The sequence below is a fragment of the Agromyces humi genome (assembly GCF_009720255.1).
GTDB classification, from domain to species: Bacteria; Actinomycetota; Actinomycetes; order Actinomycetales; family Microbacteriaceae; genus Agromyces; species Agromyces humi.
On record NZ_WJSP02000007.1, the window covers coordinates 1 to 40587 of the forward strand.

The 40587-nt window shown below is 68.6% G+C and carries 43 protein-coding genes and 1 pseudogene; 24 read left to right on the forward strand and 20 right to left on the reverse strand.

What is annotated here, in order from left to right:
- The 6 genes and pseudogenes from GH736_RS01650 to GH736_RS01675 all read left to right on the forward strand — a co-directional run.
- A partial coding sequence (locus GH736_RS01650; protein ID WP_159599627.1) for an ATP-binding cassette domain-containing protein occupies positions 1-667 on the forward strand: 667 nt, incomplete at its 5' end.
- Between the two features lie 120 nt (positions 668-787).
- Positions 788-1021: pseudogene (locus GH736_RS01655) on the forward strand (YciI family protein); the annotation flags it as partial.
- A 41-nt stretch (positions 1022-1062) separates the two neighbouring features.
- Positions 1063-1452: an MmcQ/YjbR family DNA-binding protein gene (locus tag GH736_RS01660; protein WP_159599629.1), complete on the forward strand. Its 390-nt coding sequence runs from the start codon at positions 1063-1065 to the stop codon at positions 1450-1452.
- 281 nt (positions 1453-1733) lie between these two features.
- Complete coding sequence (locus GH736_RS01665; protein WP_159599631.1) at positions 1734-2180, forward strand: hypothetical protein; 447 nt, start codon at positions 1734-1736, stop codon at positions 2178-2180.
- Positions 2181-2403: 223 nt separating this feature from the next.
- On the forward strand, positions 2404-3639 hold the full coding sequence (locus tag GH736_RS01670) for a DUF1254 domain-containing protein (protein WP_203230619.1): 1236 nt from the start codon (positions 2404-2406) through the stop codon (positions 3637-3639).
- Between the two features lie 191 nt (positions 3640-3830).
- Positions 3831-4652, forward strand: coding sequence for a C1 family peptidase (locus GH736_RS01675; RefSeq protein WP_159599635.1), 822 nt, complete (start codon positions 3831-3833; stop codon positions 4650-4652).
- A 111-nt stretch (positions 4653-4763) separates the two neighbouring features.
- On the opposite strand, the gene GH736_RS01680 is transcribed toward GH736_RS01675, so the two are convergent.
- The gene (locus tag GH736_RS01680; protein WP_203230620.1) at positions 4764-5369 is read right to left on the reverse strand and encodes a class I SAM-dependent methyltransferase; all 606 of its coding nucleotides are present in this window, start codon (positions 5367-5369) and stop codon (positions 4764-4766) included.
- Positions 5370-5554: 185 nt separating this feature from the next.
- Here GH736_RS01680 and GH736_RS01685 point away from each other — a divergent pair, with 185 nt between their 5' ends.
- The 8 genes from GH736_RS01685 to GH736_RS01720 all read left to right on the forward strand — a co-directional run bounded on the left by GH736_RS01685 (position 5555) and on the right by GH736_RS01720 (position 16559).
- Positions 5555-6532, forward strand: coding sequence for a DUF389 domain-containing protein (locus GH736_RS01685; RefSeq protein ID WP_159599639.1), 978 nt, complete (start codon positions 5555-5557; stop codon positions 6530-6532).
- 38 nt (positions 6533-6570) lie between these two features.
- Complete coding sequence (locus GH736_RS01690) at positions 6571-8550, forward strand: APC family permease (protein WP_159599641.1); 1980 nt, start codon at positions 6571-6573, stop codon at positions 8548-8550.
- 267 nt (positions 8551-8817) lie between these two features.
- Positions 8818-8907, forward strand: a complete 90-nt coding sequence (locus GH736_RS01695) for a potassium-transporting ATPase subunit F (protein WP_159599643.1) — start codon at positions 8818-8820, stop codon at positions 8905-8907.
- The gene (kdpA, locus tag GH736_RS01700; protein ID WP_159599645.1) at positions 8908-10581 is read left to right on the forward strand and encodes a potassium-transporting ATPase subunit KdpA; all 1674 of its coding nucleotides are present in this window, start codon (positions 8908-8910) and stop codon (positions 10579-10581) included.
- 45 nt (positions 10582-10626) lie between these two features.
- Positions 10627-12744, forward strand: a complete 2118-nt coding sequence (gene kdpB / locus GH736_RS01705; protein ID WP_235933797.1) for a potassium-transporting ATPase subunit KdpB — start codon at positions 10627-10629, stop codon at positions 12742-12744.
- 26 nt (positions 12745-12770) lie between these two features.
- Positions 12771-13376 carry a potassium-transporting ATPase subunit KdpC gene (gene kdpC / locus GH736_RS01710; protein WP_159599649.1) on the forward strand — a complete coding sequence of 202 codons (606 nt, stop codon included), beginning with the start codon at positions 12771-12773 and terminating at the stop codon, positions 13374-13376.
- 10 nt (positions 13377-13386) lie between these two features.
- Complete coding sequence (locus GH736_RS01715; protein ID WP_159599651.1) at positions 13387-15870, forward strand: DUF4118 domain-containing protein; 2484 nt, start codon at positions 13387-13389, stop codon at positions 15868-15870.
- Complete coding sequence (locus GH736_RS01720; protein WP_159599653.1) at positions 15867-16559, forward strand: response regulator; 693 nt, start codon at positions 15867-15869, stop codon at positions 16557-16559. The genes GH736_RS01715 and GH736_RS01720 overlap by 4 nt, the downstream gene beginning before the upstream one ends.
- Positions 16560-16768: 209 nt before the next feature.
- Here GH736_RS01720 and GH736_RS01725 read toward each other — a convergent pair whose 3' ends face one another.
- Positions 16769-17242 (reverse strand): winged helix-turn-helix transcriptional regulator, encoded by a 474-nt coding sequence (locus GH736_RS01725; RefSeq protein ID WP_159599655.1) that lies wholly within the window; start codon positions 17240-17242, stop codon positions 16769-16771.
- A 103-nt stretch (positions 17243-17345) separates the two neighbouring features.
- On the opposite strand from GH736_RS01725, the gene GH736_RS01730 reads away from it, so the two are divergent.
- Positions 17346-17840, forward strand: a complete 495-nt coding sequence (locus tag GH736_RS01730; protein WP_159599657.1) for an SRPBCC family protein — start codon at positions 17346-17348, stop codon at positions 17838-17840.
- A gap of 57 nt (positions 17841-17897) precedes the next feature.
- On the opposite strand, the gene GH736_RS01735 is transcribed toward GH736_RS01730, so the two are convergent.
- The 6 genes from GH736_RS01735 to GH736_RS01760 all read right to left on the reverse strand — a co-directional run bounded on the left by GH736_RS01735 (position 17898) and on the right by GH736_RS01760 (position 23044).
- Complete coding sequence (locus GH736_RS01735; RefSeq protein WP_159599659.1) at positions 17898-18479, reverse strand: dihydrofolate reductase family protein; 582 nt, start codon at positions 18477-18479, stop codon at positions 17898-17900.
- Between the two features lie 63 nt (positions 18480-18542).
- Complete coding sequence (locus tag GH736_RS01740) at positions 18543-19382, reverse strand: helix-turn-helix domain-containing protein (protein ID WP_203230621.1); 840 nt, start codon at positions 19380-19382, stop codon at positions 18543-18545.
- 279 nt (positions 19383-19661) lie between these two features.
- Positions 19662-20672, reverse strand: a complete 1011-nt coding sequence (locus GH736_RS01745; RefSeq protein ID WP_159599661.1) for an ATP-grasp domain-containing protein — start codon at positions 20670-20672, stop codon at positions 19662-19664.
- Positions 20669-21850: a flavohemoglobin expression-modulating QEGLA motif protein gene (locus GH736_RS01750; protein ID WP_159599663.1), complete on the reverse strand. Its 1182-nt coding sequence runs from the start codon at positions 21848-21850 to the stop codon at positions 20669-20671. Before GH736_RS01750 ends, GH736_RS01745 begins: the two co-directional genes overlap by 4 nt.
- Positions 21851-22039 carry a hypothetical protein gene (locus GH736_RS01755; protein ID WP_159599665.1) on the reverse strand — a complete coding sequence of 63 codons (189 nt, stop codon included), beginning with the start codon at positions 22037-22039 and terminating at the stop codon, positions 21851-21853.
- A 219-nt stretch (positions 22040-22258) separates the two neighbouring features.
- Positions 22259-23044, reverse strand: coding sequence for a maleylpyruvate isomerase N-terminal domain-containing protein (locus tag GH736_RS01760; protein ID WP_159599667.1), 786 nt, complete (start codon positions 23042-23044; stop codon positions 22259-22261).
- 142 nt (positions 23045-23186) lie between these two features.
- On the opposite strand from GH736_RS01760, the gene GH736_RS01765 reads away from it, so the two are divergent.
- Positions 23187-23756: a dihydrofolate reductase family protein gene (locus GH736_RS01765; RefSeq protein WP_159599705.1), complete on the forward strand. Its 570-nt coding sequence runs from the start codon at positions 23187-23189 to the stop codon at positions 23754-23756.
- Positions 23757-23813: 57 nt separating this feature from the next.
- Here the strand turns inward: GH736_RS01765 and GH736_RS01770 are convergent, their stop codons facing one another.
- The 3 genes from GH736_RS01770 to GH736_RS01780 form a co-directional block, all read right to left on the reverse strand.
- Complete coding sequence (locus GH736_RS01770; RefSeq protein WP_159599669.1) at positions 23814-24041, reverse strand: RNA-binding S4 domain-containing protein; 228 nt, start codon at positions 24039-24041, stop codon at positions 23814-23816.
- 7 nt (positions 24042-24048) lie between these two features.
- Complete coding sequence (locus tag GH736_RS01775; protein WP_159599671.1) at positions 24049-24318, reverse strand: hypothetical protein; 270 nt, start codon at positions 24316-24318, stop codon at positions 24049-24051.
- A 67-nt stretch (positions 24319-24385) separates the two neighbouring features.
- Positions 24386-24601: a hypothetical protein gene (locus tag GH736_RS01780; RefSeq protein WP_159599673.1), complete on the reverse strand. Its 216-nt coding sequence runs from the start codon at positions 24599-24601 to the stop codon at positions 24386-24388.
- A gap of 491 nt (positions 24602-25092) precedes the next feature.
- Here GH736_RS01780 and GH736_RS01785 point away from each other — a divergent pair, with 491 nt between their 5' ends.
- Positions 25093-25482, forward strand: a complete 390-nt coding sequence (locus GH736_RS01785) for a hypothetical protein (protein WP_159599675.1) — start codon at positions 25093-25095, stop codon at positions 25480-25482.
- Between the two features lie 21 nt (positions 25483-25503).
- Here GH736_RS01785 and GH736_RS01790 read toward each other — a convergent pair whose 3' ends face one another.
- On the reverse strand, positions 25504-26211 hold the full coding sequence (locus GH736_RS01790) for a hypothetical protein (RefSeq protein WP_159599677.1): 708 nt from the start codon (positions 26209-26211) through the stop codon (positions 25504-25506).
- Between the two features lie 92 nt (positions 26212-26303).
- On the opposite strand from GH736_RS01790, the gene GH736_RS01795 reads away from it, so the two are divergent.
- Together GH736_RS01795 and GH736_RS01800 are read left to right on the forward strand one after the other, a co-directional pair.
- Positions 26304-26810, forward strand: coding sequence for an AAA family ATPase (locus GH736_RS01795; protein WP_203230623.1), 507 nt, complete (start codon positions 26304-26306; stop codon positions 26808-26810).
- A 312-nt stretch (positions 26811-27122) separates the two neighbouring features.
- Positions 27123-29024 (forward strand): CocE/NonD family hydrolase, encoded by a 1902-nt coding sequence (locus GH736_RS01800; RefSeq protein ID WP_159599679.1) that lies wholly within the window; start codon positions 27123-27125, stop codon positions 29022-29024.
- Between the two features lie 132 nt (positions 29025-29156).
- Here GH736_RS01800 and GH736_RS01805 read toward each other — a convergent pair whose 3' ends face one another.
- The gene (locus GH736_RS01805) at positions 29157-29870 is read right to left on the reverse strand and encodes a VOC family protein (RefSeq protein ID WP_159599681.1); all 714 of its coding nucleotides are present in this window, start codon (positions 29868-29870) and stop codon (positions 29157-29159) included.
- Positions 29871-30013: 143 nt separating this feature from the next.
- Positions 30014-30601 carry a GNAT family N-acetyltransferase gene (locus GH736_RS01810; RefSeq protein ID WP_203230624.1) on the reverse strand — a complete coding sequence of 196 codons (588 nt, stop codon included), beginning with the start codon at positions 30599-30601 and terminating at the stop codon, positions 30014-30016.
- A gap of 224 nt (positions 30602-30825) precedes the next feature.
- Between GH736_RS01810 and GH736_RS01815 the strand changes: the two genes are divergently transcribed.
- The gene (locus GH736_RS01815) at positions 30826-31422 is read left to right on the forward strand and encodes a DnaJ family domain-containing protein (protein WP_159599683.1); all 597 of its coding nucleotides are present in this window, start codon (positions 30826-30828) and stop codon (positions 31420-31422) included.
- Positions 31423-31505: 83 nt separating this feature from the next.
- Here the strand turns inward: GH736_RS01815 and GH736_RS01820 are convergent, their stop codons facing one another.
- Positions 31506-31919 (reverse strand): nitroreductase/quinone reductase family protein, encoded by a 414-nt coding sequence (locus tag GH736_RS01820; protein WP_159599685.1) that lies wholly within the window; start codon positions 31917-31919, stop codon positions 31506-31508.
- 173 nt (positions 31920-32092) lie between these two features.
- Positions 32093-32341, reverse strand: coding sequence for a hypothetical protein (locus GH736_RS01825; RefSeq protein ID WP_159599687.1), 249 nt, complete (start codon positions 32339-32341; stop codon positions 32093-32095).
- 103 nt (positions 32342-32444) lie between these two features.
- Between GH736_RS01825 and GH736_RS01830 the strand changes: the two genes are divergently transcribed.
- Positions 32445-33077: a TetR/AcrR family transcriptional regulator C-terminal domain-containing protein gene (locus tag GH736_RS01830; protein WP_159599689.1), complete on the forward strand. Its 633-nt coding sequence runs from the start codon at positions 32445-32447 to the stop codon at positions 33075-33077.
- 70 nt (positions 33078-33147) lie between these two features.
- On the opposite strand, the gene GH736_RS01835 is transcribed toward GH736_RS01830, so the two are convergent.
- Entirely contained in the window at positions 33148-34368 is a 1221-nt protein-coding gene (locus tag GH736_RS01835) for an amidohydrolase (protein ID WP_159599691.1), read from the reverse strand.
- A gap of 192 nt (positions 34369-34560) precedes the next feature.
- On the opposite strand from GH736_RS01835, the gene GH736_RS01840 reads away from it, so the two are divergent.
- Positions 34561-35538, forward strand: a complete 978-nt coding sequence (locus tag GH736_RS01840; RefSeq protein ID WP_159599693.1) for an epimerase — start codon at positions 34561-34563, stop codon at positions 35536-35538.
- Between the two features lie 164 nt (positions 35539-35702).
- Complete coding sequence (locus GH736_RS01845) at positions 35703-36665, forward strand: patatin-like phospholipase family protein (RefSeq protein WP_235933796.1); 963 nt, start codon at positions 35703-35705, stop codon at positions 36663-36665.
- 24 nt (positions 36666-36689) lie between these two features.
- On the opposite strand, the gene GH736_RS01850 is transcribed toward GH736_RS01845, so the two are convergent.
- Both GH736_RS01850 and GH736_RS01855 read right to left on the reverse strand, forming a co-directional pair.
- Positions 36690-37559, reverse strand: a complete 870-nt coding sequence (locus tag GH736_RS01850) for an AraC family transcriptional regulator (protein ID WP_162529536.1) — start codon at positions 37557-37559, stop codon at positions 36690-36692.
- 77 nt (positions 37560-37636) lie between these two features.
- Positions 37637-39088, reverse strand: a complete 1452-nt coding sequence (locus tag GH736_RS01855) for an FAD-dependent monooxygenase (RefSeq protein ID WP_159599697.1) — start codon at positions 39086-39088, stop codon at positions 37637-37639.
- Between the two features lie 116 nt (positions 39089-39204).
- Here GH736_RS01855 and GH736_RS01860 point away from each other — a divergent pair, with 116 nt between their 5' ends.
- Positions 39205-39738 carry a nucleoside/nucleotide kinase family protein gene (locus GH736_RS01860; protein ID WP_159599699.1) on the forward strand — a complete coding sequence of 178 codons (534 nt, stop codon included), beginning with the start codon at positions 39205-39207 and terminating at the stop codon, positions 39736-39738.
- Between the two features lie 30 nt (positions 39739-39768).
- On the opposite strand, the gene GH736_RS01865 is transcribed toward GH736_RS01860, so the two are convergent.
- Positions 39769-40587: ABC transporter permease (locus GH736_RS01865; RefSeq protein WP_407922318.1), on the reverse strand; the 819-nt coding region annotated here is incomplete at its 5' end.

Genomic DNA, 40587 nt, shown 5'->3' on the forward strand with positions numbered 1-40587 from the left:
GCTGCTGCACCTCATCGCGGGCGTCGAGCGAGCGGATGCCGGCACGGCGCGCCTCGGCGACCGTGACCTCGCCGCGCTGCGTCGTCGCGATCGCGCCAGGGTCATCGCCCTCGCCGAACAGGAGGTGGCGGATGCTCCGGGGCTGCGCGTCGCGGAGGTCGTCGCGCTCGGTCGTACGCCGTACCTCGGCGCGTTCGCGGGCCCGGGTGAACTCGACCGCGGCGTCGTGCGGCGCTGCCTCGAGGACACCGGCCTGGTCGAGCTCGCCGACCGCTCGTACGACACCCTGTCGGGCGGCGAGCGCCAGCGCGTCAACCTCGCCCGGGCGCTCGCGCAGGAGCCCGAGCTGCTGCTGCTCGACGAGCCGACGAACCACCTCGACGTGCGGGCACAGTTGACCATGCTCGGCCTGCTGCGCGAACTCGCCGGCGGAGGGTTGACGGTGCTCGCCGCCCTGCACGACCTCTCGCTCGCGGCCGGATACGCCGACCACGTGATCGTGCTCGCCGCCGGCCGCGTGGTCGCCGCGGGCGCACCTCGCGACGTGCTCACGCCCGGACTGATCCGGGAGGTGTGGGGCGTCGAGGCGCACGTGCTGGAGCATCCGACCACCGGAAGGCCGCTGATCGCGTACTCGGAGGTGTCGGAGGCTCGGGCCGAGGTGTGAGTGCTTGAGCGATTGAGTGCTTGCGTGCTTGAGTGCTTGAGTGCTTGCGTGCTTGTGTGCTTGCACGTGCCGGCACGATCGGAGTAGCTTCGCGAAAGCAGTTGCAGAACGCAAGGGGTCGCCGGCGTCTACGTCTTCGGCGGCGGCATCGACGAGGCTGTCCCACCGGTCATGGTCGATGGCGACGGCATAGTGACCGAGGGCACCTACCCGCAGACCACGCGACTCGAGGGCGGCTACACCGTGCTGGAGGTGCCCTCTCGGGACGCCGCACTGGAGTGGGCCGCGAAGATCGCGGTGGCGTGCCGGTGCGCGCAGGAGGTGCGCGAGTTCCAGTACGACCCGGCCAGCTGAAGGCGCGGCTGGCTGTCGGTGGAGCGGCCTAGGCTCGCGACGTGGCCACCCTCGACGACCTGCGCCGCACCGCCGCCGGCCTGCCCGGCAGTGAGGAGCGCGCGACGACCGGCGGTGCCGCCTGGTTCGTGCGCGGCAAGCTGTACGCGTGGGAGTGCCATCCGTGGCCGAGCATCCCGCCCGACATGCGCGAGATCATCGCGGCCGAGCTCGTCGTCGGGGTGAAGGTCGCCGACCCGATCGACGCCCTGGCCCTCGTCCAGATGGCACCCGACGTGTTCCTCCGCACGACGACGCCTTGGGGTGAGCCGAAGGTCGCCTTCCGCATGGCGCACATCGACGACGACCACCTCGCCGAGCTCGTGACCGACGCATGGCGCGTGCAGGCGCCGAAGTACCTGCGGCGCGAGCTCGACTCCCTGGGCGGGTAGTGCGTTCAGCGCCCCTTGACCGGGCATCATCGCGGGCGGGTCTTGCGGGAATCACGGCAGTGCCGAGTGGTCGGGAATCCGCTCCAGCTCAGCGCGTGCCTGTCGAGTGGGTCTGGCGCTGGATGGTCCGGTACACGGTCGGTCATCGGGCGCCGTTCGCGTGTCGCGAGCGCATTTCCGGAATTGCGCCGACCGCCATCGACTGGCGAGCGTGGTCATTATCATCGGAGGGATTCCATCGACAGAAGACGGTTCCCGGGCGCGCCATCGGCAGGCACGTTATGGAGGACGAAGCCGACCGACACAAAGTTCAGGAACAGGTTCCAGTGGCCGATGCCCAGCCTCCGATTGTGATTTACGGCGATGGTCTCTGCGAGGTTTACCTCACCGTCGCCGCAGCTTGCCAGGCTCTAGAAGCAGTAGACGTGAACGATGGTCTGTACGAGGCGTTCGACTGCACGGGACGCGCCCTCCTACTCGTGACGAAGCAACACGCAGTCTCGATAGACGTGCCGCCGAACTCGGCCGCTGAGCCTGCCGCGTTGGCGCGGCGACTGAGGGACTACATACAAGTCGTAGGCGCTGATCGCGTGGGAATTGCAGATCTGGTCGACGCCTCACTGTCGGTCATGCTTGACGCGCTGCTGAGCTTTCAGCGTCGCAAGGCGCGGAAATCGTCTTTGTACGGCAGGTTGGGATGTAGCCGCATAAGCGACCCCGAACGATGACCCGTCCGATCTGCGGAAGTCCGAGAGCGGATCCCTCACCGCGGCCGGGTTGCCACCGCTGACGCGCTTGCGTCTCCGCTCTCCCGGGTCGGGGAGTGCCGCTAGATTCATGGGTGGTGTGATCGTGCGAACTAGGGGAGCTCGTATGTCGGTTTTGTCGGGTGATCTGCGGACACTGAGTCGTGAGGCGTACATCTACTTGTACCCGCTGGTAACGATGGAGGTGGGTCGTCAGCAGGCAACGAACCTCGCGGCGGACGCGCGGCCGGGATTCGGACCGGCCAACGAGTTCCACCATCTGCGGACCTTCCCGCCGGCGGACTATCGCGCCGTGGTGCGGCCGAACTTCGACACGCTGTACGCCAACGCCTGGCTCGACCTGACCGAGGGGCCGGTGCTGCTCCGGGCCCCGGATACCGACGACCGCTATTACATGCTGCCGATGCTGGACATGTGGACGGACGTCTTCGCGACGGTCGGGAAGCGCACGACCGGGACCGGCGCGCAAGACCACGTGATCGTCGGCCCCGGATATTCGGGCGATCTCCCCGAGGGCGTCCCGGTCATCAACGCCCCCACCCCGTTCGTGTGGATCATCGGGCGTATCCAGACCAACGGTCCCGCCGATTACGCCGCGGTCGCCGCGATCCAGGATGGACTGTCCATCACCCCGCTGACCCCGCGCCCCGCCCGCGAGATCGACCCCGACGTCGACACGGACACCGAAGCCTTGACGATCGTCAACCGCATGAACGCCGTGGAGTTCTTCCAGTACGCCGCCACCGCACTGCAGTCGATCCCACCGCACCCCACCGACTTCTCGATCCTCGCTCGAATCGCGAGGCTCGGGATCGTGCCGGGAGACCCCTTCGACCCCACGGGGTTCTCCGCGGAGGAACTCGCCGGGATCGAGGCGGGCGCGAAGGACGCGCTCACGCAACTGATCGCAGCGGTTCCAACGCTTGGTACCGAGACAAACGGATGGACGAACTTCTCCGACACCATCGGCGTCTACGGCAACGACTACCTCAGCCGCGCCGGCATCACCCTCGCCGGGCTCGGAGCGAACCCGCGCGAGGACGCGATCTACCCGCTGCTGGTGCGCGACGCCGACGGAGACCCCATCGTGGGCGACACCGACTACGTCCTTCACTTCGACGCCGATCAACTCCCTCCTGCCGCCGCGTTCTGGTCGGTGACGATGTACGACCAAGAAGGCTTCCAGACCGCCAACGAGCTCGACCGGTTCGCCATCGGCGATCGCGACCCCCTTCGCTACAATCCCGACGGCTCCCTCGACCTCTACATCCAACACACCAACCCCGGGCCGGACAGGGAGTCGAACTGGCTGCCGTCACCACAGGGACCACTCGGCATCAACATGCGCCTGTACGCCCCCTTGTCCGAAGCCCTCGACGGGCGATGGCACCCACCCGCCGTGATCAAGGCGGCCGCATAACGATCCGCGTGTGCGAGTCGACTGCCGCGCTGGCGGCTCTTGCGCACTGCCGGGAGCCGTCACCGGTCGTCCCCACCAGGGGCAACAGTGAACAAACGGAGGACTCGCTTTCCCCGGCCGCAGGTCGAGTCTCTCGCTGCGTAACCTAGCCCTTGCGGGTCTCCGGCCCGCAATTGACGAGGGAGTCACCGATGGCCACGATCCACGACACGATGGATTACGGGTACGACCCCACCGTGCCTGAACCCGGCCCGGTGAGTGTGCCGCCGGCCGTGGGCGTGCTCCCGCCCAGCGCAATGGTGAACGCCGCCTTCCTGCCGCCCGTGGGTAAACAGGACACGCCGAGTTGCTTTGTCTGGTCTTCAACCTACGGCCTCACCACGTTCGCCGCGGCGCAGGCAGGGCTGATCACCGATCCCCAATCCAGCGCGCAGCAAGCGAGTCCCTACTACACGTATGTCAGGATGCTGGGGCAGTTCGACACCCCTGTCGACACGTGCACCGGCGGCCAGATCATCGCCTGCCTGAAATTCCTAGATAGCAACGGCGGCACACCGTCGATGCAGGCGGCTCCCGAGCCCCCTCCCGGTTCCAGCGCCTGCGCCGCAGTCTGGACGGCATACGGAACTGCGCAACTCTCCCCCGATACGAACTTTCAGCCGACCGCGTGGTCGAATGTCAGTGTGTTCGGCGAGACCGGGCTGAACAACATCCGCAACATCATCTCGCAGGGGTTCGCGCTCGCCTACGGCACTCGGCTCTACACCGACTTCGCCAAGTACGACGGCACGCCCAACCCGTATGTCGGCAACGGCATCATCGCGACAAAGCCAAACGGCAAACTGGTCGGGCACTGCATGTTGATCATCGGCTATGACGACACGACACAGGCGGTGCTGATCCAGAACAGCTTCGGTTCCGACTGGGGAAGCGACGGATATGTCTGGATGGCCTACCAGACGTTTCAGGCGCTCGCGCAAGGCACCGCCGTCTACGTCATAGCGATTCAATAGCTCCGCGAACCGATCGCCGATCCCGCTTATCGACTTCAACCCGGGCTAGTCCGATGAGCGCTCAGTTAGCGGACGGCCGCAAGCGGATCCGGTAGCGGCTGGTTGAGACGGCTATTGGATTTCAGCCCGTCGGGCGACGAGGGCGGCCTGCGGTCGTTGGCCAGCGGTCTTCCTGACGTGCGATTCGAGAACGTCGAAACCAGCCGCCTGGAATTCCGCGGTGAGTGCCTCGACGGGCCACCGGTACGCCGGGATGACGGCGTGGTTGAACTGCTCGACGACAGGGCCCTCGAAGAATCCCACCAGCAGCGCGCCTCCTGGCTCGAGTGCGCGATGGAACTCGACCAGCGGCACCCGGATCGTTTCCGGCCCATGATGGATGAGGGAGTACCAAGAGAGAACTCCACCGAAGGCCGCCGTGCCGCAGTTGAGGCTTTCGAGGGTGCCGACCTCGAAACGCACGTCCGGATACTCCTGTCGGGCACGCTCAATGAACTCGGGCACCTGATCCACACCGCGGGCATCGAGCCCGAGGCCAACGAGGAAGTTCGTCCATTGGCCGGGGCCGCAGCCGGCATCCATCACCTGGCCTTTGATCCCGCCCGCCCACGTCGCAACGAGCTGACGATCTGAGGGATGCACCGCGCTCATCGTTCCGAAGAGGTCGATGTACTCCTGCGCCCTCCGGGAGTATGCCTCGCTGACGGCGCTGATCACATGCAGGAGTCTAGGGACTACGTGCGATGAAGAAGTCGATGCGGAGCTCGAGTTGTCGCTCGTCGGAGGTGGTGTTGATTGCGGGCAGCAATGCACCAGCGCCCGTTGTTGCCCCGACGGTGAGTCGCACGCCGCCCGACCCATATCGTGTGACGTGGTGTGAGTGAAGAAGCGAGGAAGACGTCATGTTGAACGTTCGAGTCACGGCGCCGCACGCGCTGGCTGAAACACTGCGGGCTCAGCTGGCCGCCGACCCGACCGTCAGCAATGTCACGCTCGTGCCCGCAGCTTCCTCCGATGCCGGCGGTGACCTCCTGTTCTTCGAGATGGCTCGCGAGAACGCCAACAACGTCATGCGCATGCTGCGTCACTCGGGCGTTCCCGGTGTGGGGTCGATCGTCGTCAGCGAGACGATGGCCGTCGTCTCGGATGCGGCGGATGCGGCAGAGCGGTCGGCTCCGGGGCATCCGGCGGATGGAGTCCTCTGGGCGCAGCTCGCCGATCGCTCGCGAGAGGATGCCCGCCCATCATGGAGCTTCTTCGCCTTCCTGCTCCTCGCGACCTTCATTGCCGGCATCGGCCGGCTTCTCGACCAGCCGATCCTCATCATCGGCGCGATGGTGGTCGGGCCGGAGTTCGCCCCAGTCGCCGCGATCTGCTACGCGATCGTGCGACGCAAGCCGAAGGTCGCGGGCATGGCCGCCACGACGCTCCTCGGGGGGTTCGCTTTGTGCGCGCTGATCGCCTGGGCGGTCTGGGCGGTGCTGTACGCGCTCGGCGTCATCACATTCATTCAGGCGACGACCGGCCCACTCACCGAGTTCATCATCTCGCCCGATGCCTGGTCGTTCGTCATCGCCCTGCTGGCCGGTGTGGCAGGTGTGCTCTCGCTCAGCACGTCGAAGTCGTCAGCACTCGTCGGAGTCTTCATTTCGATCACGACGGTTCCTGCAGTCGGCACGATCGGCTTGACCCTGGCGGTCGGCGCGTGGGATGAGGCGTGGTCGGCGCTCGTGCAGCTCTGCATCAACCTCGCCGGCCTCATCTTGGCGGGAACGGCAACCCTCTTCGTGCAACTGCAGCTCGGCCGACGGATCGGGCGACGCACCACGCAACGTCCTGACGCGTCAGGGCCTACTGGACGGGCTCCGCGGGTGGGATGATCAATCGTCCGTCGTTCGGGGCGGCTCGGAGGAGTGCAATGCGTGACTGGTCGCAGTTCGAGTTCCCGGCAAGCGTGCCGGGACCGCACGCACATCGTCCGGAGAATCCGTTCACTCGATGGTTCCTCGAGCACACCGTTCAGCCGGCCGGTCCCGAAGTACAGGAGTCGACCGTCGAGCAGCATTCCTGGTGGAAGGTGATGTGCCTCACGGGCGTCGACTACTTCTCCACACTCTCCTACCTGCCCGCCATCGCGATCGTGGCCGCGGGAGCGGTGTCGCCGATCGCCACACTTCTCATCGTGGCCCTCACCCTGCTCGGGATGCTTCCCATGTATCGCCAGGTCGCAAAGGAGAGTCCGCACGGCCAAGGGTCGGTGGCCATGCTCGAACGGCTGCTTCCATTCTGGCGAGGCAAGATCGTCGTCCTCGTGCTGCTCGGCTTCGTCGCCACGTCGTGGATCATCACCATCACGCTCTCCTCGGCGGATGCAACGGTGCACCTCATCGAGAACCCGCTCGTGCCCGAGGCGCTCAACGGTCAGGCCGTGGCCATCACGATCGTCTTCCTGCTGGTGCTCGGTGGCGTCTTCCTCCTCGGATTCACCGAAGCCGTGAACGTCGCCATCCCGCTCGTCGCCGTCTTCCTCGGCCTGAACGCCATCGTGATCGCGACGGGCCTGATCGAGATCTTCAACCACCCGGTCACCATCACGGACTGGTGGGGCGCCCTCGCCCAAGGCGGCGGAGGCTTCACCGACATCATCATCCCCGCCATCCTGGCCTTCCCACTGCTCGTGCTCGGCCTCTCCGGCTTCGAGACGGGCGTCAGCATGATGCCGCTCGTCGCCTCCCAGGGCACGAGCCCCGAAGAGCGGCTGGCCTCGAGGATCCGGAACACGAAGAAGCTGCTCACCGCAGCGGCCGTGATCATGAGCGTCTTCCTGATCACCAGCAGTCTCGTCACCACCCTGCTGATCCCGGCGGACCAGTTCGAACCCGGCGGTCAGGCGAACGGCCGCGCACTCGCCTACCTCGCCCACGAATTCTTCGGCGACGCATTCGGGACGGCCTACGACATCAGCAGCATCCTCATCCTCTGGTTCGCAGGGGCATCGGCGATGGCCGGCCTGATCAACATCGTCCCCCGCTACCTCCCCACCTACGGCATGGCCCCCGACTGGAGTCGCGCCGTCCGCCCCGTCGTACTCGTCTACACCGGGATCAGCATCGCCATCACCATCGCTTTCCAGGCCGACGTCGACGCCCAGGCGGGAGCCTACGCCACCGGCATCCTGGCCATGATGGTCTCAGCATCCGTGGCAGTGCTCATCTCCGCGATCCGTCGCCGACGAGCCCCGGCGATCACGGGATTCGCAGTGCTGACCGTGGTGCTCGGGTACGCGCTCGTCGACAACATCATCGAGAAGCCCGACGGACTCGCGATCTCGGCCATGTTCATCCTCGGCATCGTCGTCGTGTCCATCGTGTCGCGGGTGACGCGCACGACCGAGATCCGCGCCGAACGGATCGAGTTCGACGAGACCGCCCGCCGCTTCATCGGCGAATCGTTGCTGCACGATGGGCGCCTGAACATCGTCGCGAATCGTCCTGATGTCGGGGACGCCGCGGAGTACGAACAGAAGGAGCGCGCCCAGCGCCGGCTCAATCCGGTACCCGGTCGTGCCGACGTCCTGTTCCTCGAGATCCATGTCGTGGACCCGTCCGAGTTCCGCGAGGTGCTCCACGTGCGCGGCGTCGACGTGCACGGCCACCGCGTGCTCCGTGCGGACAGCCCTGCCGCGCCGAATGCCATCGCCGCCATCCTGGTCGCGATGCGGGATGCCGCGGGCGTCCGTCCGCACGCCTACTTCGAGTGGTCCGAGGGGAACCCGCTCCTGCACATGGTCCGCTACATCCTGCTCGGGCGAGGTGACACCGCCCCGGTGGTCCGCGAGATCCTCCGCGAGGTCGAGAAGGACCCGGCCGAGCGGCCCACCATCCACGTCGGCGGCTGAACCCGGGTCCTTCGGGGCGCCCCGAGGCGACCGCGTTCGCAATCCGTTCGGATCACCAGCGCGGCCGTTAGGGAACCGTGAGGATCGGCACGGTCGCCTACAGGCGGGTGTTGCATCGGATGCGCAGCCGAGCGCTGCACGCCCACCGCGATCGCGGCCGGCGGCCGTCGCATTCCGTGGAGTCCTCGTGCTCGATCTGATCTACGTCATCGCGGTCATCGCGGTGTTCGTTGTCATCGCCCTCATCGCGAAGGGGGTCGAGAAGCTGTGATCGTCTTCTCGGTGCTCACCGCCGCATTGGGCGTCGCCGCCGTGGCGTACCTCGTGTACGCCCTCGTCAAGCCTGAGCGGTTCTAGATGGGCGTGCTGCTCGCCGTCCTGCAGACGGCCACCCTCGTCCTGATCCTCGCGCTCGCCTACCGTCCGCTCGGCGATTACATGGCACGCCTCTACACCTCGACGGAGGACTGGCGGGTCGAGCGCGGGCTCTACCGTCTCGTCGGCGTCGACCCGCGAGCGGAGCAGTCGTGGACGGCGTACCTGCGCGGCGTCCTGGCATTCTCGCTCATCGGCGTGCTCATCGTCTATGTCCTCCAACGAGCCCAGGCGGTGCTTCCCTACTCGCTCGGCTTCCCCGCGGTGCCCGAAGGCCTGTCGTTCAACACCGCCGCCTCGTTCGTCACGAACACGAACTGGCAGTCGTACTCACCCGACGTCACGATGGGATACACCGTGCAGCTCGCCGGGCTCGCCGTGCAGAACTTCGTGTCGGCAGCGGTCGGCATCGCCGTCGCCATCGCAGTGGTGCGCGGATTCGCACGCACGAAGTCGGGCACGATCGGCAACTTCTGGGTCGACCTGTTCCGCGGTGCCTTCCGCCTGCTGCTGCCGCTCTCGATCGTCGCCGCGATCATCCTGATCATCGGTGGCGTCGTGCAGAACTTCAACGGCTTCACCGAGGTGTCGACGCTTGCGGGCAACACCCAGAACCTGCCCGGCGGGCCGGTCGCGTCGCAGGAAGCCATCAAGGAGCTCGGCACGAACGGAGGCGGATTCTTCAACGCCAATTCCGCGCATCCGTTCGAGAACCCCTCTGGGTGGACGAACCTCGTCGAGATCGCGCTCATGCTCGCCATCCCGTTCACGCTCCCGCGCACGTTCGGCCGGATGGTCGGCAGCAACCGGCAGGGCTATGCGATCCTCGCCACCATGGCGACGCTGTTCGTGGTCTCGCTCGTGACGATCAGCGCCCTCGAGCTGAACGGCGCGGGCACCGCGCCCGAGCTGGCCGGCGGCGCCATGGAGGGCAAGGAGCAGCGCTATGGCATCCTCGGCTCGACACTGTTCGCCTCGGCGTCGACGCTCACGTCGACCGGCGCCGTGAACTCGATGCACGACTCGTACACCGCCCTCGGCGGCATGATGCCGATGCTCAACATGATGCTCGGCGAGGTCGCGCCCGGCGGCACCGGCTCCGGCCTCTACGGCATGCTCGTGCTCGCCGTGATCGCCGTGTTCATCGCGGGGCTCCTGGTGGGCCGCACCCCCGAGTACCTCGGCAAGAAGATCGGTCCGCGCGAGATCAAGCTCGCGAGCCTCTACATCCTCGTCACCCCGATGCTCGTGCTGGCCGGCACCGCCCTCAGCTTCGCGATCCCCGGGGTCCGAGAGGACGTCGAGACGACCTCGATCTGGAACCCCGGGGTGCACGGCATGTCCGAGGTGCTCTACGCCTTCACGTCGGCGGCGAACAACAACGGCTCCGCCTTCGCGGGGCTCACGGCGAACACGCCGTGGCTCAACACGGCGCTCGGCGTGGCCATGCTGCTCGGCCGGTTCATCCCGATCGTGCTCGTGCTCGCCCTCGCCGGCAGCCTCGCCGCACAGGACCGGGTGCCCGCGACCGCGGGAACCCTGCCCACCTCCCGGCCGCAGTTCGTCGGCCTCCTCGTGGGAGTGACGATCATCGTGACCGCGCTCACCTACTTCCCCGTTCTCACGCTGGGTCCCCTGGCGGAAGGGCTGATCTGATCCATGTCCACCATCTCCGAAATGACCGGCCACACCCGGCGGCCGATGGGCTCCCCGTCGAAGCGTCCCGTGGGCGCCTTCGGCTCGACCCAGCTGTTCCGGGCGCTGCCCGGCGCGCTCCGCAAGCTCGACCCGCGACAGATGTGGCACAACCCCGTCATGTTCATCGTCGAGGTCGGGGCGGCGCTCACCACGGTGATCGCGATCGCCGAGCCGTTCCTCGGTGCACCGAGTACCTCTGGCGGCACCGCGGTGCCGGCGTCCTTCACCTGGGCGATCGCCGTCTGGCTGTGGCTCACGGTGGTCTTCGCGAACCTTGCGGAATCCGTGGCCGAAGGGCGCGGCAAGGCGCAGGCCGACACCCTGCGGCGAACCCGCACGTCGACCGTCGCGCACCTGGTCACGCGGTACGACGAGGTGACGGATGCCGCGGCCGAGCGCACGCCGATCACCGACGTCTCCTCGGGCGACCTCCGACTCGGCGACCTCGTCGTCGTGTCGGCGGGCGAGCCCATCCCCGGCGACGGCGACATCGTCTGGGGCATCGCCTCGGTGGACGAATCGGCGATCACCGGCGAGTCCGCTCCGGTCGTGCGTGAGTCGGGCGGCGACCGTTCCGCGGTCACCGGCGGCACGAGGGTGCTGTCGGACCGCATCGTGGTGCGCATCACGTCGAAGCCCGGCGAGACGTTCGTCGATCGCATGATCTCACTCGTCGAGGGTGCGTCGCGCCGGAAGACGCCGAACGAGATCGCCCTGAACATCTTGCTGGCGAGCCTGTCGATCATCTTCGTGATCGTCGCGCTCACGCTGAATCCCATTGCGTCCTACGCTGCCGCGCCGGCGTCGATCCCGGTGCTCATCGCCCTGCTCGTCTGCCTCATCCCCACGACGATCGGCGCCCTCCTCTCAGCGATCGGCATCGCCGGCATGGACCGGCTCGTGCAGCGCAACGTGCTCTCCATGTCCGGGCGCGCCGTCGAGGCCGCCGGCGACGTGACCACCCTGCTCCTCGACAAGACGGGCACCATCACCCACGGCAATCGCCAGGCGAGCGACTTCGTCCCGATGCCCGGTGTCGACGACGCCGAGCTCGAACGCGCCGCGGCCCTCGCCTCGCTCGCCGACCCGACGCCCGAGGGCTCGTCGATCGTTGCGCTCGCGGCCGACCGCGGCATCCGCTTCGACGAGGCGCCCGCCGGCGAAGTCGTGCCGTTCACGGCGCAGACGCGGATGTCGGGACTCAATCTCGCCGACGGTTCGATCGTGCGCAAGGGCGCCGGCTCGGCCGTGATGGCCTGGGTCGAGCTGGACGGCCCCATCTCCTCGAGCGAGCGCGAGGAGCTCGACCGGCGCGTCGGTACGATCTCGGTCAGCGGCGGCACGCCGCTCGTCGTCGCCGAGCGGAACGTTCACGGCCCGGCTCGGGTCCTCGGCGTCGTGCACCTGAAGGACATCGTCAAGGACGGCCTGCCCGAGCGGTTCTCGGAACTCCGCGCCATGGGCATCCGCACGGTCATGATCACCGGCGACAACCCGCTCACCGCCAAGGCCATCGCGGCCGAGGCCGGCGTCGACGACTACCTCGCCGAGGCGACGCCCGAGGACAAGATCGCGCTGATCCGCAGGGAGCAGGCCGGCGGCAACCTCGTGGCGATGACCGGCGACGGCACGAACGATGCGCCGGCCCTCGCCCAGGCGGATGTCGGCGTGGCGATGAACTCGGGCACGTCGGCCGCGAAGGAGGCCGGCAACATGGTCGACCTCGACTCCGACCCCACGAAGCTCATCGAGATCGTCGCCATCGGCAAGCAGCTGCTCATCACGCGCGGCGCCCTCACCACGTTCTCGATCGCCAATGACGTGGCCAAGTACTTCGCGATCATCCCGGCGATGTTCGCCGGCGTGTTCCCTGGCCTCGGAGTGCTCAATGTCATGCAGCTGAGCTCACCGTCATCGGCGGTGCTCTCGGCGATCGTCTTCAACGCGATCATCATCGTGATCCTCATCCCGCTCGCCCTGCGCGGCGTCAGGTACCGCCCGCTCGGCGCCTCCGCGATGCTCAACCGGAACCTGTTGATCTACGGCCTCGGCGGCATCATCGCGCCCTTCATCGGCATCAAGCTGATCGACCTCGTCATCGGCCTCATCCCCGGGTTCTGACCCGCGCTGAAAGGAACGGATACGACATGAGTACGACTCGCACGACGGCCCGCACCCACTGGGTGGCGATCCGCGCGATGCTGCTCTTCACCCTCGTGCTGGGCATCGGCTACACGGCGCTCATCACGGCCATCGGGCAGGTCGCCATGCCGGCGCAGGCGAACGGCTCGGTGGTGACCGTGGACGGCCGGGTCGTGGGTTCGACGCTCATCGGCCAGTCGTTCGCGAACGCCGACGGCGACCCGTTGCCTGAGTGGTTCCAGCCCCGCCCCTCCGCCGCCGGCGACGGGTACGACGCCGGCGCCTCAAGCGGGAGCAACCTCGGACCGGAGAACGCGGACCTCGTCGCCGCGATCGAGGAACGCCGAGCCCAGGTCGCCGCCTTCAACGACGTGCCCGAGGCCGACATCCCCGCCGACGCAGTGACGGCATCCGGCTCCGGACTGGACCCTCATATCAGTCCCGCGTACGCCCGGCTCCAAGCGGCCCGCGTCGCCGAGGCGAGGGGACTGCCGGCATCCGAGGTGCTGGGGCTCGTGGAGTCTAGGATTCAGGCACGGGACCTCGGGTACCTGGGCGAACCCACCGTGAACGTGCTGCAACTGAATCTCGCCCTCGCGGAACTCGGCTAGGAGCAGGCGGATGAGACGGGGGCGGCTGCGCGTGCTCCTCGGCGCCGCCCCCGGCGTCGGGAAGACCTACACGATGCTCGAAGAGGGCAAGCGTCTTCACGAGGAAGGCCGCGACGTCGTCGCCGCGTTCATCGAGACGCACGGCCGAGCCGCTACCGCCGCCATGGTCGAGGGGCTCGAATCGGTCCCACGTCGCCACGAGGAGCACCGCGGCCTCGGCCTGGAGGAACTGGACGTGGACGCCGTCCTCGCCAGGAAGCCCGAGATCGCCCTCGTCGACGAACTCGCCCACACCAACGCGCCCGGCTCGCGGCATCCGAAGCGCTGGCAGGACGTCGAGGACCTGCTCGCCGCCGGCATCGACGTCATCTCGACCGTGAACACCCAGCACATCGAGTCGCTCGGCGATGTCGTGCACGAGATCACGGGGGCGCAGCAGCGAGAGACCATCCCCGATTCGGTCCTCCGCTCCGCCGACCAGATCGAGGTGATCGACCTCGCACCGCAGGCGCTGCGCGACCGGCTCGCGAACGGACTCGTGTACCCCGCCGAACGCGTCGATGCCGCCCTGTCGAACTACTTCCGCCTCGGCAACCTGACGGCGCTTCGTGAGCTCACGCTGCTCTGGCTCGCGGACGAAGTGGAACAGGCGCTGAAGGCCTACCGTGCCGAGCACGGCATCACCGGCAAATGGGAGTCGAGAGAGCGGGTGGTCGTCGCCCTGACTGGCGGAGCCGAAGGTGAGACCCTGCTCCGACGTGGAGCGCGGATCGCCGCCCGCAGCTCCGGCGGCGAACTGCTCGCCGTGCACGTGACCACCCCTGACGGCCTCCGCGCCCGCGACCCCGAAGCCCTGGCCCGCCAGCGCACGCTCGTCGAGCAGCTCGGCGGCACCTTCCACCAGGTCGTCGGCGAGGACGTGCCCCGTGCACTCGTGGACTTCGCCAAGGCATCGGATGCCACGCAGCTGGTGATCGGCGTCAGCCGTCGCTCCCGTCTGTCCGCCGCATTCACCGGTCCGGGCATCGGCGCCACCGTGATCCGCGAATCGGGCGACATCGACGTGCACATCGTGACGCACGCGGCCGCGGGCTCCGCGGTCTCGCTCCCCCGCCTCGGCGGTGCCCTCAGTCGCGGGAGGCTCGTCGCCGGGTTCGCGATCGCGATCGTCCTGGGCCCGCTGCTCAGTCAGGTCCTCACGACCTTCCACACGGAGTCGTCGATCACCAGCGACGTGCTCGCCTACCAGCTGCTCGTCATCGTCGTGGCCTTGGTCGGCGGCATCTGGCCGGCACTGTTCGCGGCGATCCTCTCGGGCCTCACCCTCAACTTCCTCTTCATCGAGCCGCTCTACACCCTCACCATCGCCGAGCCGCGCCAGCTACTCGCCCTCGTCTTCTACGTCGCGAACGCCCTCCTCGTGAGCTACGTCGTCGACCAGGCCGCACGGCGCACCCGCGAGGCCCGCCGCGCCACCGCCGAGTCGCAGCTGCTCGCGGCCATGTCGGGCAGCGTGCTCCGCGGTGAGGACGCCCTGCAGGCGATGGTGACCCGCACGCGCGAGGCGTTCGGCCTCACAGGGGTCCGCCTTCTCGTCGACGGCGAAACCCGCGTGGCCGACGGTGAGCCGACCCGCGACGACCGCATCACGGACATCAGGATCGGCGCTCGAGGCGTGCTCGAACTGCACGGGCCTGACCTCGAGGCATCCGAGCGACGTCTGCTGCACGTGATCGCGACGCAGCTCGATGCCGCGATCGAGCACGGTGCGCTCGCGAGCGCCGCCGAGGCGGCCGATGATCTCGCCGCGACGGACCGGGTGCGCTCGGCCCTGTTGGCCGCCGTCGGCCATGACCTGCGCCGCCCGCTCACCTCGGCGTCAGCCGCGGTCAGCGCGCTTCGGTCGCCCGAGGTGACGCTACGACGGGAGGAGCGCGATGAACTCCTGGACACCGCAGCCGAGAGCCTCGATGCACTCGCCGACCTCGTCACCGACCTGCTCGACGTCAGCCGGGTGCAGGCAGGGGCGCTCGCGGTCTCGCTCGCACCCACCGAACTCGCGGACGTCGTCCTTCCCGCTCTCGATGAGCTCGCGCTCGGACCCGCCGAGGTGGAGCTGGGGCTGGCCGACGACGTCAGGCCCGTCCTCGCAGACGCTGGGCTGCTCCAGCGGGTCGTCGTGAACCTGCTCGCGAATGCGGTTCACCATTCCCCCGCGGGTGAACGGGTACTGATCGGGGCCAGCACCTTCCTCGGTCGTACCGAGCTGCGCGTCGTGGACCGCGGACCGGGAATCCCGGCCGAGCGCCGCGACGACATGTTCATGCCGTTCCAGCGGCTCGGCGACACCGACAACGAAACGGGCCTGGGCCTCGGCCTCGCGCTCTCGAAGGGGTTCGTCGAGGGGATGAACGGCACACTGGACGTCGAAGACACGCCGGGTGGCGGCCTCACCATGGTCGTCACCCTCCCCACTGCGGAGACGTCAGCATGAGGATCCTCGTCGCCGACGACGACGCCCAGCTGCAGCGCGCGCTGCGCATCACCCTCGCCTCACGCGGGTACGACGTGGTCGCCGCCCACGACGGCGCACAGGCGATCGAACTCGCTGCGAGCTCTCATCCCGACCTCGTGCTCCTCGACCTCGGGATGCCGCAGGTCGACGGCATGGATGTGATCCGGGCGGTGCGCGCCTGGTCCAACGTGCCGATCGTCGTCCTCTCGGGACGCACGGACTCCGCCGAGAAGGTCGAAGCACTCGACGCCGGCGCCGACGACTACGTCACCAAGCCGTTCGCCATGGACGAGCTCCTCGCGCGCATCAGGGCGCGCGCCCGCGCGGTGGAGGGAGGGGACGCGGATGCCGCGACGGTTGCCATCGGCGATCTCGTCGTTGACCTGGCAGCGAAGACGATCCGGTCGAGTGCCCGCGACGGCGAGCCCTCGGTCTCCGTTCACCTGACGCCCACGGAATGGCGACTGCTCGAGCTCTTCCTGAAGAACCCCGGCAAGCTCCTCACCCGCCAGATGCTGCTCGGGGAGGTGTGGGGGCCCTACCACGCCAACGACGCGGGATATCTCCGACTCTACGTCGCACAGCTGCGGCGCAAGCTCGAGCCCACGCCATCCGAACCGCGGCACTTCATGACTGCGCCCGGGATGGGCTACCGTTTCGAGCCGTGATGAGCGGTGTACGGGCAGCGGACCGATACCGGCCGCGTCGGAGAACCTCCTGACGCCGGCCGCACGAGGTGACGGTTCGAACGGTGGTTCTGGCCTCCGGGGGCTCGGGCGGAATGGTCCCCTGACTGTTCCGCGCCAACGCGTGGTTCCGCCCCCACCGTCGCCGTCACGCGACCCGCGCGCTGGCGCACCGCCGCGATGCGTCGCCGTCACACGACCGCGCGTACCCTGGCGCTCAGCCGGGCGAAGGCGCTCTCCGCGCCTCCGAGGAGCGAACCACCCTCGCGCACGGCCTGCTGCCACGCGTCGAGCACGTCGTGGCGGTCCATCGCCATGACCGCCTCCCACGGATCGTCCTGCTCAATGGGGACGCCACCCATGCCCCATCGCGCCGCCTCGTACAAGAGCGGGATCGCCGCGATACCGCGCTCCGTCGCCGAGTAGGTGACCTTGCGGGCATCCGTCTCGCTCGGGGTGCGCACAATGATTCCGCTGCGCTCGAGTCGGGCGAGGCGGTCGGCGAGCACGCTCGGACCGATGCGCTCCTCGGACCGAAGGAACTCCCCGAAGGTGTGCTTGCCGAGTGTGAGCAGGTCGCGCATGATCAGCAGCGACCAGCTGTCGCCGAAGGTCTCCACGGTGAAGTTGGTGGGGCAGGTCGACCGACCTTCGGCTCGCTTCATGCGTCGAGTCTACGGCATTGACTTTGATCATCAAAGTGACTTACGCTTCGATCATCGAAGTGAAACGGATGCCGCGGCGGCGGCCTGCAGCGGAGGAGCCACGATGAACGACACGACCCAGCCCGAGACGCACGATCTCGTCGTGAGCCGCGACATCCCCGCCCCCATCGAGGCGGCCTGGAAGTCGTGGACCGAACCCGACCGCGTGCTTCGGTGGTGGGGCCCGAACGGCTTCACCTGCACGGTCGCCGAGCTCGATGTGCGCGTCGGCGGCACGTCCCTCGTGTGCATGAGCGCCCCCGACTGGGGGTTCCCGGCGCTGTACAGCACCTGGGCATACACGCTCGTCGACGCACCGCACCGCCTCGAGTTCATCCACAACATCGCCGACGAGCACGGCGCCACGATCGACCCCGCGACCGTCGGGGCCGCGGGCATCCCGCGCGACGTGCGGCACGTCATCACGTTCGAGTCGATCGGCGACGACGCGACTCGACTCACCGTCACCGAACTCGGCTACATCGACCCCGAGCAGCTCGCGCTCTCGAAGAAGGGCCTCGAGGAGTCCCTCGACAAGCTCGTCGCGACCTACGTGTGAGCCCAGCCGTTCGGGCAGTTCCGTCCATGGGATGCGAGATGCGACATGTCGGATCCGTCAATGGCGCACCGAATAGCACAGGTGAAGCACCCGGTTGCCCTGAACCACTACGTCTGGGTCTTCCAGCAGGTGCTGCGAGTCGACGGAGCCGAAGTAGCGCTTGCCAGACCCGAGCACGACGGGTGCGACGTCCATGCGTACCTCGTCGACCAAACCTGCGGCGAGCATTTGGCCACCGACGTCGCCGGCGGCGACTTCGACAGTGCGGTCACCCGCGAGTTCCTGCGCCTTGGTCATGGCCGCCTCGATGTCGTGCACGAAGTGAAACGGCGCCTTGGGGTCCCAGCCCTCGGGCGCCGGCCGGTGTGTCACGACGACGACGTGGTCGATCCCGCTCGGGGGCGTCCCGTCCCAGCCGTCCGTGATGTCGAAGACGTGGCGGCCGGCGATGGTCACCCCGATCTGGTCCCAGTACGGCCGGATGTGGTCGTAGGACGCTTGCGACACGTTCAGTACGCCGCTGTCGTCCAACGGCACGTCACCACTGACCAACCATTCGAACAGTGGACCGGGGTCGTCGTTCTCAGCCGCAATGAAGCCATCCACCGACACCGACGCATTCATGACCACTTTCCCCATGGCTTCCTCCTCTGTTCCGAGTCCCAAGTCTCGTGTGTCGTGAGTGGTCGCTCTTGTAAGGAATCAATCGGCTGGCAGCGGCCAGCCTTCCAGCGCGTGGTCGGGATGTTCCCGTATGAAGCGTTGACGGGCTTCGACATACCGGGTCGGCGTGAGCCCGGTGAACTCCCGGAACTCGTGGACGAAGTGGGCCTGGTCGAAGTAGCCTGCGCGAGCGGCAACGTCGCCCCAGTCGACAGGTTCGGCGACGTCGAGCGCCAATACGGTGGCGGTGAATCGGTAGCTGCGCGCCAGCCGCTTCGGAGTGACGCCGATGACCTCCTTGAACCGCTTCGCCAAGTACGTGCTGCTGGCGCGGGCTGCCACGCCGAGGTCGCTGATCGGCACCGCTCCGCCGGTCTCCGCGATGGCGCCCGCCATGTGGCGGACGATGTCCAGGCCGTCGATCGGGCGCAGCCGTCGGACCAGTTCCTCCTCGAGCAACATCAGCATTTCGTGTGGTGCGTCCGTGAGGGTCACTCGGTGCCGCAACTCAGCGATAGCGGGCCGGCCCCAGATCTGCTCCACGGTCGCCGGTCGGTCGCACAGCTCGGCCGCGGGCATCGGAAGGAACGGTGCCAGCCCCCAGGGCTTGAAGTGGACGCCCACGGACCGGGTCGGGGTCGGGTAGCCGAACTCCCACGCACGGGTGGGCGTGGTGACCACGCAGCCGTCGGCGTACTCGGCCGTCTCGATGTCGATGCCTGCACGGATGAGAAACGGTGCGCCGAGGTTGACGATGAGCAACGGCGCGGGCGCCGCCGGCAGCATCAACCGGGAGTACGGCGGGGCACCCGCCAAGTAGTAGAGATCGTAGATCAGCCCGTCGAGCGGCGGACCGGGCACCCTCGACACATACTCCACACTCACATCATCGCCGACAGCCCACCTGGCATCACGCGCCGCACGACTGAGAAGTGCGGCGGTCGTCCCTCACTCCGCTCGTGGCCGCGTCAGCTTGAACCCGATCTCGGCGTTCCTGCGGCAGGGACGGTCACGGGGTCCTCGAGGTCTGCTCGCTAGCGGCGGGAGCAGCGCCTTTTGAGTTCAGCGCCGGCCTGTCGAGGCTGGCACGCACTATGGTCGGCGGCACAGGACGAACACACGGTTCCGGATGCCGCGAGCGGCGGCCCGCGGCATCCGTCAGTCAGCAGCCTCGGATCCCGACCCCACGCGGCGCTCCAAGGCCTCGATGACGGTCTCGGCGATATCGATGTCGTAGAGCCTCTCGACACTCTGGAACCCGCCGGGACTCTCCGCGTTGATCTCGACCACCTGGCTGCCGATCACGTCGATGCCCACGAGGAACATCCCATCGGCGACGAGCTTGTCGCCGATCGCCTCGACGATGCTCAGCTCCGCCTCACCGATCTCGAGGGGCACCGACCGACCTCCGGTGCTGATGTTCGCCCGCGGGTCGTTGCCGGTGGGCACGCGTCGGAAGGCGGCCGGCCTGCCGTCCCGCTCGAGGATGCGGCCCTCCAGCAGGAAGATTCGGGCATCGCCGTCCTTGGCTCCCTCGATGAACTCCTGGATGATGGCGTAGCCGTCCTGCAGCACCGCCTCCGTCATCTGCGCCAGGTTGGTCTCTCCCGGGCCCTCGATCATGAAGACGTTGCGGCCCTTGGCCCCGTACAGCGGTTTGACGACGCAGTGGCCGACCTCCTCGACGAACCGCTCGATGGCCTCCGGATCTCGTGTCACCAGCGACCGCGGGCGAACCTGCTCGGGGAACTCCTCCAAGTAGAGCTTGCTGGTCGCTCGATGGAGGGTGTGCGGGTCGTTCACCACCGTCACACCGCGGTCCGCGAGCATCTTTCCGAACACCACGCCCATCGGGCTGGCCCACGGGCGCTCCTGCAGGTCGTCGATCGACTCGTTGCGCAGGACGAGCGCATCGAGGTCATCCATGACGATCCGTTCGGCGTCGCGCGCCTTGATCCCCTCCATGAAGCTCGCGAGGGTGTCGTCGCTCTTCCACCTGGCGGCGCGAGCGGTGGCTGCGAACCGCCCGTCGCTGCTGCCGTGCTCGAGGTCACCGACGCCGACATACCAGGTCTCGTGCCCGCTCCTGGCTGCGGCCCTGGCGAGTCGCGTGGTCGCGTACTCGTCCACCTCGGTGTCGACGTCGTTGACGAGAAATGCGAGTTTCATGCTGCCACGTCTCCCTCGTAGAGGTCGGTGACCGTCGCGCCCGCGCGCAGCCTCTCCAGACGCTCTTGCGCACCGGGCACGTCCAGCCAGCGAGGCCGAACCCACGGCGGGTGGAGCACCTCGCGGTCGAGCAGGTCCTGCACCAGGGGGATGTGGTCCAACGCGAGCTTGCCGATCAGCAGGACGTCGAGGCGGCTGCCCTCGGCGAGGGCGTCGAGGATGCGCGTGATCCCGCGCAGGTAGATCGCGTCCTTCACCCAACCGCCCCCGACGACGACCCGGATGGCGATGGACCACGCGGTCCGTGCCGGTATCCGGTGGTCGGCCCGCAGCGACTCGAAGATATCCAGGAAACCGGCGCCGTCGAGCATCTTGCCGACCGCGACCACTCGCGCGGCGAGCACGCGCAGCCGTCGCGGGTCCAACCCGCCGGTCAGGTACTCGGCGAGCACAGCGAGGCCCTCCTGGGTCTCGTCGTAGCCGGGCAGGCCGATGGTCAGCAGGGTCAGTGGCTGCCGCGCGCCGTTCTGGTAGGTGACCACGTGGGTGCCGACCTCGTGGTGCAGCAACGGCTCGACCCGGTCGGCCCGGAAGGCGGCGGACTCCGGGATGAGCAGGCGGCCGAACGACACCATCAACTCGGAGATGTCATCCCGTACCTCGACGCGGACCGGGAAGTCGGGGTATACGGCGCGGTAGCGCTCGAACTCCGCACGGGCCGCGTCGGCGAACGCCCCGGCCGTGACGGTCTGGGTGCTGGGCGCCTGCGGCGGGATGGTCTCGAGCAGTTCCTCCGCCGCCGAGCCCAGCGGAGCGGCCACGGTTCCGTAGAGCTGGAGTGACCCGTACAGGAACCGTGACGTGTCGCGGTCCTCCAACGCGGTGATCTGCCGGGCGATCTCGTCCCTCTTCGCCCGGAAGAGCGTGTGCAGCGCCGGGTCGTCCACGTTCTCGACCTCGAGGTCGTACAGGTCGCGACGCGCGAGGTCGGGGTCGAAGTCCAACGGCCGCAGCCTCAGCGTGGGGGCAGTGCCGAAGTCACTGCGTTCGAAGTCCGCCCACGCCTCCGCCGCGTTGAGTGGCGTGACGTTGACGAGCAGGTTCACTCGGCGCTCGATCTCGGTGAGCCGGGCGTCGATGTCGAGTGCGGGCGCCAACTGCTCGGTCGGTGACGACATCTAGCCGCTCTCAGTCGCGTGCGCGGTCGATTCTCGACTGCTGATACTCGGATTCTCCGGCAGAGGAGTCATCGCGGTCGCCACCGCGAGCACGAGTATCACGGCGGCCATGAACGCGAGAATCAGGCCGCCGGCCTCTCGATCGGTGAGGACGTTCGGCGCGTGCGGGCCCTCCGTTGGCTTGGTCATCTACTTGTCTCCGTTTCGCGTTCGGGTCGCTACCGCGAGGTACGTGCTGCACTGACCCGGGCCCTTCGGGTCGTGTTCGCGGAGCGGACCCGGGTCAGCCAGCAGCCAGGCGCATGTACAGGCACCTGACACCACCGATCTAGCCCGGTCCCGTCGACAGCCGCCACCCCTTGACATTCGTTCGACATCGCGCAGGCGCTGATCCAGTGCACCCGGAGGTCACACGGACGGATCCCAGGCTGCGAGCTCATCGAAGATGCGACCGTCGCCTTGGAACTCGAGCGAGTCCAGCGTCGTGCGGCCGTAGAAGAACAGGACCAGGTCACTGGCCGTGCCCCGGGCGGAGGCGTCGGCGGTGTCGGGGTCCTCGCCCGCAGCGGGCGCGAGGCGGGCGACCTGTGCGCCGTCGCCGGACAGCCGGAGGCGCCAGGAGTGGCCCTCCGCGGCGTGGTAGTCGACGATGGCGGGGTCGTGTGGCCAGGCGACCGTCGTCGCGCAGAGGGTGAACTGGCAGTCGTCGAAACCGTCGAGGGCGATCTTCGCGGGTATCGGCTGCGGGGCACCCCCGATGAGCTGGACGTCGAAGGTGTGCACCGCGATCTCGTGGAGCTGGCGCCGCGCCCAAGCCCCGGAGGTCTGCGGTGACGGCGAGTCCGCCCACCATGTCCAGCAACCGCGATCGGGGCCCGCCTCGCGCAGCACACTCTCGAGGTGCTCGACGGACTCGACCCACCAGGCCAGGAGCGCCTCGCGCTCCCGGGGCGCACCCGTGTCGCCTCCCCATGCGGACTCCTCCGGCGGACCGTCCGCGGGCCCGGCGGTGACGATGGCGGCTGCCTTGCGCCGCCCCATGCCCACGTGTTGCACGTGATCGAACAGCGTCCGCGAGGGATGGGTCGGCATCTGAACGTCGAGGCTGGGTGCCGCGGCGACCGCAGCCCGGAACGCGGCCGACCGTTCGTCGATCAACCGCAGCTGATCAGGGAACGTGAGAATCTCGTGCATCCCGCCGTTCTACCACCGTGAGATGACTGTCGTTGAGCGACGAGGGTGACTATCGTCTGCCATGAGCGAGTCAAGCGAGCACAGGCTCCGCCTGACTGGCGGCCCGGTGAAAACGCGCTGCGCGTCAGAGGAGACCTACGCAATGAGACCGCTTCGATACTCGATCAACGTGACACTCGACGGCTGCTGCCATCACGAGGCGGGGCTTCCCCCGGACGAGGAGTCCATGCGCTACTGGACCGCGGAGATGGAGCGAGCCGATGCGTTGCTGTTCGGCCGGGTGACCTACGAAATGATGGAGTCGGCGTGGCGGAAGCCGGCTACGGGCACCTGGCCGGACTGGGTGGACGAGTGGGAGGTGCCATTCGCCGAGGCGATTGATCGGGCGAAGAAGTACGTCGTGTCGGCCACGCTGGACGGGGTCGATTGGAATGCCGAGCTGGTGCACGGCGGAGTGGGACAAGCGGTTCAACGACTCAAGCAGGAGCCAGGCGAGGGCCTGTGGGTCGGTGGGGTGACGCTCCCCCTCGCGTTGGCCGACCTGGGACTGATCGACGAGTACGAGTTCGTCGTGCAGCCGGTCCTCGCCGGACACGGACCGACGTTGCTCGCCGGCCTGCGTGAGCGCATTCAGCTCGAGCTCATCGATCGCCATGAATTCCGGTCGGGAGCGGTCGCCCTGCGCTACCGGCCTACGCGAGAAACGTCGTAGCCGCGATCGAACGCATCACTGGCGTGCACGGAAGTCGGCAATGCAGGATCGATACCCTCACGGGCAGACGCGCAACCTTCGTCCATCGAAGCTCACGATGTCGCCGAGCTGCAACTGCCGCCCGCGTCGTCGATCAACCTCGCCGTTCACGGCCACATATCCGTCGGTGATGGCCGCTTTCACGTCTCCACCGGAGTCGAGGAGTCCAGCGAACTTCAGGAACTGCCCGAGGCGAATGATCTCACCGCCGATCGGGACGTCGTCGATCGGCGCCTGGTTCGTCATCCCCGACCTACCAGACGATGCCGCCACCGACCGAGATGCCGGCCCACGTGAGCGCGATGAAGATCGCGGCGAACACGACGGGCGCGATGCCCTTGCCGCTGCGCGCGAGCCCCTTGAAGAGGGCGATCACGGCGAGGATCGCGGCGACGATCGAGAGCCCCCCACCGAGGATCAGCCCGATGAACAGCGGGATGGGCATGAGCACGAGGCCGGCCAGCGCGAACCAGAACGCGGCCCAGGCAACCGGATTGGAGGTGCGTTCGACAGAGGAGGTCATGCTTCATTATCTCGTTCCCGCAGCCCACAGCCCCGTCGCACCCACGCTGCTCATCCGGCTGCTTTCGCTAGACGCCCGTTTCGACCCAACTCACCGCGAGGAACGGGCTGTACACGTACACGACCTTGTCGCCCTTGCGGTCGATCTCGATCGTTCCCTTGCCCATGTTCATCGCATTGATGATCTGCGCCCGGACACCCTCCCACTCGTGCGCATCCCTGAAGCGGAATTTCGCGTAGTTCGGTGCGATGCTGCCGATATAGAGCGTGACGTCCGTTGCCATGTGACGCACTCTATCGAGGCCGCCGTGGGCGACATTCACCGCAGAACAACCTCGGAAGCCGTCACCGCTCAGCCCGGATCCCGCCCGTGGGTCGGTGTGGAAGTGTTGACCATATGCGTCCGAGCCCGCCGCCCGACACCGCGCTGCAGGCGTTCGGTGTTCGTCACGCCCGACCCATGATGGGCGGGCAAGGCGAGTCCTGGGGAGCGAACGGTCTGGTGTTCAAACGGCACCGCTCGACGGGGGAGCTCGAGTGGCTCGAGTCACTCCCCGTGACCACCTCCGTGCGTACCGCGAAACCTGTTCGATCAGATGACGGTCGCCTCGTCGTCGACGGATGGTCCGCCATGCCCTACCTCGTCGGCGCCCATGCCCCAAGGCGATGGCGAGAGATCGCGCAAGCAGGACGCTCACTCAGCCGCGAGCTCAACGGGATGGTCGAGCCCGAGTGGATGCGAAGTCGCACCGATCCTTGGGCGGAGGCGGACCGCATGGCGTGGGATGACGAGGCGCTGCCGAAGAATGCGCCGCGCTGGCTGCAGGCGCTGGCCGATCGACGCACGCCACTCGACCTGCCGCGGCCGCTCATCCATGGCGACTTGACCGGCAACGTCCTCTTCGAGCAAGGGCTGCCGCCCGCAGTCATCGACCTCAGCCCGTACTTCCGACCCTCGGAGTACGCGGTCGCCATCATCGTGGTCGACGCCGTGTGCTTCGAGGGGGCACCTCCCCGCACCCGACGACTGCTCACCGACGACGACGCAGACCAGTTGCTTCTTCGCGCCGTCCTCTTCCGAGCCCTCACCGACCTCGTGCGCGACCATGCCGTCGCCAAAGGCCCCTACACATCCGCACTCGCCCTGCTCGAGACACAACGGTGAACGACCCTCGCCCCGAGCCGACTAGGGCGAGTCGAGGCAGGTGACTTGGGCGACCCAACTGTAGCCGTAGTCCCGGTTGCCGTACACGACCGGCGTGGCCTCGTACGCGATGACATCGCGGATCTCGATCGTCTCCGTGAAATCCGGAGCGAGGGCGTTCATGTCGTCGCTGAAACCGAGCGCCACCTGCATGGTCTCGCAGTCCGCTTCGGTGAACAGGGCATTCTGCCAGCACGCGCCGTCGAACTCGGTCGGGCACTGCGCGTCGTATCGGCCGTCGTAGTAGATCTCGAGCGCGGCGAAGAACGCGTAGTTCGTCTCACCCGACTGGTACCGATCCATCGAGGAGTCCTCGATGGCCTCCTGCGCGGTGGCGGCAGCCTGCGTCACGAGATTCACGGCACCGATCATCCCGAACGTGATGAGCGCGAGGAGAGCGACACCACCGGCGACGATGCCGGCGATCGCCCCGCCCGACAGACTCCGCTTGCGCGGCAGTGCGCTCGCGGCATCCGTCGTCGACGCCGCGCCGGCCCCCTGCAACAGCACATGCCGCGCCGTCGCGAGCGTGCCCGCCCACTGCTCGGCCTCGCGTCGCTGCGTCGCATCCTGATATCGCGACGGATGCCGCGCCCAATACTCCTCGGAGTAGGCCCGCTCGACGAGCTCGACGGTCAGGGGCGCATCGTGGGGAATGCGCAGCACCTGCCGCGCCGAGATCGGATCCACAGGCCGATCTTGCCAGAAACGATCGACTCGACCGCACGACGGTCGCCGACCGGGCAAGGGCTATGGTCTGACTGGTGACCAGAGTCGTTCTGATGTGCGGGCCAGCGGGTTCAGGAAAGTCGACCGTCGCGAGGCGGCTAGAAGCGCAGGGCATGGTCCGCCTTTCATTCGACCAGGAAGCCTGGCGACGCGGGATCCAGGCGATGCCCCTCCCGACCGACGTGCACGAGCAGATCGAGCAAGAGCTCCGTGCTCGCCTCCTCGCGCTCGTCGCGGCCGGCGCAGACGTGGTGCTCGACTTCTCGTTCTGGTCAAAGCGTGCCCGCCTCGAATATCGGGACTTGCTGCGCCCACTTGGAGTGGTGCCCGTGACGATCTATCTCGCGACGCCGCGAGCAGTCGCACTGGAACGGATGGAAGCGCGGAGTCAGGAGCACGCCGACGACTACGCGCTTCCCGCAGACGTCGCGGCCGAGTACTTCGACCACTTCGAGCCTCCGACCGCCGATGAAGGTCCGCTGATCGTCCTCGGTGCGGCGCCGGCGGCTCCCGAGCCGTCGCCGAGCACGCGCTCGCGGAACGTGCGCGTGGCCGAGTAGGCGGCGGCAAGCCGGAACCAGTCGCCCACCGGGTTCTGGGGAGTCTGATCGGTCGTCGACCGCGATCATTGTTGACCAATTCCGTGCTGGATTGTTGATCAATCTCCGCAAGCACCGTAGGTTCCTTAGTGACCGCAGATATCCCGGAATCCACCGGAGCGGCCGGGATATCGGTGCGCCGTTCGGCCTTCCCACGAAGCCGAACGGCGTGAGCGTCCGACGTCCCAGTACTCCATCAGGAGCGCCCATCACCCTCACGGGACAGCGTTGTCTGCAATCGGGAAAGCGCTATCCTCGGACGGAAGGACCTCAGTGAAATCCAGAATTCTCGCCATCGCAGGCACGGTGGCCATCGCCGCACCGCTGGCACTCGGCACGGCCGGTGCCGCCAGCGCTGTCCCGACCGACAACCCGGCAGTCACGCTCGTCGACAACGCGACCGCGCCGATCTACGACTACGCCGACGCCATTCGCGAGACGGTATGGGTCACCGCGCCCGACCTCGACGGTGACGGAGTCGAGGAGCGGATCGCCACCGACATCATCCGGCCCCACGAACTGGACGGCAACGCGCGGGTCCCGATCATCATGGACGCCAGCCCGTACTACCTGAGCTCGGGACGTGGCAACGAGGCCGAGCGCAAGGAGTACGACGCCGACGGCAACCTCGTCAAGTTCCCGCTGTACTACGACAACTACTTCGTGCCCCGCGGCTACGCCTATGTCGCCGTCGACATGGCCGGCACCGCCCGTTCGACCGGCTGCACCGACGAGGGCGGCCGCTCCGACATCGAGTCGGTCAAGGCAGTCGTCGAGTGGCTGGGCGGCAAGGGCGTCGCGTATGACGCCGCCGGCGCGGTCGTCGACGCAGACTGGAGCAACGGCAAGACCGGCATGATCGGCAAGTCCTATGACGGGACGCTCGCCAACGGTGTCGCTGCCACCGGCGTCGACGGCTTGAAGACGATCGTGCCGATCAGCGCGATCAGCTCGTGGTACGACTACAACCGCTGGCAGGGCGCGGTGAAGTCCAACAACTACCCGAGCAGCCTGTCCCGGTCCGTCGCATCCAATCGGACCATCGCCACCGACTGCTCGGCGCGGCTGAACTGGATGAACGCCAACGACGGTGATGAGACCGGTGCCTACACCGACTTCTGGGCCGAGCGCGACTACCGGGAGGGCACCTACTACGACGTGTCCCAGGTGAAGGCCAGCGTGTTCATCGTGCACGGACTGCAGGACACCAACGTCAAGACGATGAATGCCTCGAAGTGGTGGGACGACCTCGGCGAGCAGGGCGTCGTCCGCAAGATGTGGCTCACCCGCCTCGGGCACGTGGACCCCTTCGACTCCGAGCGTTCCCTGTGGGTCGACACCCTCCACCGGTGGTTCGACCACGAGCTCATGGACATCGACAACGGCATCGACCGTGAGCCCGCCGTGAGCGTGGAGACCGCGCCGAACCAGTGGGAGCAGTCACCGACCTGGCCGATCTCGTCGGCCCGCACCCAGACGCTGAACCTTCACTCCGACGGCACGCTCATGCTGGGCAGGCAGGACCGCTCCACGGCCAGCTACGTCAACTCCACGTCGCTGAGCGAGGCGAACGCGGTCAAGATCGGCGACAACGCCAACCGGCTCCAGTTCCTCACCGGTACGACCAAGCACGACGTCCGGATCTCGGGAACGCCGACGCTCGACCTCGACGTCACGCACGGCGCTCCGGTCGGACAGGTGTCGGTCATGCTGGTCGACTACGGCGTGATGGACCGCGTCAGCACCTCCGGCGACGGCGCCCAGACGCTGGGCACGGAGTCCTGCTGGGGTCCGGCGACCGCAACGGATGACGCCTGCTACTACGACGTCGCCAAGCGCCTCGCGAGCACCGAACTGCAGGTACTGGCCCGCGGCTGGGCACGCCTGGATGGGGCCGGCAACCACAAGGTCACCGTCGAACTGGCTGCCAACGACGTCGTCGTCCCGGCAGGTCACCAGCTCGGCCTCGTGATCAGCGGCAGCCGCAACGGCGTCCTCGCGGTCGACACGGCGGCGACGACCTATACGGTCAGCCTCAGCGGTTCGAAGCTGAACCTTCCCGTCTCGGGTCCGATGGCCGGGTTCGGCCCAGGGCACCTGACCGCGAAGGACACCGAGAACCTGAGTCCGGGAACCCTGGCCAACCTCGACGAGACGGTGTGGCCCGGTAACTGACGCGCTGCAGGGAGGCGCACGCCGCTCGTCGGCGACCAGGCCCGCTCAGGGAGCTCAGCGGCACACGGCCGGTTCCGTGTGCCGCTGGGCTTCGGGGCCGGACCTGCACGCCTCCGTCGAGACGTACGACTGCTACGAACCGCTCACGCCCGCAGCGGACACGTCGACGCAGATGACTCCCTCGTTGCCGTCCTGATCGGCGATCACCGTGAGGGATGGCGCATCGCTGTCATCGATGACGGTCCCGCCGGCGGCGAGAGCGGCGGCCACGCGTTGCTCGGCAACCTCGGGCGCCACGTAGACCTCGACGTGGAACCGCTGACGCCGGGCCTCATGGTCATCGGCTTCGCCGAACCACAGGTTCGGCACTCGTCCCGTGGCGTCGCGGATCTCGTCGCTCGGGGTCCCGCGCCCCTGGGACTCGGCGCTGCCGGTCAGGAGGGCGGCCCACACCGGCGCGATGGTCGCGGAGTGGGCCGTGTCGAGACCGAACTCGATGTCGCTCACCGAGGCCGGCTCGGCGACGACCTCGTGGTCTGCGGCGATCTCGGTGATCCGTCGCGCGAGGTCGATGTCCTGCTGGGTCACCCATTCGACGACATGTTCAGCGCCCTCGTCGTCGCGGTAGATGGCGTCATCGCTGACGAGCTTGAGGTCGACGTAGCCATTGCCCATCGACACCCGCGGGTGATGGCCGAGGGCGTCGCCCGCCTCGCCCACCGCGACGACGAACCGTGCGCCGGTGCCGAAGTCGTCGACCACGTACCGGGCATGAAGCCCTTGGGCCAGCTTGCGCCAGTCGGTAAGATTTTCCGCGGCGATCTGTTCGCCCTTCAGCATGTCCATGGACGCGGAGTCTAACCATGGTTCAGCGCAGCGGCACCCGCGCGGGCATCGGAGTCCACGCCACCGCGGCGGTCATCGGTGCGTTCGTGACGGGCTGACTCGAGCCCGACTCGACGCCGTCGCGAGTCCCACGGGAACCGGCGTCAGCCGAGCGCCGGTGCGACCGTCGTGCGCATCACGGTCTTGCTCTTGCCGATGTGGCGCTCGAACGTGAATCCGGCCTTCTCGAACATGGCCCTCGTGCCGTTGTGAAGGAACGAGGACGACGTCTTCTTGCCGGGGACCAGCTCGTTGGGGAAGGACACGACCTCGCCCCCGCCGGCCTGCGCGATCAGCTCGAGCGCTCCATCCAGCGCCTCCCGTGCCACGCCCGACCGGCGGTGGTCTCGGTCGACGAAGAAGCACGTGATGCGCCACGGTGCCGGCTTGGTCTCGCCCGCGTCGTACTGCTTGCGGTGGTAGATGTTCGGCAGTTCGAGCGGACTGCCGTATTCGCACCACGCGATCGCATCGTCGCCGTCGAAGACGAGCGCGGCGTGCGCGACGCCCTCCGCGACCAATCGCTGCTTGAACGTGGGCCGGTCGTACTCGTCCTTCACGGTGTGTTCCGTGTCGTCGTGGAAATACGAGCAGTAGCACCCGCCCCAGACCCCGTTGTGCTTCTGCGCGAGCGCGAGCCAGGCCGGGAAGGTCTCGAGGGTGAGTGGCTTGATCACGTGCGACGTCGTCACGTCGACCTCGCCGCTCGGGTCGATCCGAGTGGTCGACCTCGGCGGATCACCCTGCACTCGCGTTCCATGCCGTCATCCTGCCAGCATCACCGGGGGATGTCACCGCTCTCATCGCGCCCCCGAAGGGCGCCCGGTCATCCGGGCACCACGACCCGATCGCCGGGGCGCAATTCGGCGTCGTATCGTGGAAGACGGGAAATCCGACGCCGCGAGGGAGGTCGAGGATGAGCGAGGATCCCCAGCGCGCCGCGTCGCAGTACCGGCTCGATCGACTCGCCCGGGAAGAGGCGATCGCCCGCGGCGAAGAGCCCGATGTCGCCGACGCGGCATCCGAGTCACCTCGATCGTTCACGCAGGCCGAGCGGTCGGCGTATGTGGAGAACGCGATCCAGCAGGCCATCAGGCGCGGCGAGTTCGACAACCTCCCCGGCGCCGGAAAGCCGCTCGAGGGCTTGACCGGGCAGCACGACCCTGACTGGTGGATTCGTCGCAAGATCGAGCGCGAGCAACTGACCGGATTGGGTCCGCCCGCGCTCACCCTGCGAGTCGAGAGCGCCCAGCTCGAGGCCACCCTCGACCGAATGCACCGCGAATCCGAGGTGCGCGAGGCAGTCGAGGACTTCAACCGGAGGGTGATCGAGGCGCGCCGCCAGCTGCTCGGCGGCCCGCCCGTCGTGACCCCGACTCGGGATCCCGGCGACGAGATCCGTGCATGGCGCGAGCGTCGCGATGCCCGACACCGCGAGAAGACCGCGGAGCGAGAACAACTCGAGCGGCAGCAGAAGACGGCACGACCTCGGTGGTGGCGCCGTCGCGGCTGAGGGCGACGGAGACCGGCGCGGGTGGGCTAGCGGCTCGCTTCCGCGCCGTCGTCGTCCCGGCCCCAGCAGACGGACGCCGAAGCTCAGCCCGCGCGAGGGGTGAGCTGCAGGACGGGGATCCGGCGATCGGTCTTCGTGAGGTACTCGCCGAATTGCGGCTCCTCGGCTGCGATGGCGCTGTAGGCGTCCCGCCACTCGTCGCCCGTGATCTCGGTCGCCGTCACCGGCACGGTCACCACCTCGCCGTCCACGAGCGCTTCGATCTCGAACGACGGGTTCGCCCGCAGGTTGTGGTACCAGGCAGGGTTCTCCGGCGTGCCACCCTTCGACGCCACCACCCGCCAGCCGTGCTCGTTCCGGAAGCCGACCACTGGGTTCAGACGCGTCTCGCCGGACTTCGCCCCGATGGAGTGCAGGACGATCAGCTTGGGACCCCAGTAGTTCTCGGTGCCCTTGCTGCTGCGAAATTCTTCGATGACGTCGTCATTCCATCCCATGTGAGCGTCAACGCGGGCGCAGGCTGGAATCTTCCGAGTCCTGCCGACCAGTCGCTGCCGCAGAACGGGCCGCTCACTCGGTGATCGTGCCGGTGAAGACCTCTCGACCCGAGTCGGGACAGGCCGATCGCCGCGATCGCGACGACCACCCTGGTCATGACCGGATGCCGCCGCTACACCTCTTGGCCGAAGAACGCCGCGATGCGCCGCTGCCAGGCCACGAGGACGCGAGGGGATCGTGCCGACGTGCGGTCTCGCGCCTGGCCGGACCGGCCGCGACCGGCGACTGCGCCCTGCGCCGCACGGCCGTGACGGGCCTTGCCCTGGTGCCCCGCCGGGCGGTCCTCGTGTTCGGCAACCCCAGCGAGGCGATGGGTCGCCTGGTGCAGCGTCTCGACGAGCGAGTGGTGGTCAGTCATCATCGGTCACTTCCTCTTCGTCGCGGTCTCTCACCGATCGATGGCACTCTATCACCGATAGAGGCATTGCTCAATCATTGATAGAGTGACGCAGGAGGTGGGGCCGGTGGCATTGGACAAGCGGCAGATCGTCACCGAGGCGCTCGCCCTGCTCGACGCCGACGGCCTCGACGGGGTGACGCTGCGCAAGCTCGCGGCGCGCCTCGGCGTGCAGCAGCCCACCCTGTACTGGCACCTGCCCAACAAGGCGGCCCTGATCACGGCGATCGCCGACGCCATCCTCGAACACGAGTTCCCCGAGATGACGCCGCCGAAGCCCGAAGAACGCTGGGAGCACTGGCTGACGGGCCTGGCGGAGCGGTTGCGCCGCGCGCTCCTCGCCCATCCCGACGGCGCTCGGATCATCTCCACGTCGCAGGCGTCCCTGAGGATGGCCGCCATCTCGGAACTCGCGATCAGCACCCTGGTCGCCCGTGACGTTCCCCTGCGACAGGCGCGCCTGATCGTCCTGACCGTGGAGCACTTCACCGTCGGCCACGTCCTGGAGGAACAGTCGGGCCCGGCCACCGCGGGCTCCACCCAGGATTTCGACCTGGAGGCCTTCGCGAACGCCTACCCGACGGTCATCGCCGGCATCGCCGAGTACTTCCAGGACGACCGCACGCCCGATGACCTGTTCCGCGACTGCTTGGGCGTGATCATCCGAGGCGCAGCCGTGACGGCCGGCCTGACCTCCTGACCGACGCCGGCACCGACGCCGGCACGAGCGTCGAGCGGATGCCGCGTGCGCCCCGCACCGACGCACGCGTTCAGGCCCGTCCGAGCCACTCCCGGGCTGCCGCGACCAGGGCGACCACGCCCGCCTCCAGTGTCGGATCGATGAGCGGCGCGAAGTGCGGCGAGTGGTTCGACGGGATGTCGTCGGGCATGCGGCCAGTGGCGAGCGCGTCGCCGAAGAGCGAGGGATCGGATCCTCCGAGGAACCAGTAGACGAGCGGCACGCCGGCTGCCGACGCCAGGATGCCCACGTCTTCACTGCCCGAGACGACACCGGGATCGAAGACGCGATCGTCGCCGAGCGCGGCCCGCAGGGCGGCGGCCGTGCGCTCGGTCGCGGCCGGCTCGTTGACGGTGAGGGGGAACCGCTCGTCGAAGACGATCTCGGGCTCGCGCGGTGCACCGGATGCCGCGGCCTCCGCCTTCACGATGCGCTCGATCGAGGCCAGCACCTTCGTGCGCACGTGCTCGTCGAAGCTGCGGACGCTGAGCCCGAGCGTCGCCTGGGCCGGGATGATGTTGTGCTTCGTGCCGGCGTGGATCTGCCCCACCGTCACCACCGCGGCATCCGTCGCAGCGAGCTCCCTGGCGACGATGCCCTGCAGCCGCATCGTCGTCGCGGCGGCGAGGTAGACGGGGTCGACCGTCGTCTCGGGCCTGGACCCGTGACCACCGGTGCCGTGCAGGTGCACCGTCAGCGAGTCGGCCGCGGCCATCGCGACGCCCGCGTGCACGGCCGCGAACCCGGCGGGAAAGGGTCCGACATGCTGGCCGAGCACCACATCGGGCGTCGGCACGCGACCGTACAGGGCGTCGTCGACCATCGCCTGCGCGCCGCCGCCCCACTCCTCGGCGGGCTGGAACAGGACGACCAGCGTCCCGGTCCACGAGGCGCGGTCGGCGATGAGCCGTTCGCTCGCGCCGAGCAGGCACGTGACATGCACGTCGTGGCCGCACGCGTGCATGACCGGCACGTCGTGGCCGTCGGGGTCGGTGCCGCGCGCGATGCTCGCGTACGGCAGGCCGGTCGCCTCGAGCACGGGGAGGCCGTCCATGTCGGCGCGGAGGAGCACGGTCGGTCCGTCGCCGTTCTCGAGCACGCCGACGACGCCGGTGCGGCCGATGCCTGCGGTCACGTCGAACCCGAACCGGGCGAGCGTCTCGGCGACGACTCCCGCGGTGCGGTGCTCCTGGAACGACAGCTCGGGATTGGCGTGCAGGTCGCGATAGACCGCGGCGAGATCGAGGCTCATGTCGGTCAGCCTACGTCGGGCCATTCGCCCGACTGCGGCGACCCCCGGTGCGCGCCGGGTGCCGTGCCGAGCACGCCGACGAGGTACGCATGGCGCTGACGGATGAGCCGGCGCAGGTAGGGCACGAGCCGATCCTGTCACGCTCGATAGGCTCGCGATGCGGCCGCCGAGCCGAACCGAGACGGGGAGAGCATGATGCAGGACAGCCCGGTCGCCGTGGTGGCGGGCGCGAGCGGCTTCGTCGGCACCGCACTGGTGCGCGCACTTGCCGACGACGGGTACTCGGTGCGACGTATCGGCCGAACCGGCGACGTCACCTGGGGCGATCCGGTCGGCATCGCCCGCGCGATCGATGGGTCGGCCGTGCTCGTGAACATGGCCGGCAAGTCGGTGAACTGCCGCTACACCGACTCGAATCGCAACGAGATCCTCCGGTCGCGGATCGACACGACCCGTGCGCTCCGGGAGGCGGTGCAGGCGGCCGCCGAACCTCCGCACGTGTGGTTCAACGCCTCGACGGCGACCATCTACCGCCATGCCATGGATCGCCCGAACGATGAGCTCGACGGCGAGCTCGGCGAGGGATTCTCCGTCGACGTCGCCCGCAACTGGGAGCGGGAGTTCTTCGCCGGAGACCTGCCCCGAACCCGCCGCGTCGCCCTCCGAATGGCGATCGTGCTCGGCGACGGGCCGGCGACGAACACGCTGCTCACCCTCGCGCGCCTCGGCCTCGGCGGCCCGCAGATCGACGGCTGGTGGTTCGCCCACCGTCGCTACCGCGGCATCGGTCCGACGCCGACCGGCGACGGCACGGCGAGATGGCATCGCACGCGCGGTCGCCAGAAGTTCAGCTGGGTGCACCTCGACGACGTCATCGGCGCGGTGCGGTTCCTTCGCGACCGCGACGACATCTCGGGCCCGGTGAACATCGCCGGCCCCAACCCCAGCGACAATCGCACCCTGATGCGCCACCTGCGCGAGCGCGTGGGAGTGCCCGTGGGGCTCCCCGCATGGCGATGGATGCTCGAGCCCGCGATGTGGGTCCTGCGAACCGAGCCCGAACTGGTGCTCAAGAGCCGGTGGGTGGTCCCGCACACCCTCACCGCCGCCGGGTTCACCTTCCAGCACCCCGACCTGCGCGACGCGATCGAGCACGTCGCAGTCCGCTAGCCGGCCGCTGACCGTGCTAGCGTTCTGGCAATCGTGACCGACCAGCCGGAGGTGAGACCCATGAACGCAGTATCCGTATCGGGTGCTCCCCCGCAGTCCACGATGCCGCGACCCAGGTAGTCGCACCGGGAGCGCCGACAGGCACATCGCGAAAGGCGACTCCCATGGACACCACACCTCCTTCCGACACCACACCCCGTTCGACGTCACCCGACGAGGCGACCGCCGCGACCACTCGGGCGCTGGTGCTCGCCGGTGCCGGAGCCGCCGGCAATGCCTGGCAGCTCGGCCTCATCGCCGGCCTGTACGAGGCCGGGCTCGATCTCACCGAGGCCGATCTCATCATCGGCACGTCGGCGGGTTCGACGGTGGCCGCCCAGATCACCAGCGGCATGCGGCCGGCCGAGCTGTACGCCGCCATCCTCGCCGAGCCGCCGCTGCCGCCACGGCCGCCCCGACCAGAGGCCGACACCTCCGCATCGGACGCGGGACGCCCGGCGCAGCTCTCCGGACCGGGCTACATGAGCTGGTCCGACGAGATCATCGCTGCCGCGACGGATGCCGCGGACATGCGTCGCCGGATGGGCGCCGCCGCGCTCGAACGGGACACCTCCGGCGGGGCATCCGGTGCTCGATGGCGCGACATCGTCGCGGCTCGGCTCCCAAGCCACCAGTGGCCGGAACAACGGGTGCTGATCCCGGCACTGGATGCGCAGATGGGGGAACCGGTGGTGTTCGACCGTCACTCGGGGGTCGACCTGGTGGACGCCGTCGCCGCCAGCACCTCGGCGATGACGCCCTACCCGATCGGCGAGCGCCGGTACCTGAACGGCGGCTATCGACGCAGCTCGAACGCGGACCTCGCGACCGGCTCGGCACGGGTCGTCGTGCTGGAGCCCTTCGGCGGCAGGTCGCGGACCCCGTTGGAGTGGGGCATGGATCTCGCGACGCAGGTCGGCGAGCTGCGGGCCGCGGGCAGCCGGGTCGAGACGGTCTTCCCGGATGCCGGGTCAGGCGACGTGTTCAACGCGAATGCGCTGGACCCGTCGACGCGCCTTCCCGCGGCACGTGGCGGCTACGCGCAGGGCCGGGCGCTCGCCGAGCGACTCAGCGTGTTCTGGCGCTGAGCCCCCCGGCGCCCGGCCGGGCCGCTACTCCGCGCGTTCCACCGGCAGCCACAGCTCGCAGGTCGCCGTGCTGAAGTCGGCGGCGCGGTCGCGGATGGCCACCATCGACGGTCCGGGTCGCAGCCGCCACGGGTTCGAGGGGAACCAGTCGGTGGCGGTCGCTGCCCATGTGGACTGCAGGGCCGCGGGGTAGGGGCCCGAGGTGTGGAACACGGCCCAGGTACCGGCAGGCACGTCGATCGCATCGAGGTCGTCGGGCACGGGCGTCGTCTCGGTGACCGCGACCCCGTGCAGGTAGGTCAGCTCGCTGCCCTCGGCGTAGTCGGGCTCCACGTCGGCGCTCACCTGGAGCAGCCCGGCGGGCTCGGTGTCGCCGAGCTCCTTGAGGCGAGCGTGCTCGGTGGCGGGGAGCGATGCGATGTGCGCCTGGATGTGCGGATTGGCGCCGTGGTGGATGAGCGGCACTCGGGCCGAGTGGCCGACGAGCCGGAACGCCGGTCGTTCGGCGATGCTGGTGTCCATCGTGGTGTTCCCTTCTACGGTCAGGCGGAACCTGAGCTGCGGTTGCGTTCGAAGGGGACCGCCGTTGCGGCGCACGTCACCAGGACTGACGCCGTGCACCGATCGGAATGCTCGGTTGAAGGCCTCGGTGGAGCCGTAGCCGTACCGCACTGCGATCCCGAGCAGGTCGCCGTCGCCGAGCACGTCGGCGACGGCGACCGCCATGCGGCGTCGACGGATGTACTCCGACACCGGCATGCCGGCGAGCGACGAGAACATCCGCCGGAGGTGGTACTCGGTCGTGCCGTGACGTGACGCCAGCCCGGCGATGTCGATCTCCTCGGTGAGGTGGTCCTCGATGAACTCGACGAGCCGGTTGAGCGCTGCGATCACGGTGTCCCCTTTCACCATCAACCCTGCTGGTCGGAGCAGGCCCGCACCCGACTCTCGCGGTCCGATGCGGTCGGGCCTCACTCCCGCCCGAACCAACGCGTGAGCGCAGCGATGAGCGGCTCGCCCGCACCCGGATCCACCCAGGCCACGTGACCGTCGGGCCGCACGAGCACGGCGGACGGCGGCGCCACCTCCCCCAGCACGGGCAGTTCCCACGGCCCCGAGTACCGCGCGTCCGCGACGCGGACCCGGTCGGTCCACGATCCGATGTCGAGCCGCCCCGCCTCGGCGAAGTTCAGCAGCACGGGCTCGGCTCCATGCAGCAGTTCGAAGACCCGGATCGGGCCTGCCGCGGTCTCGAGGTCGAGGTCGGGCATCCGTCGTCCCAGCAGCGGATGCCCCTCGCCGAGGTCGTACACGACGTCGAGGCCGTGGATGAGCCCGGCCACCTCGTTGCGGGCGGGAATCGTCGCCATGACGTCGCCGAGGATGCCGTTCAGGGCGGCGGTGCGCGGATCGTTGCGCTGCAGCACCGTCTGGGCCATCGACAGGCTGAGGGCCCGTGCGCCCGCCGGGTGCCGCTCCGCGTGATAGGTGTCGAGCAGCGAATCGGGCGAGGTGCCCTGCACGACCCGGGCGAGCTTCCAGCCGAGGTTCACCGCGTCCTGGATGCCCAGCCCGATGCCCTGTCCCCCGGCGGGATAGTGGATGTGCGCAGCGTCGCCGACGAGCAGCACCCGGCCGTCGCGATACGTCGCGGCCTGGCGCGTGGCATCCGTGAACCGGGAGATCCAGGTCGGGTCGTGGACGCCGAAGTCCGTGCCGTAGACCGCGACGAGCGCAGCGCTGAGGTCAGCGAGCGTCGCTTCGCCGATCCCGCCGAGCCGCCGCTCGGTCGTGACCACCCGGTACCTGCGCCCGTCCTCCATCAGGCTGAGCGCGTGGATTCCCAGTTCGTCCTGGACGAAGCCGGCCGGCGGCTCCTGGGTCACCTCGACCTCCGCGATGAGGTTGCTCCGCGTCGCATCCCAACCCGGGAACTCGATGCCGGCCGCCTTGCGGATGACGCTCCGACCGCCGTCGGCGCCGACGACGTAGGCCGCCCGCCGGGTGTCGCCGTCGGCGAACGAGACCTCGGCGCCGTGTTCGTCCTGCGTGAGGCCCGTCACCTCGCGGCCGCGCTCGACGCGAACGCCGAGCTCCTCGATCCAGTCGGCGAGGATCGGCTCGATCTGGTTCTGGAACAGCGCGAGGCCATACGGATGCCGCGTGGGGAAGTCGCTGATGTCGAGCACGGAGGTGCCGAACCGCGCGGTCTGGGCCGTGCGTCCCGCCGCGAGGAACCGGTCGGCGATGCCGCGCTGGTCGAGGATCTCGATCGTGCGCGAGTGGAACCCGCCCGCCCGCGATCCGGCGAGCTCTGCGGTCGTGCGCCGCTCCACGACGGACGCCACGACCCCGGCCAACGCCAGCTCCCCCGCGAGCATCATGCCGGCCGGACCGCTGCCGACCACGATCACCTCAGCCATGGCAGCCATCCCCTCCTCGCCCGGTTGAACAGCGTATTGCGGTCGCCCGATTCGGTGGGTGGCGATGGCGGAATTCCGCGGGTGGCCGGGCCCGCGAGCGGGCGTAGCCTTGGTCCATGGCTGCTGAGCTGAGCGACGAGCGGCGCGCGCTGCTCGACTGGATCGCCCTCGAGTTCCTGCACAACTCGTGGGCCGGGCGACGGCTCCTGGCCGTCGAGGGCGCGACCGACGGGCCCGCGGCCCGCTTCGCGGACGACCTCGCCGAACTGTTGCGCGAACGCGGGCAGACGGTGGTGCGGCGGTCGCTCGGCGACGTCGACGAGGAGACGCTGCGGCGCGAGACCGTCGAGCCGTTCCGTGCGGGCACGCTGCCCGGCGCCGAGGGGGAGGCGGGCGCCGAGACCGTGCTCGTCGTCGACGGACGCCGGCTGCTCAACGACGCCGTGCGCGGCATCTGGCACTTCACCGCGTGGACCCTCGTCGGCGACGAGCTGCCCAAGACCGGCGTGAACGTGAACGTCGACGTGACCGACGAAGCCGCGCCGAAGCGGTACTTCTACGACTACTGCGCGATCCCGCCGAGCTTCGGCGAGCGGCGGGCCTCGACGCCGACGCCTCAGGCGAGCCCGGCCACGCCCGACGGGCGGTAGCGGTGCGGATGCCGCAGCACGCGGCATCCGTCACGACAGGATGTCCTTGGTGAGGAACCGGCCCGCGGCGAGCGCGCCGAACACGACCACGTAGCCCGCCTGCAGCACGGCGTTGTCGACGAACGAGTCCCACACGGGCGGGTCGCGCAGCAGGTCGCCGAAGCCGAGCCAGTACTCGGTGAAGAGCCACGGATGCACCCACTCGAGCTGCGGCAGCGCGCCCATGATCTGCGCCACCACCGCGAGGATCGCCGTCGCGGCCATGGCGCCGACCGGCACCGTGGTGAGCGTGGAGAGGAACACGCCGATGGCCGACATCCCGAGCAGCGACACCGTGACGTACGCCGCGATCGCGAGGAAGCGCAGCAGGCCCTCGCCGACGCTCACGCTCGTGCCCGACAGCAGCGTCACCGGGCCGATCGGGAAGAGCACCCAGCCCACGATCGTGCCGACGACGACCACGGTGAGCGCCGCGGCGGCGCAGAAGACCGCCGCCACGAGGTACTTCACGACGAGCAGGCGGATGCGTCCGGCCGGCGCGATGAGCAGGTAGCGGAGGGTGCCGTGGCTGGCCTCGCCCGCGATCGCGTCGCCCGCCACGACTCCGATCGTGAGCGGCAGGAACAGCGGGGTCGCCACGATGACCGCGACCATGCCCACGAAGAGCCCGTTCTCGGTGACCTGTCCGAGGAACGCCGGACCGCGCCCGGCCGGCGCGTCGCCCGCGATCCGGATCGCGACGCCGATGAGCACCGGGATGAGCGCCAGCGCGCCGAGCAGCGCCCACGTGCGGCGACGGCGGAACAGCGTGAGCAGCTCGGAGCCGAAGAGGCCGATCGAGCCGCCGGG

What these genes read in the sequence shown, in the direction of transcription:
- kdpB (WP_235933797.1), top strand. Translation starts at nt 10,627, where the DNA reads ATGGGCTCCCCGTCGAAGCGTCCCGTGGGCGCCTTCGGCTCGACCCAG.
- GH736_RS01855 (WP_159599697.1), bottom strand. Translation starts at nt 39,088, where the DNA reads ATGGCTGAGGTGATCGTGGTCGGCAGCGGTCCGGCCGGCATGATGCTC.
- GH736_RS01845 (WP_235933796.1), top strand. Translation starts at nt 35,703, where the DNA reads ATGGACACCACACCTCCTTCCGACACCACACCCCGTTCGACGTCACCC.
- GH736_RS01840 (WP_159599693.1), top strand. Translation starts at nt 34,561, where the DNA reads ATGATGCAGGACAGCCCGGTCGCCGTGGTGGCGGGCGCGAGCGGCTTC.
- GH736_RS01685 (WP_159599639.1), top strand. Translation starts at nt 5,555, where the DNA reads ATGTTGAACGTTCGAGTCACGGCGCCGCACGCGCTGGCTGAAACACTG.
- GH736_RS01785 (WP_159599675.1), top strand. Translation starts at nt 25,093, where the DNA reads ATGGCGTGGGATGACGAGGCGCTGCCGAAGAATGCGCCGCGCTGGCTG.
- GH736_RS01715 (WP_159599651.1), top strand. Translation starts at nt 13,387, where the DNA reads ATGAGACGGGGGCGGCTGCGCGTGCTCCTCGGCGCCGCCCCCGGCGTC.
- GH736_RS01760 (WP_159599667.1), bottom strand. Translation starts at nt 23,044, where the DNA reads ATGCACGAGATTCTCACGTTCCCTGATCAGCTGCGGTTGATCGACGAA.
- GH736_RS01770 (WP_159599669.1), bottom strand. Translation starts at nt 24,041, where the DNA reads ATGACGAACCAGGCGCCGATCGACGACGTCCCGATCGGCGGTGAGATC.
- GH736_RS01745 (WP_159599661.1), bottom strand. Translation starts at nt 20,672, where the DNA reads ATGAAACTCGCATTTCTCGTCAACGACGTCGACACCGAGGTGGACGAG.
- GH736_RS01815 (WP_159599683.1), top strand. Translation starts at nt 30,826, where the DNA reads ATGAGCGAGGATCCCCAGCGCGCCGCGTCGCAGTACCGGCTCGATCGA.
- GH736_RS01775 (WP_159599671.1), bottom strand. Translation starts at nt 24,318, where the DNA reads ATGACCTCCTCTGTCGAACGCACCTCCAATCCGGTTGCCTGGGCCGCG.
- GH736_RS01820 (WP_159599685.1), bottom strand. Translation starts at nt 31,919, where the DNA reads ATGGGATGGAATGACGACGTCATCGAAGAATTTCGCAGCAGCAAGGGC.
- kdpC (WP_159599649.1), top strand. Translation starts at nt 12,771, where the DNA reads ATGAGTACGACTCGCACGACGGCCCGCACCCACTGGGTGGCGATCCGC.
- GH736_RS01765 (WP_159599705.1), top strand. Translation starts at nt 23,187, where the DNA reads ATGAGACCGCTTCGATACTCGATCAACGTGACACTCGACGGCTGCTGC.
- GH736_RS01860 (WP_159599699.1), top strand. Translation starts at nt 39,205, where the DNA reads ATGGCTGCTGAGCTGAGCGACGAGCGGCGCGCGCTGCTCGACTGGATC.
- GH736_RS01750 (WP_159599663.1), bottom strand. Translation starts at nt 21,850, where the DNA reads ATGTCGTCACCGACCGAGCAGTTGGCGCCCGCACTCGACATCGACGCC.
- GH736_RS01725 (WP_159599655.1), bottom strand. Translation starts at nt 17,242, where the DNA reads ATGAAGCGAGCCGAAGGTCGGTCGACCTGCCCCACCAACTTCACCGTG.
- GH736_RS01780 (WP_159599673.1), bottom strand. Translation starts at nt 24,601, where the DNA reads ATGGCAACGGACGTCACGCTCTATATCGGCAGCATCGCACCGAACTAC.
- GH736_RS01735 (WP_159599659.1), bottom strand. Translation starts at nt 18,479, where the DNA reads ATGGGGAAAGTGGTCATGAATGCGTCGGTGTCGGTGGATGGCTTCATT.
- kdpA (WP_159599645.1), top strand. Translation starts at nt 8,908, where the DNA reads ATGGGCGTGCTGCTCGCCGTCCTGCAGACGGCCACCCTCGTCCTGATC.
- GH736_RS01720 (WP_159599653.1), top strand. Translation starts at nt 15,867, where the DNA reads ATGAGGATCCTCGTCGCCGACGACGACGCCCAGCTGCAGCGCGCGCTG.
- GH736_RS01835 (WP_159599691.1), bottom strand. Translation starts at nt 34,368, where the DNA reads ATGAGCCTCGATCTCGCCGCGGTCTATCGCGACCTGCACGCCAATCCC.
- GH736_RS01690 (WP_159599641.1), top strand. Translation starts at nt 6,571, where the DNA reads ATGCGTGACTGGTCGCAGTTCGAGTTCCCGGCAAGCGTGCCGGGACCG.
- GH736_RS01795 (WP_203230623.1), top strand. Translation starts at nt 26,304, where the DNA reads ATGTGCGGGCCAGCGGGTTCAGGAAAGTCGACCGTCGCGAGGCGGCTA.
- GH736_RS01665 (WP_159599631.1), top strand. Translation starts at nt 1,734, where the DNA reads ATGGAGGACGAAGCCGACCGACACAAAGTTCAGGAACAGGTTCCAGTG.
- GH736_RS01825 (WP_159599687.1), bottom strand. Translation starts at nt 32,341, where the DNA reads ATGATGACTGACCACCACTCGCTCGTCGAGACGCTGCACCAGGCGACC.
- GH736_RS01755 (WP_159599665.1), bottom strand. Translation starts at nt 22,039, where the DNA reads ATGACCAAGCCAACGGAGGGCCCGCACGCGCCGAACGTCCTCACCGAT.
- GH736_RS01675 (WP_159599635.1), top strand. Translation starts at nt 3,831, where the DNA reads ATGGCCACGATCCACGACACGATGGATTACGGGTACGACCCCACCGTG.
- GH736_RS01730 (WP_159599657.1), top strand. Translation starts at nt 17,346, where the DNA reads ATGAACGACACGACCCAGCCCGAGACGCACGATCTCGTCGTGAGCCGC.
- GH736_RS01805 (WP_159599681.1), bottom strand. Translation starts at nt 29,870, where the DNA reads ATGGACATGCTGAAGGGCGAACAGATCGCCGCGGAAAATCTTACCGAC.